This window comes from Burkholderia sp. WP42, from assembly GCF_000745665.1.
In the GTDB taxonomy this organism is placed as follows: Bacteria; Pseudomonadota; Gammaproteobacteria; order Burkholderiales; family Burkholderiaceae; genus Burkholderia; species Burkholderia vietnamiensis.
In genome coordinates, this window is record NZ_JQJT01000035.1 from 1 (window position 1) to 57,671 (window position 57,671).

General features: G+C 68.1%; 43 protein-coding genes, 3 tRNA genes and 3 pseudogenes (1 of these 49 running past the window's edge). 16 read left to right on the top strand and 33 right to left on the bottom strand.

Features of this window, described 5'->3' with window-relative positions:
* Positions 1 to 361: 361 nt before the first annotated feature.
* The 3 genes and pseudogenes from aceF to EX20_RS33345 all read right to left on the bottom strand — a co-directional run.
* Positions 362 to 2,002 (bottom strand): dihydrolipoyllysine-residue acetyltransferase, encoded by a 1,641-nt coding sequence (gene aceF, locus EX20_RS20605; RefSeq protein ID WP_034194559.1) that lies wholly within the window; start codon positions 2,000 to 2,002, stop codon positions 362 to 364.
* A 70-nt stretch (positions 2,003 to 2,072) separates the two neighbouring features.
* Entirely contained in the window at positions 2,073 to 4,769 is a 2,697-nt protein-coding gene (gene aceE / locus EX20_RS20610) for a pyruvate dehydrogenase (acetyl-transferring), homodimeric type (RefSeq protein WP_011885426.1), read from the bottom strand.
* 135 nt (positions 4,770 to 4,904) lie between these two features.
* A pseudogene (locus EX20_RS33345) lies at positions 4,905 to 5,122 on the bottom strand (hypothetical protein); the annotation flags it as partial.
* Between EX20_RS33345 and fixL the strand changes: the two are divergent.
* From fixL to EX20_RS20630, 4 genes are all read left to right on the top strand, one after another.
* On the top strand, positions 5,042 to 7,558 hold the full coding sequence (gene fixL / locus EX20_RS20615) for an oxygen sensor histidine kinase FixL (RefSeq protein ID WP_011885427.1): 2,517 nt from the start codon (positions 5,042 to 5,044) through the stop codon (positions 7,556 to 7,558). The pseudogene EX20_RS33345 and the gene fixL overlap by 81 nt on opposite strands.
* Positions 7,555 to 8,193 carry an oxygen response regulator transcription factor FixJ gene (gene fixJ / locus EX20_RS20620; RefSeq protein WP_006493245.1) on the top strand — a complete coding sequence of 213 codons (639 nt, stop codon included), beginning with the start codon at positions 7,555 to 7,557 and terminating at the stop codon, positions 8,191 to 8,193. The genes fixL and fixJ overlap by 4 nt, the downstream gene beginning before the upstream one ends.
* Positions 8,194 to 8,432: 239 nt before the next feature.
* Positions 8,433 to 9,287 carry a bifunctional methylenetetrahydrofolate dehydrogenase/methenyltetrahydrofolate cyclohydrolase FolD gene (folD, locus tag EX20_RS20625; protein ID WP_034194560.1) on the top strand — a complete coding sequence of 285 codons (855 nt, stop codon included), beginning with the start codon at positions 8,433 to 8,435 and terminating at the stop codon, positions 9,285 to 9,287.
* Between the two features lie 294 nt (positions 9,288 to 9,581).
* Positions 9,582 to 11,669, top strand: a complete 2,088-nt coding sequence (locus EX20_RS20630; RefSeq protein ID WP_034194561.1) for a M3 family metallopeptidase — start codon at positions 9,582 to 9,584, stop codon at positions 11,667 to 11,669.
* A 62-nt stretch (positions 11,670 to 11,731) separates the two neighbouring features.
* Here EX20_RS20630 and dinB read toward each other — a convergent pair whose 3' ends face one another.
* Complete coding sequence (dinB, locus tag EX20_RS20635; protein WP_072465542.1) at positions 11,732 to 13,138, bottom strand: DNA polymerase IV; 1,407 nt, start codon at positions 13,136 to 13,138, stop codon at positions 11,732 to 11,734.
* A 180-nt stretch (positions 13,139 to 13,318) separates the two neighbouring features.
* On the opposite strand from dinB, the gene EX20_RS20640 reads away from it, so the two are divergent.
* Positions 13,319 to 14,011, top strand: a complete 693-nt coding sequence (locus tag EX20_RS20640) for an aspartate/glutamate racemase family protein (RefSeq protein WP_034194562.1) — start codon at positions 13,319 to 13,321, stop codon at positions 14,009 to 14,011.
* 82 nt (positions 14,012 to 14,093) lie between these two features.
* Here the strand turns inward: EX20_RS20640 and EX20_RS20645 are convergent.
* Positions 14,094 to 14,170 (bottom strand) — tRNA-Met (locus EX20_RS20645).
* Between the two features lie 192 nt (positions 14,171 to 14,362).
* Here EX20_RS20645 and xth point away from each other — a divergent pair.
* The gene (xth, locus tag EX20_RS20650) at positions 14,363 to 15,139 is read left to right on the top strand and encodes an exodeoxyribonuclease III (RefSeq protein WP_059462111.1); all 777 of its coding nucleotides are present in this window, start codon (positions 14,363 to 14,365) and stop codon (positions 15,137 to 15,139) included.
* Positions 15,140 to 15,169: 30 nt separating this feature from the next.
* Here xth and EX20_RS20655 read toward each other — a convergent pair whose 3' ends face one another.
* The 4 genes from EX20_RS20655 to glnA all read right to left on the bottom strand — a co-directional run bounded on the left by EX20_RS20655 (position 15,170) and on the right by glnA (position 21,670).
* Positions 15,170 to 17,305 (bottom strand): prolyl oligopeptidase family serine peptidase, encoded by a 2,136-nt coding sequence (locus tag EX20_RS20655; protein WP_034194563.1) that lies wholly within the window; start codon positions 17,303 to 17,305, stop codon positions 15,170 to 15,172.
* Between the two features lie 78 nt (positions 17,306 to 17,383).
* A complete protein-coding gene (gene ntrC, locus EX20_RS20660; RefSeq protein WP_011885434.1) occupies positions 17,384 to 18,904 on the bottom strand; it encodes a nitrogen regulation protein NR(I) in 1,521 nt (506 codons plus the stop codon).
* Between the two features lie 46 nt (positions 18,905 to 18,950).
* On the bottom strand, positions 18,951 to 20,093 hold the full coding sequence (gene glnL / locus EX20_RS20665; protein ID WP_014723296.1) for a nitrogen regulation protein NR(II): 1,143 nt from the start codon (positions 20,091 to 20,093) through the stop codon (positions 18,951 to 18,953).
* A 161-nt stretch (positions 20,094 to 20,254) separates the two neighbouring features.
* On the bottom strand, positions 20,255 to 21,670 hold the full coding sequence (gene glnA / locus EX20_RS20670) for a type I glutamate--ammonia ligase (RefSeq protein ID WP_011885436.1): 1,416 nt from the start codon (positions 21,668 to 21,670) through the stop codon (positions 20,255 to 20,257).
* Positions 21,671 to 22,076: 406 nt separating this feature from the next.
* Here glnA and EX20_RS20675 point away from each other — a divergent pair, with 406 nt between their 5' ends.
* Positions 22,077 to 22,541: a rhodanese-like domain-containing protein gene (locus EX20_RS20675; protein ID WP_034194564.1), complete on the top strand. Its 465-nt coding sequence runs from the start codon at positions 22,077 to 22,079 to the stop codon at positions 22,539 to 22,541.
* Between the two features lie 160 nt (positions 22,542 to 22,701).
* On the opposite strand, the gene EX20_RS20680 is transcribed toward EX20_RS20675, so the two are convergent.
* From EX20_RS20680 to hrpA, 5 genes are all read right to left on the bottom strand, one after another.
* Complete coding sequence (locus EX20_RS20680; protein ID WP_011885438.1) at positions 22,702 to 23,517, bottom strand: competence/damage-inducible protein A; 816 nt, start codon at positions 23,515 to 23,517, stop codon at positions 22,702 to 22,704.
* A complete protein-coding gene (locus EX20_RS20685) occupies positions 23,514 to 24,341 on the bottom strand; it encodes an EI24 domain-containing protein (protein ID WP_034194565.1) in 828 nt (275 codons plus the stop codon). The genes EX20_RS20680 and EX20_RS20685 overlap by 4 nt, the downstream gene beginning before the upstream one ends.
* A 109-nt stretch (positions 24,342 to 24,450) precedes the next feature.
* Positions 24,451 to 25,425: a sterol desaturase family protein gene (locus tag EX20_RS20690; RefSeq protein ID WP_034194566.1), complete on the bottom strand. Its 975-nt coding sequence runs from the start codon at positions 25,423 to 25,425 to the stop codon at positions 24,451 to 24,453.
* A gap of 16 nt (positions 25,426 to 25,441) precedes the next feature.
* Positions 25,442 to 26,431 carry a YVTN family beta-propeller repeat protein gene (locus tag EX20_RS20695; protein WP_011885441.1) on the bottom strand — a complete coding sequence of 330 codons (990 nt, stop codon included), beginning with the start codon at positions 26,429 to 26,431 and terminating at the stop codon, positions 25,442 to 25,444.
* 146 nt (positions 26,432 to 26,577) lie between these two features.
* Positions 26,578 to 30,762, bottom strand: a complete 4,185-nt coding sequence (hrpA, locus tag EX20_RS20700) for an ATP-dependent RNA helicase HrpA (RefSeq protein ID WP_034194567.1) — start codon at positions 30,760 to 30,762, stop codon at positions 26,578 to 26,580.
* 23 nt (positions 30,763 to 30,785) lie between these two features.
* On the opposite strand from hrpA, the gene argA reads away from it, so the two are divergent.
* The 3 genes from argA (at position 30,786) to EX20_RS20715 (ending at position 32,764) form a co-directional block, all read left to right on the top strand.
* On the top strand, positions 30,786 to 32,165 hold the full coding sequence (argA, locus tag EX20_RS20705) for an amino-acid N-acetyltransferase (protein WP_014723300.1): 1,380 nt from the start codon (positions 30,786 to 30,788) through the stop codon (positions 32,163 to 32,165).
* 50 nt (positions 32,166 to 32,215) lie between these two features.
* Entirely contained in the window at positions 32,216 to 32,491 is a 276-nt protein-coding gene (locus EX20_RS20710; RefSeq protein WP_006478357.1) for an oxidative damage protection protein, read from the top strand.
* A gap of 198 nt (positions 32,492 to 32,689) precedes the next feature.
* Positions 32,690 to 32,764, top strand: a tRNA-Val gene (locus EX20_RS20715).
* 490 nt (positions 32,765 to 33,254) lie between these two features.
* Here EX20_RS20715 and EX20_RS20720 read toward each other — a convergent pair.
* The 11 genes from EX20_RS20720 to hutH form a co-directional block, all read right to left on the bottom strand.
* A tRNA-Met gene (locus EX20_RS20720) sits at positions 33,255 to 33,331 on the bottom strand.
* A 491-nt stretch (positions 33,332 to 33,822) separates the two neighbouring features.
* The gene (locus EX20_RS20725) at positions 33,823 to 35,160 is read right to left on the bottom strand and encodes a glutamine synthetase family protein (RefSeq protein ID WP_034194568.1); all 1,338 of its coding nucleotides are present in this window, start codon (positions 35,158 to 35,160) and stop codon (positions 33,823 to 33,825) included.
* 12 nt (positions 35,161 to 35,172) lie between these two features.
* The gene (locus tag EX20_RS20730; RefSeq protein WP_034194584.1) at positions 35,173 to 36,003 is read right to left on the bottom strand and encodes a gamma-glutamyl-gamma-aminobutyrate hydrolase family protein; all 831 of its coding nucleotides are present in this window, start codon (positions 36,001 to 36,003) and stop codon (positions 35,173 to 35,175) included.
* A gap of 144 nt (positions 36,004 to 36,147) precedes the next feature.
* On the bottom strand, positions 36,148 to 36,372 hold the full coding sequence (locus EX20_RS32940) for a hypothetical protein (RefSeq protein WP_072465546.1): 225 nt from the start codon (positions 36,370 to 36,372) through the stop codon (positions 36,148 to 36,150).
* A 272-nt stretch (positions 36,373 to 36,644) separates the two neighbouring features.
* Positions 36,645 to 37,445, bottom strand: a complete 801-nt coding sequence (gene hutG, locus EX20_RS20735) for an N-formylglutamate deformylase (protein WP_034194569.1) — start codon at positions 37,443 to 37,445, stop codon at positions 36,645 to 36,647.
* Between the two features lie 58 nt (positions 37,446 to 37,503).
* The gene (locus EX20_RS20740) at positions 37,504 to 38,880 is read right to left on the bottom strand and encodes a formimidoylglutamate deiminase (RefSeq protein ID WP_034194570.1); all 1,377 of its coding nucleotides are present in this window, start codon (positions 38,878 to 38,880) and stop codon (positions 37,504 to 37,506) included.
* Positions 38,881 to 38,903: 23 nt separating this feature from the next.
* Positions 38,904 to 40,127, bottom strand: a complete 1,224-nt coding sequence (hutI, locus tag EX20_RS20745; protein ID WP_014723312.1) for an imidazolonepropionase — start codon at positions 40,125 to 40,127, stop codon at positions 38,904 to 38,906.
* A 4-nt stretch (positions 40,128 to 40,131) separates the two neighbouring features.
* Entirely contained in the window at positions 40,132 to 40,755 is a 624-nt protein-coding gene (locus tag EX20_RS20750) for a HutD/Ves family protein (RefSeq protein WP_011885450.1), read from the bottom strand.
* A gap of 2 nt (positions 40,756 to 40,757) precedes the next feature.
* Positions 40,758 to 42,446, bottom strand: a complete 1,689-nt coding sequence (gene hutU / locus EX20_RS20755) for a urocanate hydratase (protein WP_011885451.1) — start codon at positions 42,444 to 42,446, stop codon at positions 40,758 to 40,760.
* A 40-nt stretch (positions 42,447 to 42,486) separates the two neighbouring features.
* Positions 42,487 to 43,182 (bottom strand): histidine utilization repressor, encoded by a 696-nt coding sequence (gene hutC / locus EX20_RS20760; protein WP_011885452.1) that lies wholly within the window; start codon positions 43,180 to 43,182, stop codon positions 42,487 to 42,489.
* 4 nt (positions 43,183 to 43,186) lie between these two features.
* Positions 43,187 to 44,710: a histidine ammonia-lyase gene (hutH, locus tag EX20_RS20765; protein WP_011885453.1), complete on the bottom strand. Its 1,524-nt coding sequence runs from the start codon at positions 44,708 to 44,710 to the stop codon at positions 43,187 to 43,189.
* 157 nt (positions 44,711 to 44,867) lie between these two features.
* Here hutH and EX20_RS20770 point away from each other — a divergent pair.
* Positions 44,868 to 45,463, top strand: a pseudogene (locus EX20_RS20770) (amino acid ABC transporter substrate-binding protein); the annotation flags it as partial.
* Here EX20_RS20770 and EX20_RS20775 read toward each other — a convergent pair.
* Both EX20_RS20775 and EX20_RS20780 read right to left on the bottom strand, forming a co-directional pair.
* Complete coding sequence (locus EX20_RS20775; protein WP_011885454.1) at positions 45,435 to 46,238, bottom strand: 4'-phosphopantetheinyl transferase family protein; 804 nt, start codon at positions 46,236 to 46,238, stop codon at positions 45,435 to 45,437. The pseudogene EX20_RS20770 and the gene EX20_RS20775 overlap by 29 nt on opposite strands.
* A gap of 160 nt (positions 46,239 to 46,398) precedes the next feature.
* Positions 46,399 to 47,448, bottom strand: a complete 1,050-nt coding sequence (locus EX20_RS20780) for an alpha/beta hydrolase family protein (protein ID WP_034194571.1) — start codon at positions 47,446 to 47,448, stop codon at positions 46,399 to 46,401.
* Between the two features lie 120 nt (positions 47,449 to 47,568).
* Between EX20_RS20780 and EX20_RS20785 the strand changes: the two genes are divergently transcribed.
* The 3 genes from EX20_RS20785 (at position 47,569) to EX20_RS33190 (ending at position 50,332) form a co-directional block, all read left to right on the top strand.
* Positions 47,569 to 48,510, top strand: a complete 942-nt coding sequence (locus tag EX20_RS20785) for a LysR substrate-binding domain-containing protein (protein WP_034194572.1) — start codon at positions 47,569 to 47,571, stop codon at positions 48,508 to 48,510.
* A gap of 476 nt (positions 48,511 to 48,986) precedes the next feature.
* Entirely contained in the window at positions 48,987 to 50,219 is a 1,233-nt protein-coding gene (locus EX20_RS20790) for an MFS transporter (protein ID WP_034194573.1), read from the top strand.
* Positions 50,210 to 50,332 carry a hypothetical protein gene (locus EX20_RS33190; protein ID WP_014723320.1) on the top strand — a complete coding sequence of 41 codons (123 nt, stop codon included), beginning with the start codon at positions 50,210 to 50,212 and terminating at the stop codon, positions 50,330 to 50,332. The genes EX20_RS20790 and EX20_RS33190 overlap by 10 nt, the downstream gene beginning before the upstream one ends.
* 27 nt (positions 50,333 to 50,359) lie before the next feature.
* Here EX20_RS33190 and EX20_RS33350 read toward each other — a convergent pair.
* A pseudogene (locus tag EX20_RS33350) lies at positions 50,360 to 50,669 on the bottom strand (FAD-binding domain-containing protein); the annotation flags it as partial.
* 60 nt (positions 50,670 to 50,729) lie between these two features.
* Complete coding sequence (locus tag EX20_RS20800; RefSeq protein WP_011885458.1) at positions 50,730 to 51,710, bottom strand: hypothetical protein; 981 nt, start codon at positions 51,708 to 51,710, stop codon at positions 50,730 to 50,732.
* A gap of 475 nt (positions 51,711 to 52,185) precedes the next feature.
* Between EX20_RS20800 and EX20_RS20805 the strand changes: the two genes are divergently transcribed.
* On the top strand, positions 52,186 to 53,235 hold the full coding sequence (locus EX20_RS20805; RefSeq protein WP_034194574.1) for a lactonase family protein: 1,050 nt from the start codon (positions 52,186 to 52,188) through the stop codon (positions 53,233 to 53,235).
* 37 nt (positions 53,236 to 53,272) lie between these two features.
* Here EX20_RS20805 and EX20_RS20810 read toward each other — a convergent pair whose 3' ends face one another.
* Positions 53,273 to 54,310 (bottom strand): AraC family transcriptional regulator, encoded by a 1,038-nt coding sequence (locus tag EX20_RS20810; RefSeq protein ID WP_011885460.1) that lies wholly within the window; start codon positions 54,308 to 54,310, stop codon positions 53,273 to 53,275.
* A 240-nt stretch (positions 54,311 to 54,550) separates the two neighbouring features.
* Between EX20_RS20810 and EX20_RS20815 the strand changes: the two genes are divergently transcribed.
* The gene (locus tag EX20_RS20815) at positions 54,551 to 55,663 is read left to right on the top strand and encodes a fatty acid desaturase (RefSeq protein WP_034194575.1); all 1,113 of its coding nucleotides are present in this window, start codon (positions 54,551 to 54,553) and stop codon (positions 55,661 to 55,663) included.
* 21 nt (positions 55,664 to 55,684) lie between these two features.
* Here EX20_RS20815 and EX20_RS20820 read toward each other — a convergent pair whose 3' ends face one another.
* The 3 genes from EX20_RS20820 to EX20_RS20830 all read right to left on the bottom strand — a co-directional run.
* Positions 55,685 to 56,305 (bottom strand): HAD family hydrolase, encoded by a 621-nt coding sequence (locus EX20_RS20820; protein WP_034194576.1) that lies wholly within the window; start codon positions 56,303 to 56,305, stop codon positions 55,685 to 55,687.
* Positions 56,306 to 56,490: 185 nt separating this feature from the next.
* Complete coding sequence (locus EX20_RS20825; protein WP_034194577.1) at positions 56,491 to 57,357, bottom strand: hypothetical protein; 867 nt, start codon at positions 57,355 to 57,357, stop codon at positions 56,491 to 56,493.
* A 45-nt stretch (positions 57,358 to 57,402) separates the two neighbouring features.
* Positions 57,403 to 57,671, bottom strand: partial view of a TerD family protein gene (locus EX20_RS20830; protein WP_034194585.1) — the final stretch only. It continues 388 nt past the right edge of the window; the window shows 269 of its 657 coding nt (coding positions 389-657); its start codon lies beyond the right edge, outside the window; the stop codon is at positions 57,403 to 57,405.

Genomic DNA, 57,671 nt, shown 5'->3' on the forward strand with positions numbered 1-57,671 from the left:
CCGGGCTTGATGTTGACTTCGATGACATCGACGCCGCTGAAATCGCCGATATCTGGAACTTTGACTTCGATGAGACTCATGTACGTCCCCTTCTTGTTGGCTACGGAGAGAGGGAATGGAAACTCGCGCGACGAACCGGCCACGGCCTGACAAGAGAACGCGAACCTGGGCAGAACCACCTTTGCTGTCCGCCCAAGGACGCGCCTTTCTTTTGGTTACTTTTCTTTGGAAGACAAAGAAAAGTGACCGCCGCCCCGCGCAGGGGCGACGCTAGCAGACCGTATGCAAAACAGGTTCAACGACAGTACGGGGCGCACCGACAAAAACGAAAAACGCACGCCCCCGCGAGCCCCTCTTCTCATCAAAGAACGATGCGACGGAAATCCCCAAGCAACGCGCCAAGATAAGCATTGAACCGCGCGGCTTCAGCGCCATCGATCACGCGATGATCGAACGCCAGGGAAAGCGGCAACGTCAACCGCGGCACGAACTGCTTGCCGTCCCACACCGGCTTCATCTGCCCGCGCGACAACCCGAGGATCGCCACTTCCGGCGCGTTGATGATCGGCGTGAAGTGCGTGCCGCCGATCCCGCCGAGCGACGAGATCGAGAAGCAGCCGCCCTGCATCTGGTCGGGCTTGAGCTTGCCGTCGCGCGCGGCCTTCGACAGCTCGGCCATTTCCTTCGCGATGTCGACGAGGCCCTTCTTGTCCGCATCGCGGATCACCGGCACGACGAGACCGTTGGGCGTGTCGGCCGCGAACCCGATGTGGTAGTACTGCTTGAACACCAGGTTGTCGCCGTCGAGGCTCGCGTTGAAGGTCGGGAATTTCTTCAGCGCGGCCACCACCGCCTTGATCACGAACGCGAGCATCGTGAACTTCACGCCCGCCTTCTCGTGCTCCTTGTTCAGCTGCACGCGCAGCGCTTCGAGCTCGGTGATGTCCGCTTCGTCGTTGTTCGTGACGTGCGGGATCATCACCCAGTTGCGATGCAGGTTCGCGCCCGAGATCTTCTTGATGCGCGACAGCGGCTTCGCCTCGAACGGGCCGAACTTCGCGAAGTCGACCTTCGGCCACGGCAGCAGATTCAGCTCGCCGCCGCCTGCCGGCGCGGCAGCCGCGCCCGGCGCCGCGCGCTGGCCTGACATCACGCCCTTCACGAAGCCCGTGATGTCGTCCTTGGTGATGCGCCCCTTCGGGCCGCTGCCCGGCACGCGCGCGACGTCGACGCCGAGCTCGCGCGCGAACTTGCGCACCGACGGCGACGCGTGGCTGGCGCGGTATTCGCCCGACGGGGCGGCCGCCGGCGCAGCAGCGGCCGGTGCCGATGCTGCCGGTGCGGGCGCAGGCGCCGCAGCCGGTGCCGGTACAGCGGCGGCCGGAGCCGGCGCGCTCGCCGGCGCAGCGGCCGGTGCAGCCGCACCTGCCGCTTCGAGCAGCACGATCAGCGTGCCTTCCGACACCGCATCGCCGACCTTGACCTTGATGTCCTTCACGACGCCGGCGGCCGGGCTCGGCACGTCCATCGTCGCCTTGTCCGACTCGAGCGTGACGAGCGACTGCTCTTTCTCGACGGTGTCGCCGATCTTCACGCCGATCTCGATCACCGGGACGTCCTTGTAGTCGCCGATGTCGGGCACCTTCACTTCGAGCGTACCGCCCGACGCAGCCGGCGCAGCAGCCGGTGCTGCGGCAGCGGGCGCAGCAGCCGGCGCCGGCGCGGCGGCCGCTGCCGCGGCGCCGTTCGCCTGCGCGGCCGCGCCGCCTTCGAGAAGGATGATCAGCGTGCCTTCCGACACGGCGTCGCCGACCTTGACCTTCACTTCCTTGACCGTGCCGGCTGCCGGGCTCGGCACGTCCATCGTCGCCTTGTCCGACTCGAGCGTGACGAGCGACTGCTCGGGCTCGACCGTGTCGCCCACCTTGACGAGCACCTCGATGACGGGCACGTCCTTGTAATCGCCGATATCCGGCACCTTCACTTCGATCGCTTGACTCATCTTTTTGTGTCTCCATGGCCGCGCGCGCCCCTCCCGGAAGCGGCGCGCGGCGTCACACGACGCGTGTGCGTTAAACGGTCATCGGGTTGGGCTTCGACGGATCGAGGTTGTACTTGGCGATCGCGTCCGCGACCACCTTGCGCTCGATCGTGCCTTCGTCGGCGAGCGCGTTCAGCGCTGCGACGGCGACCCAGTAACGGTCGACTTCGAAGAAGTGACGCAGCTTCGCGCGGGTGTCCGAACGACCGAAGCCGTCGGTGCCCAGCACGACGAAGCGGCGATCGATCTGGCCGCGGATCTGGTCGACCAGCGCGCGCACGTAGTCGGTCGACGCGATGACCGGACCTTGCGTGTCCTTCAGGCACTTCTGCACGTGCGACAGGCGACGCTCCTCGGTCGGATGGAGCAGGTTCCAGCGCTCGACGTCGTGACCTTCACGCGCGAGTTCGGTGAAGCTCGGCACGCTCCACAGATCGGCCGCGACGCCCCAGTCGTTCTTCAGCAGATCGGCGGCGGCGATCACTTCGTTGAAGATCGTGCCCGCGCCGAGCAGCTGCACGCGCGGCGCCTTCTTGTCGGCCTCGGCCTTGCGGAACGCGTACATGCCCTTGATGATGTCGGCCGCCACGTGCTCGCCCTGCGGAATCGCCGGGTGCTCGTAGTTCTCGTTCATCACCGTGACGTAGTAGTACACGTCTTCCTGTTCCTGCACCATGCGGCGCAGGCCGTCCTGGATGATCACCGCGAGTTCGTAGCCGAACGTCGGGTCGTAGCTCACGCAGTTCGGCACCGATGCGGCCCACAGCAGCGAGTGGCCGTCTTCGTGCTGCAGCCCTTCGCCGTTCAGCGTCGTGCGCCCGGCCGTGCCGCCGAGCAGGAAGCCGCGCGAGCGCATGTCGCCAGCCGCCCAGGCCAGATCGCCGATCCGCTGGAAGCCGAACATCGAATAGAAGATGTAGAACGGCACCATGATCTCGCCGTGCGTCGAATACGACGTCGCCGCCGCGATCCAGTCGCACATGCCGCCCGCTTCGTTGATGCCTTCCTGCAGGATCTGGCCGGTCTTCGATTCCTTGTAGAACATCAGCTGGTCGGAATCTTCCGGCACGTACTTCTGGCCGTCCTGGTTCCAGATGCCGATCTGGCGGAACAGCCCTTCCATGCCGAACGTACGCGACTCGTCCGGGACGATCGGCACGACGCGCTTGCCGAGCGCCTTGTCCTTCAGCAGGATGTTCAGGATCCGCACGAACGCCATCGTCGTCGAGATCTCGCGGCCCTCGCCCGTGCCTTTGAGCAGCGGCTCGAACGCGTCGAGCGCCGGCACCGGCAGCGACGTCGCCTTCTGGCGGCGGTGCGGCAGATAGCCGCCGAGCTCCATGCGCTTCTGGCGCATGTATTCGAGTTCCTTCGAGCCTTCCTCGAACTTGATGTACGGCACGTCGGCGATCTGCTCGTCGGTGATCGGCAGGCGGAACTGATCGCGGAACTTCTTCAGTTGCTCGACCGGCAGCTTCTTCTGCTGGTGCGTGATGTTCATCGCCTGGCCCGACTCGCCCATCCCGTAGCCCTTGATGGTCTTCGCGAGGATGACGGTCGGCGCGCCCTGCGAGTTGCTCGCCTCGTGGAACGCCGCGTAGATCTTGTGCGGATCGTGACCGCCGCGGTTCAGCGCCCAGATGTCGTCGTCCGACCAGTCGGCGACGAGCGCCTTCAGCTCGGGCGTGTTGAAGAAGTGCTCGCGCACGTAGGCGCCCGACTCCGACTTGTACGTCTGGTATTCGCCGTCGACCGCTTCCATCATGCGGCGCATCAGCGCGCCCGTCTTGTCGCGCGCGAACAGCGCATCCCAGCGGCTGCCCCAGATCACCTTGATCACGTTCCAGCCGGCGCCGCGGAACTCCGATTCGAGCTCCTGGATGATCTTGCCGTTGCCACGCACCGGGCCGTCGAGGCGCTGCAGGTTGCAGTTGATCACGAACACGAGGTTGTCGAGCTTTTCGCGGCTCGCCATGCCGATTGCGCCGAGCGATTCCGGCTCGTCCGTCTCGCCGTCGCCGAGGAACGCCCAGACCTTGCGGCCGGCCGTCTGCGCGATGCCGCGCGATTCCAGGTACTTCATGAAGCGCGCCTGGTAGATCGCCATGATCGGGCCGAGGCCCATCGACACCGTCGGGAACTGCCAGAAGTCGGGCATCAGCCACGGGTGCGGGTACGACGAGATGCCGTTGCCGTCGACTTCCTGACGGAAGTTGTCGAGCTGTTCTTCCGACAGGCGGCCGAGCAGGAACGCGCGCGAGTATACGCCGGGCGACGAGTGGCCCTGGACGAACACGAGATCGCCGCCGTGCTGGTCGGACGCCGCGTGCCAGAAGTGGTTGTAGCCGACGTCATAGAGGGTCGCGGCCGATGCAAACGACGCGATGTGGCCGCCGACGTTCGTGTCCTTGCCTGCGCGCAGCACCATCGCCAGCGCGTTCCAGCGCGTGTACGAACGGATGCGGTGCTCGATGTCCTGGTCGCCCGGAATCTTCGCCTGGGCTTCGACCGGAATCGTGTTGATGTACGGGGTGTTCGCGGAGAACGGCAGGTGTTCGCCGTGCATGCGCGCGAATTCGATCTGCTTTTCGATCAGGTAGTGCGCGCGGCCGGTGCCCACGGAGGAGATCACGCCGTCGAGCGACTCGAGCCATTCAACGGTTTCTTGCGGATCGTCGTCACGCTCGGCGGCGACGTATTTCATCACTTCGTTCGGTACAGCGGACATTCTCGTCTCCTGGGTCCTGGAATGTGAGGATCGCTCTCGTGCAGACGACGCGTCGCGGCCGGCTGCGGGCAAGCTCGACGGATTGTAATGAGCGCCTACGGCCGCGCGCAACAAAATTTTCGAATTGTGAGATCTTTTCTCGTAATGCGGAATATTGTTGCGGCGCACCCATGCGTCGGGCCTCGGCGGCACGCGCGGCGCGCACAAATTCGTTTCCGCTCAACATATCCGGTATGGGTTTTCCATGTATTGCGCTGCGCTACAATCCTGCCATGTTGACCGATCGGCTTTTCGCACGCTCGGCGCGACCGTCGGGCCCGCCGGCGGAGTCGCAGCCGTCCCGCTGGCACCACGGACCGTGGTGGTCGAACTCCTATCTGCTGACGCCGCTGCTGTCGATCCTCGTGTTCCTCGTGGTGATGAGCCTGATTTTATGGAGCCTCAATCGCCGCGAACAGCAGCAGCAGGAAGACACGCTGTTCCGTAACGTTGCGTGGGCGCAGCAGCAGATCCGCCTGTCGATGACGGGCGCGCAGGAGCAGTTGCAGGCGCTGTCGCGCGATCTCGCATCCGGCCGCCTCGACCAGAACGCCTTCCAGATGGCCGTCGCGGACGTGATGCAGACCCATCCGGAAATCCTCTATCTGAACTGGTACACGGCGCCCGGCGTGCAGCGCTGGCCGACCGTGCATCCGCCGCTGCTCGGCCAGCGGCTCGCGAAGCCCGGCGACGCGCAGATGGAAGACGCCGTGCGCGGCGCCTACGACGAGGCGCGCAGCACGCGCCGCCAGGCCTATTCGCCGCTGATCTACGACGACTTCGGCAACGGCTTCATCACGCTGCAGACGCCCGTGATGCGCGGCGATCGCGAATACCTCGGCTCGATCGCCGCGGTGTTCTCGGTCGAAGGGATCCTGAAGCACGACATCCCGCAGGAGCTGTCGTCGAAGTACAAGATCTCGATCACCGACTCGAACAATCGCGAGCTGTCGTCGACGTCGACGCGCCCGCGCCTGCCGCGCGACTCCCACTACGACCTGCCGCTCGACCCGCCCGGCCAGGGGCTGACCGTGCGCGTGTACGCGTTCCCGCAGCTGACGAACCTCACCAACAACACGCTCGTGTGGCTCGTGGCCGGCCTGTCGTGCTTCGTGCTGTGGAGCCTCTGGAGCCTGTGGAAGCACACGCGGCAGCGCTTCGAGGCGCAGCAGGCGCTGTACGCGGAAGCGTTCTTCCGCCGCGCGATGGAGAACTCGGTGCTGATCGGCATGCGCGTGCTCGACATGCACGGCCGCATCACCCACGTGAACCCGGCGTTCTGCCGGATGACCGGCTGGGATGAAAGCGACCTGGTCGGCAAGGTCGCGCCGTTCCCGTACTGGCCGCGCGACGCCTACCCGGAAATGCAGCGCCAGCTCGACATGACGCTGCGCGGCAAGGCGCCGAGCTCGGGCTTCGAGCTGCGCGTGCGGCGCAAGAATGGCACGCTGTTCCATGCGCGCCTGTACGTGTCGCCGCTGATCGACAGCTCGGGCCGGCAGACCGGCTGGATGTCGTCGATGACCGACATCACCGAGCCGAAGCGCGCACGCGAGGAGCTCGCGGCCGCGCACGAACGCTTCACGACGGTGCTCGAAAGCCTCGACGCCGCCGTGTCGGTGCTGGCCGCCGACGAGGCCGAGCTGCTGTTCGCGAACCGCTACTACCGCCACCTGTTCGGCATTCGCCCGGACGGCCATCTCGAGCTGTCGGGCGGCGGCTTCGATCGCGCGCAGGCATCGTCCGACTCGATCGACATGGTCGACGCCTTCGCCGGCCTGCCGGCCGCCGCGCTGACCAACAGCACGGCCGACGCGCAGGAGGTCTACGTCGAGAGCATCCAGAAGTGGTTCGAGGTGCGCCGCCAATACATCCAGTGGGTCGACGGCCACCTCGCGCAGATGCAGATCGCGACCGACATCACGACCCGCAAGAAGGCGCAGGAACTCGCGCACCAGCAGGAAGAGAAACTGCAGTTCACGAGCCGATTGATGACGATGGGCGAAATGGCGTCGTCGATTGCTCACGAATTGAATCAGCCGCTCGCCGCGATCAACAACTATTGCTCGGGCACGCTCGCGCTCGTGAAGAGCGGCCGCAGCACGCCCGAGACGCTGCAGCCGGCGCTCGAGAAGACCGCGCAGCAGGCATTGCGCGCGGGGATGATCGTCAAGCGGATTCGCGAATTCGTGAAGCGCAGCGAGCCGAAGCGCCAGCCGGCGCGCGTCGCGGACATCGTCGCCGATGCGGTCGGGCTCGCCGAAATCGAGGCCAGGAAGCGCAGGATCCGGATCGTCACGGAAATCCTCGCAAGAATGCCTATTATTTATGTCGACCCCGTGCTGATCGAGCAGGTGCTCGTGAACCTGATGAAGAACGCGGCCGAGGCGATGGCCGACGTGAAGCCGGCGTCGGCGGACGGCGTGATTCGCGTCGTCGCCGACATCGACGCGGGCTTCGTCGACATCCGCGTGATCGATCAGGGCCCGGGCGTCGACGAAGCGACCGCCGAGCGCCTGTTCGAACCGTTTTACAGCACCAAGTCCGACGGCATGGGCATGGGGCTGAACATCTGCCGTTCGATCATCGAATCGCATCGGGGGCGTCTGTGGGTGGTCAACAATGTCGAACCGGACGGCCGCATTTCCGGCGCGACATTCCACTGCAGCCTGCCCATTGGGGAACCCGCTGATCTCGCCCAAGGGGGGCGCGAGTCATCGGCATCACATACCGTCACGGGAGAACTATGAATAGCCCTGTTACCACCACTCAGGAAACCGTCTTCGTCGTCGACGACGACGAGGCCGTACGGGACTCGTTGCGCTGGCTGCTGGAGGCGAACGGCTATCGCGTGCAGTGCTTCTCGAGCGCCGAGCAGTTCCTCGATGCATACCAGCCGGCGCAGCAGGCCGGCCAGATCGCATGCCTGATCCTCGACGTGCGGATGTCGGGCATGAGCGGCCTCGAGTTGCAGGAACGCCTGATCGCCGACAACGCCGCGCTGCCGATCATTTTCGTCACCGGTCACGGCGACGTACCGATGGCCGTCTCGACGATGAAAAAGGGTGCGATGGACTTTATCGAGAAACCGTTCGACGAAGCCGAGCTGCGCAAGCTCGTCGAGCGGATGCTCGACAAGGCCCGAAGCGAAAGCAAGAGCGTGCAGGAACAGCGTGCCGCGAGCGAGCGCCTGTCGAAGCTGACGGCGCGTGAGCAGCAGGTGCTCGAGCGGATCATCGCCGGCCGCCTGAACAAGCAGATCGCCGACGATCTCGGCATCAGCATCAAGACGGTCGAAGCGCACCGCGCGAACATCATGGAGAAGCTCAACGTCAACACCGTGGCCGATCTGCTGCGCCTCGCGCTGTCGAAAAAGCAGGCCTGACGTTGCGCACGGCCGTCGGGCGCCCGCCCGGCCGCCTCGCCGTTCCCTCGCGCCGCGCGATGCGCCCCACTCGCGCGGCACGGCCGGGCGCCTCCTCCCGGGGCGCCGGCCCCGCCATCATGACGCTTTCCTTGTATTCACTGTCGGACGACGGCAGGCGAACGGTATAATTGCGTGCTTTGCTGCGGCGCTTCGCGCGCCGCACGACCGCATTCCAACTTCCCGGCAGGACCACCACCATGACAGCCCTCCTCATCGACGGCAACGCCCTCTCGAAGACCTTGCGCGCGCAGGCCGCCGAACGCGCCGCCGCCCTGACCGCACGCGGCCACCAGCCCGGTCTCGCGGTGATCCTCGTCGGCGCGAACCCGGCGAGCGAAGTCTACGTGCGCAACAAGATCAAGGCGTGCGAGGACAACGGCTTCTTCTCGCTGAAGGATGCCTACCCGGACACGCTGTCGGAGGCCGACCTGCTCGCGCGCATCGACGAGCTGAACCGCGACCCGAAGATCCACGGGATCCTCGTGCAGCTGCCGCTGCCCGCGCATATCGACAGCCACAAGGTGATCGAGGCGATTGCGCCGGAGAAGGACGTCGACGGCTTTCACGTCGCGAACGCCGGCGCGCTGATGACCGGCAAGCCGCTGTTCCGCCCGTGCACGCCGTATGGCGTGATGAAGATGTTCGAGGCGCACGACATCCCGCTGCAAGGCGCGAACGCGGTCGTGATCGGCCGCTCGAACATCGTCGGCAAACCGATGGCGATGCTGCTGCTCGAAGCCGGCGCAACGGTGACGATCTGCCACAGCAAGACGCGTGACCTCGCCGCGCACACGCGGCAGGCCGACATCGTCGTCGCCGCGGTCGGCAAGCGCAACATCCTGACGGCCGACATGGTCAAGCCGGGCGCGACGGTGATCGACGTCGGCATGAACCGCGACGACGCAGGCAAGCTGTGCGGCGACGTCGACTTCGCCGGCGTGAAGGACGTGGCCGGCCACATCACGCCGGTGCCGGGCGGCGTCGGCCCGATGACCATCACGATGCTGCTGATCAACACGATCGAAGCCGCGGAGCGCACAGCCGCAGCCTGAGCGCCGCGCGCTCGCGCCCGCCCCTTCTGCCGACGCGCATTCGCGCGCCGGCATCTCCCCGGCCGCGGCCATGCCCGCGGCCGTGTCAGCACCGCGCCGCCGCGCCCGCACCGCCGGCGCTCGTCGCGTGTCGTCACAATCCGACCCCGCGCCGCCGCCCGCACGCAATCGCATCGTTAGAAACTAACGATTGGAAACCGCGCCGTGCGCCCCAATAATGTCGGTATCGGGCGCCGCCGCAGCGCGCCCCACCCTTTTCACTCCGGTTCATCCGGCAACAGACAGGGAGTCTTAATGTCCGCCAGCGCCAATACCAATCCGCTCCTCGATTTCTCCGGCCTGCCCCGTTTCGGCGAGATCCGCCCGGAACACGTGACGCCCGCCCTCGACGTATTGCTGGCCGCCGCCAACCGCGCGGTCGACACCGCCAGCGCAAGCGAGACGCCGGCGACCTGGGCTGCGATCGTCGAGACGGTCGAGCAGGCGACGGAGCCGCTCGGGCGCGCGTGGGGCGTCGTCGGCCACCTGAACGCGGTCGCCGATACGCCCGAACTGCGCGCCGCGTACGGCGAAAATCTGCCGCGCGTGACCGAGTTCTGGTCGAGCGTCGGCCAGAACCTCGCGCTGTACGAAAAGTACAAGGCGATCGCGGCGGGCGCCGAATACGCGACGCTGTCCGCCGAACGCAAGAAGATCCTCGATAACGCGCTGCGCGATTTCCGCCTGTCGGGCGCCGAGCTGCCCGAAGACCAGAAGCCGCGCTTCGCGGAACTGCAGGAGCAGCAGGCAGCGCTGTCGAAGGCGTTCTCCGATCACGTGCTAGACGCGACCAACGCGTATGCGTATTTCGCGCAGGACGAAGCCGAACTGGCCGGGCTGCCGGGCGACGCGATCGAGGCGGCCCGCGAAGCCGCGCAGAAGGACGGCAAGGAAGGCTGGAAATTCACGCTGCACTTCCCGTCGTACTTCCCGGTGCTGCAATACGCCGAGAACCGCGCGATGCGCGAAACGATGTACCGCGCCTATGCGACGCGCGCGTCGGAACTCGGGCCGCAGTACGGCGGCGGCAAGGCCGAGTGGGACAACACGGCGATCGTCGCCGACGAGCTGAAGCTGCGCCGCGAAGAAGCGCAGATGCTCGGCTACCGCAACTTCGCCGAAGTGTCGCTCGCGCCGAAGATGGCCGAATCGCCGCAGCAGGTGATCACCTTCCTCGAGGATCTCGCAACGCGTGCGCGCCCGCACGCGGAGAAGGACTGGGACGAATTGCGCGCGTTCGCCGCGAAGGAGCTCGGGTTCACCGAGCTCGCGCCGTGGGACGTCGCGTTCGCGGCCGAGCGCCTGCGCCAGCAGCGCTACGCGTTCTCGGAGAACGAAGTCAAACAGTACTTCCCGGAACCGGCAGTGCTGAAGGGCCTTTTCACCGTCACCGAAACGCTGTTCGGCGTACGGATCAAGCCGGACGATGCGCCGGTCTGGCACAAGGACGTGCGCTTCTTCCGCGTGGAGAACCGCGACGGCTCGCTCGTCGCGCAGTTCTATCTCGACCTGTACGCACGCGAAGGCAAGCGCGGCGGCGCGTGGATGGATGACGCGCGTGCGCGCGCGAAGCGCGACGGCGCCGTGCAGACGCCGGTCGCGTACCTCACCTGCAACTTCTCGGCGCCCGTCGGCGGCAAGCCCGCGTGCTTCACGCACGACGAAGTGATCACGCTGTTCCACGAGTTCGGCCACGGGCTGCATCACATGCTCACGCGCGTCGACGAGCTGGGCGTGTCGGGCATCAACGGCGTCGAATGGGACGCGGTCGAGCTGCCGTCGCAGTTCATGGAGAACTTCTGCTGGGAATGGGACGTGCTGTCGTCGATGTCGTCGCACGTGGAAACCGGCGCCGCGCTGCCGCGCGAGCTGTTCGACAAGATGATCGCCGCGAAGAACTTCCAGAGCGGGCTCGGCACACTGCGGCAGATCGTGTTCTCGATGTTCGACATGCTGCTGCACGTCGACTTCGACCCGGCCGGCGCGACCGGCGTGAACGCCTTCGCGCGCGAGATCAACGAGCGCTACCACGTGATCCCGCAGGCGGCCTTCTCGCGCTGGCCGAACACGTTCAGCCACATCTTCGCGGGCGGCTATGCGGCCGGCTATTACAGCTACAAGTGGGCCGAGGTGCTGTCGGCCGACGCGTATGCGGCGTTCGAGGAAGCAGCGGCCGAAAGCGGCAGCGTGCTCGACGCGACGACCGGCACGCGCTATCGCCGCGAGATCCTCGAAGTGGGCGGCAGCCGTCCGGCGATGGATTCGTTCAAGGCGTTCCGCGGCCGCGAGCCGGAAATCGACGCGCTGCTGCGTCACAACGGTATGGCAGCGCCCGCGCAGTGATCGCGCGTTGCCGGGCGGTTCGCCCGGTGGCTTCGGCAGGCACCGCTTCGGCGGTGCTTTTTTCATTGTGCGGGCGGTGGACCGGATGGCTCGGCGGCCGGGTTTGAACCGCTGATCGGGGCGTCGGTTCGGGCGTTCGTTGAATGGTCCGCTGGGTCCTTGGTGGACTCCGCAGTTGAGCCCTCGGCCGGATCCTCGATTGACGCGCCGGCTGCGTTCTCGGTCGGCTCCTCAGTTGACTCCTCGGCTGGGTCCTCGTTCGACTCCTCGGTCAACTCCTCAGCTGCCGCATCGGCGCCCCCCTCAACCGACTCATCCACTGCATCGCCGAACAGCGAGAACTGCCCATGGCGCTCGGCCGTGTTCTCGTCGATGCGCACGCCGACGCCTAATAACCGCACGGCCTGCGCGCGCCGCTGCAGCCCCTTCGCGAGCAACGCGACGGCCGTCTGCGCATTCGTCGCGTCGGCCACGCATTCGACCGTGGTGCGCTGGAAATCGGCGAAGCGGATCTTCACGTACAGCTTGCGGATCGATCGCGCGGCGCCCGCGCGCGCGATACGCGCATCGAGCTGCTCGACGAGACGACGGATTTCCTGCGCGCATTGCTCGAGCGTCGTCAGGTCGGTCACATAGGTCGTCTCGACGCTGACCGACTTGCGCTCCTGATCGGCCTGCACCGGCCGCTCGTCGATGCCCCGCGCGAGCTGGTACAAACGCCGGCCGAACGCGCCGAACTCGCGATGCAGATCGATCAGCGACCAGTCGCGCAATTGCGCGCAGGTCTGGATGCCGAGCCGGTCGAGGCGCGTGGCCGTCACCTGCCCGACGCCGTGCAGCTTGCGCACCGGCAGCGCCGCGACGAACGCATCGACCTCGTGCGGGCGCACGACGAACAGCCCGTCGGGCTTGTTCCAGTCGGACGCGATCTTCGCGATGAACTTGTTCGGCGCGACGCCCGCCGACACCGTCACGCCGACCGTCTCGTACACGCGCTGACGGATCTCCCGCGCAATCAGCGTCGCGCTGCCGTGGCACAGCTCGGAGCCGCTGACGTCGAGATACGCCTCGTCGAGCGACAGCGGCTCGACGTCGCGCGTGTAGTCGCGATAGATCGCCATGATCTGCCGCGACGCCGCGCGGTACTTGTCCATCGCGGACGGCAGGATCAGCAGGTCTGGGCACTTGCGCATCGCGAGCGCCGACGACATCGCCGAATGCACGCCGTAGCGCCGCGCCTCGTAGTTGCAGGTCGCGATCACGCCGCGCTGATCGGGCCGGCCGCCGACGGCGAGCGGCCGATTGCGCAGCGACGGATCGTCGCGCATCTCCACCGATGCGTAAAAGCAGTCGCAATCGCAATGGATGATCTTGCGCACGCGCGGCGGCGCGTCGCCAGGCGGCGGCAGGTGCGAATCGGCAGGCTCGGGAGTGGTCGGCTTCACGGTGCCGATACTGTACAAAAACACAGTGACCGTTTCAACTGCCGCGTGCTGCCACGTACCGGCGAATACGGACAGTCCGACGCGGCGCCGACCCAGCTCGGCCAGCGGCGCCGTACCGGTCGGCTGCGCACGGATCGTACCGCCGCGCGCGCCGGTCGGCCCCTATACTCGTGCGCCACGACAGATGAAACGCAAAGGTGACGAATGAAGACGATCGGCCTGATCGGCGGGATGAGCTGGGAATCGTCGGCGGAGTACTACCGGATGATCAATCGCTATTCGAAGGCATTGCACGGCGGCCATCACAACGCCAAGAGCGTGCTGGTCACGGTGAACTTCGCGGAGATCGAGGCGCTGCAGCGCGCGCAAGACTGGCGCGCGCTCGGCGAACGGATGGCCGACGCCGCACGCCGGCTCGAAGCGGCCGGCGCCGACCTGATCGTGCTGGCGACCAACACGATGCATCGCGTGCACGACGCGATCGAAGCGGCGGTGACGCTGCCGTTCCTGCACATCGCGGACCCGACCGGCAACGCACTGCGCGCCGCGGGCGTCGAGCGCGTCGCGCTGCTCGGCACGCGCTACACGATGGAGCTGCCGTTCTATGCGCAGCGGCTGCGCGACCGGTTCGGCCTCGACGTGCTGGTGCCGGACGAACCGGCGCGCGCCGACGTGCACCGGATCATCTACGACGAGCTGTGTCACGGCCGGATCGACGCGCATTCGCGCGCGACCTATGTCGCGATCATCGACGAACTCGCGCGACGCGGCGCGCAGGCGGTCATACTGGGCTGTACGGAAATCACGCTGCTGATCGGCGACGCAGACTCGCCGCTGCCGGTGTTCGACACGACCACGCTGCATGCGAAGGCGGCGGTCGAGTGGGCGGTAGGCTGAAAACAAAAAACCCGGCACGGGGCCGGGTTCCTGTCGACGAAGCGCGCATCGGTCAGTTGCGCTGCACATCGTCTGGTGTGCTTGGTTGCGGGGGTAGGATTTGAACCTACGACCTTCGGGTTATGAGCCCGACGAGCTGCCAGACTGCTCCACCCCGCGTCAGAGAAATAAATTATAGGGTGAGGAAGCACTTACGTCAACACTTTTGTCACAATTTATTGGCTTGGCGCCAATATCGCGAGGCTCGCGACGTGCACGGGATGCGCTGCCGATCGCGTGTTGCACGCGTTCGCGCGCCGCGCTCGCGGTAAGATGGCGGCCTTCGAATCCATGCCGCCCGCCTTCCCGTTCATGAAAATCGCCACCTGGAACGTCAACTCGCTCAACGTCCGCAAACAGCATGTGCTCGACTGGCTCGCGCAAAGCGGCGCCGACGTGCTGTGCCTGCAGGAGCTGAAGCTGCCGGACGAAAAATATCCGCGCGCCGATCTCGAGGCCGTCGGTTACCGCAGCTGGTTCACGGGCCAGAAGACGTATAACGGCGTCGCGATCCTCGTGCGCGACACGCTGGCCGTCGACGAATCGGACGTCGTGCGCAACATTCCCGGCTTCGACGATCCGCAGCAGCGCGTGGTCGCCGTGACGGTCGAGGGCGTGCGCATCGTGTCCGCGTATTTCCCGAACGGCCAGGCCCCGGACTCCGACAAGTTTCTCTACAAGATGCAGTGGCTCGACGCGCTGCATGCGTGGCTCGGCGCCGAGCTGCAGCGCTATCCGAAGCTCGCGCTGCTCGGCGACTACAACATCGCGCCGGAAGATCGCGACGTGCACGACCCCGCGAAATGGGAAGGCCAGAACCTGGTGTCGCCGCAGGAGCGCGCGCACTTCGCGAAGCTGCTCGAGCTCGGCTTCGTCGACGCGTTCCGGCGCTTCGAGCAGCCCGAGAAGACCTTCACGTGGTGGGACTACCGGATGTTCGCGTTTCGCCGCAACGCCGGGCTGCGCATCGACCACATTCTCCTGTCGCCGGCGCTCGCGGCCACCTGCACGTCGTGCGAAGTCGACCGCGTGCCGCGCACGTGGGAGCAGCCGTCCGATCACACGCCGGTCGTCGCGGTCGTCGGCTGAGGCCGCTGGCCTGCCGCCCCGCCCATTCGCTCAGCCGCGCGCGGGCGCCGGCCCCAGATGCGCCCACAGGAAGCCGAATTCCGCCGCATCGGATTCGGCCCGCTCCAGATCGTCGGCGCTGCCGTGGCCGCCGTCGGTGTTCTCCCAGTACCACACGCGCTCGTGCCCGAGCGCGTGCATGCGCGCCGCCATCTTGCGGGCATGCGCCGGATGCACGCGGTCGTCGCGCGTCGACGTCGTCAGCAGCAGCGGCGGATAGACGACGCCGTCGCGCACGCGGTGATACGGCGAATAGGCGGCCAGCGCCGCGCCCTCGCGCGGATCGTCCGGGTCGCCGTACTCGTCGAGCCAGGCGGCGCCCGCATGCAGTTTCGGATAACGCCGCATGTCGAGCAGCGGCACGCGGCACAGCACCGCGCCGAACAGTTCGGGACGCTGCACCATGCACGCGCCCACCAACAGGCCGCCGTTGCTGCCGCCTTCGATGCCGAGCTGCGCCGCGGTCGTCACGCCGGTGCGGACCAGGTCCTCGGCTACCGCGATGAAATCGTCGAACGAACGCTGCCGATGTTCGCGCTGCGCATCGACGTGCCAGCGCGGCCCGAATTCGCCGCCGCCGCGGATGTGCGCGAACACCGCGACGCCGCCGCGCTCGAGCCACGCGATGCCGAGTGCGTCGCTGTAGCCCGGCAGGTTCGGAATCGCGAAGCCGCCATAGCCTGACAACAGACACGGCCGCGCGACGCGCGTGCCGCCATCGCCGCCATCATCACGGTTGGCTGCCTCGACGGCATCGCGCGGCCCGATCAACGTGTACGGCACGATCGTGCCGTCGCGCGAGCGCGCATTCGCGCGCCGCACGACGAGGCCTGCCGCATCGAAGCGCACCGGCGGCCGGTCGAGCAGCACGCGGCGCGCTTGCGCATCGGCCGCGCGATCGGCGAGATCGGCCAGCCAGCATTCGGGTGGATCGAGATAGGTGTCGACGTCCACGTACACGTCGTCGTTCAGCGTCGACTCGACCGGCTCGACGTCGATCTGCGCATCGCGCGGCCAGTCGAACGCATGCGCGTCCCACGTCCATTCGCCGCCTTCGCTGCCCTCGCCCTTGCGCGGCGTCCACAGCATCGTGCGGTTGTGCACGTCGTCGAGCCAGCTCGCGATCAGCATCGTGCGCGTGTGGGTCCACGTGCACGCCGACGTCGATGCTTGCGGCGCGAACAGCGTCGTGAATTCGCGCGAGCCGGCGAGAAACGCGTGCTCGCGAATCGCGAGCAGCGAGCCGCCCGCATGCCGTACGCCGCCGCAGTCCCAGTCGAGCCGCGGCTCCAGCACCAGCCAGCCTTCCCAGAAGCCGACCTCGACGTGCGTCGGCACGTCGTAGCGCGCCCATTCGCCCGCCTCGGTGAGCCGGTACGCATGCGCGTCGAAGAAGTCCACGCTGCGCCATGCGACATGGCGGCCGTCGATCGGATCGAACCATGCGCCCGCGCTGATGTCGTCCGGTTCGCCGCGAAACACGATGGGTGCATCGGCGAGCGGCGTGCCGCGCACCCAGCGGCGCGCATCGTACGGATAGCCGGCAGCGGTCGCATGCGCTTCGCCGCGATCCCAGCTCACGTAGACGGTGTCGCGATCGATCCAGCCGACCGTGTGATGCCCCGGCTCGTCGATCGTGAAGCCGCCGTCGACGAAGCGGCGCTGCACCAGATCGAATTCGCGCACGACGACCGCGTCCGCGCCGCCCGGCGACAGCGACACGAGTGCGCGGTCACCGTCCGGATAGAGGATCGCGTCCTGCTCGAACACCCACGATTCGCCCTCTTGCGCGCCGAGCGCGTCGACGTCGAGGAGCGTTTCCCAGTCGGGCCGGCCGGCGCGCCAGTCGTCCCAGCGCGCGCGGCGCCACAGCCCCTTCGGGTGCTGATCGTCCTGCCACAGGTCGTACGCCCATTCGCGCCAGCGGGTCGGAATCACCGGCCGCTCGCGCGGCAGGTAGGCCTGCGCGAGCCGCGCGGTCAGCGTGCGGTAGCCGTCGTCGTCACGCAGCGCAGCACGCGTGCGCGCGTTCTGCTCGTCGACCCACGTGCGGGCGCGCTTGCTGTCGAGCGCTTCGAGAAATCGGAAAGGATCGGCCCCGGCGGGCCAGCGGAAGGAATCGGACATGACGGGCGTGCGCGTGACGGCAAACCGCGATTATGTCCGATCGCGGCATGCGCGGCGCGCGCATGCCGCGACGACGGCTTACGGCTCCAGATGCAGTTCCTGGATCTTGCGCGTGATCGTGTTGCGGCCGATGCCGAGCCGCTCGGCCGCCTCGACCTTGCGGCCGCGCGTGAAGTCGAGCGCCTCGCGGATCACGGCAGCCTCGAAGCGGCGTGCGAGTTCGTCCATCACGTCGGCGGAATTTTCGCGCAGCAGTCGCGCGACTTCGGTGCGCAGCCCGCTCTCCCACATCGGATAGCCGGCCGGCGCGCCGTTCGATGCGGCCGCAACGGGTGCGCTCGCGAGCGTCGCCGCGCCGACCGACGGCTGAACGCGCGACACGTCGCCACCGCCGAGGGCAGCGGGCGCGTCCGCGCCGTCGACGGCTGCCGTCACCGGCGCGCCGCTCGGCACGAGATCGGGCGGCAAGTCCTTGATCTCGACCGTCTGCGCGGGCGCCATCACCGTCAGCCAGTTCGCGAGGTTCTCGAGTTGCCGCACGTTGCCCGGAAACGGCAGCGACGTCAGATACGCGAGCGCTTCGTCGGACACGCGCTTCGGCTCGACGCCGAGATCGCGCGCGCTCTTCTGCAGGAAGTGGCGCGTGAGCAGCGGAATGTCTTCGCTGCGTTCGCGCAGCGGCGGCAGGCGCAGGCGGATCACGTTGAGCCGGTGGTAAAGGTCCTCGCGGAACAGCCCCTGCCGCACGCGCGATTCGAGGTTCTGGTGCGTCGCGGCGATCACGCGCACGTTCGCGCGCAGCGGGTTGTGGCCGCCGACCCGATAGAACTGGCCGTCCGACAGCACGCGCAGCAGGCGCGTCTGCAGGTCGAACGGCATGTCGCCGATTTCGTCGAGGAACAGCGTGCCGTTCTCGGCCTGCTCGAAGCGGCCCTGGCGGGTCGTCTGCGCGCCGGTGAACGCGCCGCGCTCATGGCCGAACAGTTCGGATTCCAGCAGATCCTTCGGGATCGCGGCGGTGTTCAGCGCGATGAACGGGCCGTTCGCGCGCGGGCTGTGACGGTGCAGCGCCCGGGCGACGAGCTCCTTGCCGGTGCCCGACTCGCCGGTGATCAGCACCGTCGCGGCCGAATGCGACAGCCGGCCGATCGCGCGGAACATGTCCTGCATCGCCGGTGCCTGCCCGAGCATCTCGGGCGCCTCGGCCACGCGTTCGTCCTGCGGTGCGCCGCCGCGCAGGCTTTCCTCCACCGCGCGGCGGATCAGTTCGACCGCCTTGTCGACGTCGAACGGCTTCGCGAGATATTCGAACGCGCCGCCCTGGAACGCGGCCACGGCGCTGTCGAGATCGGAGAACGCCGTCATGATGATGACGGGCAAGCCGGGCAGACGCTCGTGCATCGCCTGCAGCAACTCGAGGCCCGAGCCGCCCGGCATCCGGATGTCGGATACGAGCACCTGCGGCGACTCGTGATCGAGCGCGGCCAGCGCATCGCGCACGTTCGCGAAGCTGCGCGTCGCGAAGCTGTCGCGGGCGAGCGCCTTTTCGAGCACCCAGCGAATCGATTGATCGTCGTCTACTATCCAGATCGGCTTCATAGGTCGGTCAGATATTGGTGAATCCGGTGAATCGCCATGCCGCCGCTCAGTGATCGAGCGGCAACAGGATCTGAAATTCGGTACGTCCGGGCCGGCTCTCGACCTCGATCATCCCGTCGTGCTGCTGCACGAAGGTTTGCGCGAGCGTGAGGCCGAGCCCGCTGCCGTCGTCGCGCCCGGACACGAGCGGGTAGAAGATGCGGTCGCGAATCTCCTCCGGAATGCCGGGGCCGTTGTCGACCACGTGCAAGTCCAGTGCCAGCCGGTACAGGCGCTTCGCGATCGTCACCTTGCGCGCGATGCGCGTGCGCAATTCGATTCTCGCGTCGCCCTGCGCGATGCGTTCGCGCAGCGCCTGCGCCGCATTGCGCACGATGTTCAGCAGCGCCTGGATCAACTGCTCCTTGTCGCCGCGCAGGTCCGGCACGCTCACGTCGTAGTCGCGCTCGATCGTGAGGCCGCGCGGAAACTCCGCGAGCATCACCGCGCGCACGCGTTCGCATACTTCATGAATGTTCACGTCGCCGACGATGTGCGGATGCCGATGCGGCTCCAGCAACCGGTCGACGAGCGTCTGCAGGCGGTCGGACTCCTTGATGATCACCTGCGTGTATTCGCGCAACTCGCCGCGCTCGCGCTCGCCCAGCTCGAATTCGAGCAGCTGCGCGGCGCCGCGAATGCCGCCGAGCGGATTCTTGATCTCGTGCGCGAGATTGCGGATCAGCTGCTTGTTGACCGCGGTCAGGTCGTGGATGCGCTCCTCGCGATCGGTGCGCGACTGGCGTTCGTTCTCGAACAGCTCGACGAGCACGAAATCGGGCGCGGTCTCGAGGAAGCCGACGATCGCATGCACGTGCAACGCCTCGTGGCCGGGCCGATCGAGCACGGTGTCGAGATGCGTCGCGTGAAAGCGCTCCTCGCCGATCGCGGTGATCGTCGACGCGAGCTCGTTCGCGTTCGGGAAGATCTCGCCCCACGGCCGCTGCGCGAGCTGCCGGCGCGAGATGTCGAGCATCGCCTCCGCGGACGGGTTCGCGAACGCGACCCGCAGCGTCTTGCGGTCGAGCACGAGCACGACCGTCGGCAGCGCTTCGAGCCCGGCAAGCAGCCCGGAGCGCGCGAGCCGCTCGTCTTCCGTCAGTCGCTCGGGCTGCCCCGTCTTCGCCTTGATCAGATTCTTCAGAGCCATCGTGCGTATCGTCGCGCCCCACCGGGGCCGTGAATGAGGAATTTCGGAACAAAAAAGGGACGGCTGGACGCCGTCCCCTTTCAGACTCCGCCGCTCCCGCCGCACACTGCGCGACGGGAACGAAGCGGCGTGACGGCGCTGACTGGAAGCGCCATCGCCACTTACAGCGAGTAGTACATCTCGAACTCGATCGGATGCGTCGTCATGCGGAACTTCGCCAGCTCCTGCTCCTTCAGCGCGAGGTACGCATCGATCATGCCGTCGGTGAACACGCCACCGCGCGTCAGGAACTCGCGATCCTTGTCGAGTGCTTCCAGCGCCTGGTCGAGGCCTGCGCAGACGGTCGGGATCTTTGCATCCTCTTCCGGCGGCAGGTCGTACAGGTTCTTGTCGGCTGCTTCGCCCGGATGGATCTTGTTCTGCACGCCGTCGAGGCCCGCCATCATCAGCGCGGTGAAGCACAGGTACGGGTTGGCCATCGGGTCCGGGAAGCGCGTTTCGATGCGGCGACCCTTCGGGTTCGACACGTGCGGAATGCGGATCGATGCCGAACGGTTGCGCGCCGAGTAGGCGAGCTTCACCGGTGCTTCGAAGTGCGGCACGAGACGCTTGTACGAGTTCGTCGTCGGGTTCGTGATCGCGTTCAGTGCACGGGCGTGCTTGATGATGCCGCCGATGTAGAACAGCGCGAATTCCGACAGGCCGGCGTAGCCGTTGCCCGCGAACAGGTTCTGGCCGTCCTTCCAGATCGACTGGTGAACGTGCATGCCCGAACCGTTGTCGCCGACGACCGGCTTCGGCATGAACGTCGCCGTCTTGCCGTACGAGTGCGCGACGTTATGGATGATGTACTTCGACCATTGCGTCCAGTCGGCGCGTTGCACGAGCGTCGAGAACTTCGTGCCGATTTCGTTCTGGCCCTGGCCCGCGACTTCGTGGTGGTGCACTTCGACCGGAATGCCGAGCTGTTCAAGCAGCAGGCACATTTCCGAACGCATGTCCTGGAACGTGTCGACCGGCGCGACCGGGAAGTAGCCGCCCTTCGTGCCCGGACGGTGGCCGGTGTTGCCGCCTTCGAATTCCTTGCCTGCCGACCACGGTGCTTCTTCGGAGTTGATCTTCACGAAGCAGCCCGACATGTCCGTGTTCCACTGGACCGAGTCGAAAATGAAGAATTCCGGCTCCGGACCGAAGTACGCGGTGTCGCCGAGGCCCGTGCTCTTCAGGTACGCTTCGCCGCGCTTCGCGAGCGAGCGCGGATCGCGCTCGTAGCCCTTGCCGTCGGCCGGCTCGACCACGTCGCAGGTCATCACGAGGGTCGACTCTTCGTAGAACGGGTCGATGAACGCCGCGGTCGGATCCGGCATGAGCAGCATGTCCGACGCCTCGATGCCCTTCCAGCCGGCGATCGACGAACCGTCGAAGGCATGGCCGCTTTCGAACTTGTCTTCGTCAAACGCCGAAACCGGCACCGACACGTGCTGCTCCTTGCCGCGCGTATCCGTGAAGCGGAAATCGACGAACTTGACGTCCTCGTCCTTCACGAGCTGCATGACGTCGGCGACGGTTTTACTCATAACCTCTTCTCCTGATTGAACAATTCCGGCGGACTGGGAACCGCCTCGTTTATCGAGCTGCCCGGAGTCTGGCTTTGGCGCAGCGCGCCCCGGGTCGACCGAATTCTATATAGCAGCTTCCGTGCCAATCATCGCAAATCCGACGCGAATCGTGCCGGCCCGCGCCGCAGCGGGGCCGCGCTGCGCGATTCCGGGGCCACGGGACGCACCGGCATTCGCGCTTTGGCACCTCTATGGTGCAACGAGCGTGTGACAGCATTTTGCGAGCGCCGATTCGGTGCATGCACGCCATTCTGCACTTTTTTGGTGAACCCGTGCGCGGTGCATGCGGCCGGCCAGCGTACCGACGTCCGCGCGGCACCGGCGCGCTAGAATGTTCGTTTGACCGATACGGAGACCTCCTGCCATGAGTACGCTCGACCAGCTTTACGCGAAGGCCGATCAACGCCGCGCCGAGAGCGCGCTCGACTATGCGGGCGCCCTGCTGCCCGTCGAGGCGTTCGAACTGCTGCAGCTCGACCCGTCCGCCCGCCTCGTCGACGTGCGCACGCGCGCCGAGCTCGACTGGATTGGCCGCCCGCTCGTCGGCGACGGCCAGTATCTGCACATCGAGTGGACGCGCTATCCCGGCGGCGTGCCGAACACGGAATTCGTCGAGCAGCTGAAGGCGGCCGTGTCGCCCGATACGCCGGTGCTGTTCCTGTGCCGCAGCGCTGCACGCTCGAAGCTCGCGGCAGTCGCGTCCAGGCAGGCCGGCTTCACGAAGGCTTTCGATCTGCTCGAAGGGTTCGAGGGCGGCAAGGATGCCGAAGGCCATCGCAAGACGGTCGACGGCTGGTGCTTCCGGAAACTGCCGTGGATCGGCGCCTGAACGCGCATCCGTTCCCGCACGCCCGACTGCGACATCGTCAAGCCGGGCGATGACACCCCGATGACGGGCCGCGTTGCGCGGCCCGCTTCTTTTGCACGGCCCGTTCAGCGGGCCAGGTAGTTGTGCGCGCCGAGAGAATCGTGCGCGATCTACGCGACGCTCACGCCCGCGGCGCATCGGGCTCGACGACGTCGCCGCCGAGCAGATGCACGCCTTCGCGCAGCTTCACGAACGCGGCCGCGACCGCTTCAGGCTCGCCCTTCACGCCGAGGTCGATGTGCCGGCGCGCATAGATGCCGCCGCGCTCGGCGTCGCCGACGCTCGGCAGGCTGAACACGCGCACGCCGGGGAAGTCGCGTTCGATCCGCTCCATCAGCGGCGTCAGCGTCGACTCGGGCAGCTCGAACACGTACAGCGAGCGCTCCGCGTGCGGCGTCGCATGGTGCAGATGCGCGTACTTCGTGTCCAGCACCCATTCGATCATCGGCCACGCCATCACCGGGAAGCCCGGCACGAAATGCAGATCGCCGACGGAGAAGCCGGGAATCCGGTTGTAGCCGTTCGGGATGATCGTCGCGCCGACCGGGAACACGCCCATGTTGAAACGGTGCTGGTTCTCCGGCGAATCGAAGTCGACCGGCGCGCTTGCGTCGGGCTGCGTCTCGCGGATGCGCTCGGCGATCAGCGCGCGCGCTTCCTGGTGCAACTCGAGCGGCACGCCGAGCGCGGCGGCCGCACACTGGCGCGTGTGGTCGTCCGGTGTCGCGCCGATGCCGCCCGTCGAGAACACGATGTCGCCGGATGCGATCGCGCGGGCGAGCGTCGCGGTGATCCGCGCGGGATCGTCGCCGACGTATTCGGCCCAGTCGAGCGCGAGCCCGCGCGCGCCGAGCAGCTCGATGACCTTCGCCAGATGCTTGTCCTGCCGGCGGCCGGAAAGGATTTCGTCGCCGATGATGATGATGCCGATGCTCATGCCTGCCCCATGTCGATTGCGGTGGCGCGCGAACTCGCGCGCAGGTCGTCCAGCGCGCGCAGGCAATAGTGCCCGAACCACAGCGCCGAGAAAACGAGAATGAAAGCGTAAACCCAGATCATGGCCGCCGCGACGAACGGAAACAGCACCATCATCCAGACCGACGACACCCACACGAAAGTCGGCACGGTGCCGAGCAGGCCGGTCGCGACGCCGATGCCGATCAGCGGCCAGCGGTGGCGCCGCACGAGCTCGCGGCGCTCGTCGCGGCTCGCGTGCAGCGCGAGCGCGTCGTAGGTCATCACGCGATAGGTGAGCCAGCCCCAGATCACCGGCGGCAGCAGCGCGAAGAACGGCGGAATCAGCCACAGCGGGATCGTCACGACGAGCAGCACGACGCCGACCAGCGCCGCGCCGAGCGAATTGGCCACGCTGCCGAAGAAGGTGCCGCCGCGCTTCGCGTCGAGCGCGGCGAACTGCCGGCTCGCCAGATGCTTGATCACGACCGGCATCGAGATCGTCGCGATCAGCAGCAGCACGGTCAGCACGATCAACGGGATCGCGAGCGACACGACGATGAACGGCGCGACGACCGCATGCAGCTGCGACATCCCCAACGCATCGAACGCGCGGTACAGCGCGGCGGTCAGCACGAAGCCGTCGAGCGCGCCGCGCGCGGCGTCGATCAGCGTCTGCCACGAGAACCACAGCACGACGCCCCAGAACAGCGCCGACACGACGAACGGCATCAGCGTGAGCCACAGCATGCGCGGATGCAGCGCGCTCGCGAACGCGCGGAGGAAGGAGCGCAGCAGATCGTTCATGCGGACCCTGTATCGACGATGAAAAACGGGGAAAGGATAAACCACGCGGCCCGCATGCGCCAAAGCACATGCGGGCCGCGCAGGCTACCGCTCGACGGGAAACGACGCGTCAGGCCGAGGCCGCACCGCGCTTCGCCGGCACGAGCCGGCGGAAGATCCGCACGAACGCGAGGCCGTGCTGCGCCCAGAAGCCGTCGCCGTAGGACACGCCCTCCATCTGCTCGCGGATGCCGGTCGGCTCGACCGTGCGGTTCCACGACGCGGTGCCGAACATCATGTCCCACCACGGGAACAGCACGCCGAAGTTGCAGCCGTACTTGGTGCCTTCGTGACCGTAGCCGACCGCATGATGACGCCGGTGGAACGTCGGGCTCACGATCAGGCGCTCGCCGAGCCAGCCGAGGCGCAGCCGCACGTTCGCATGCTGGATGCTCTGGATGAAGTTCGTGAACGCGGTCAGCACGACGAACTGCGACGGCGTCACGCCGATCACGAGCGCGATCGTCGCGAAGAAGCACGACTGGATCACGTTGTCGAGCAGGTGGTTGCGGTCATCGCACCACAGCGACATCTGCCGCTGGCTGTGATGCACGGCGTGCAGCTCCCACCAGATCCCGAACTTGTGCTCCCAGCGGTGATACCAGTAGCCGGCGAAATCGAGCACCACGAGGTAGATCGCGAACGCGACGATCGGCTGCGACGTCACGCCCGGCCACAAATAGTCGAGATTGACGTTCGACACGCCGTGCAGCCGCAACCAGCCCTGCAAACGGTCGAACAGCGGCTGCAGCGCGAAGAAGAAGAACAGCGAATAGATGCCGAGCTTCGCGATCGCCGTGTAGATCACGTCGACCCGCACCGCGCGGCGGTTGGTCCAGCGTTCGACCGGCAGCAGCGCCTCGAGCGGGCGCAGCACCACGAACATCAGGACCATCTGCAGCGCGCCGACGATCACCCAGTACAGCGCGTCGTAGGTGCCCTCGTCGTAGCCCATCAGGTTGAACTTGAACAGCAGCGGCTGCACGACGTCGATGTACAGCCAGGTCTGGATGTCCGACACGAACGCATCGATCAGGTGCAGCATCGTTCGTCTCCGCTCGTCACGCGCCGTTCGCCGCCTTCCAGGGCGCGCGGTCGTAGAAGTAGATACCGTGCGGCGATCGGCCGACGGAAATCGTCTGCACCAGCTTGCGCGACGCGAGATCGATGATCCCGACCTTCTTCGCGAAGCGGAACGTCACCCACAGCGTCTTCCGGTCGGCGGACAGCTCCATGTCGTCCGGCCCCGGCAGCAGGCCAGTGATGTCGCCGACGTTGGTGAGCGTGTTTTCGTCGATGATGCTGATCGTGTTGGCGACGCGGTTGGTGATCGCGACGTGCGTGCCGTCGGCGAGCGAACGGAAGTTGTGCGCGCCGTTGCCGGTGACGATCTGCTTGACGATCTTCTGGTTGCGCCAGTCGACCACCGCGACGTAATCCGAGCCGGTCATCCCGACCAGCAGGTATTTGTCGTCCGGCGTGAGCCACAGGCCGGCCGGCACCTTGCCGACCTTCATCCGCCACTTGAGCGTCTGCGTCGCCAGATCGACCGCCGCGATCTCGCCGGACACCTGCAGCGACACGAGCACCGTTTTGCTGTCCTTCGTGAACGCGAGGTGGCTCGGCATCACCGCGAGCGGCAGGCGCTTCGCGAGATGCACGTCGTGGCCGTCGTACGTATAGATGTCCAGGCGATCGAGGCGCAGCCCGGTCGACACGAACCACTTGCGATCGGGCGAGAAGCCGAGCTGGTAAGGATCTTCGATGCCTTCGACGGTGCGCTGCAGCTTGCCCGTTTTCGGATCGACGAACATCAGGCTGTTCGAGACCGAATTCGCGACGATCAGCGACGAATTGTCGGGCGTCGCCATCAGGTGATGCGGCTCCTTGCCGGTCGGCATGGTCGCCACGACTTGACGGGTCTGCTGATCGATCAGGGAAAGCGTCGCCTCGGCCGAGTTGAGGATGATCACGTTATTCGCGTGTGCGGCGGGCGCCAGCACGGCGGCGGCCAGCGCGAGCGTGCGGCCGAAGGAGAGGAAAGTGCGCATGAAGACTCACGTCGTGGAACTACTGTCATTGTAAAACGCCCGACCGGCCCGCCCGGTTGACCGCGGACAGCATTGCGCCATTTCGACGCACGCCGCGACGACCGGCCGTAGCCGCTCGCCGTGACGTGCATCCGGCCGCGGCGGCGCTAGCGCTGCATCGACTCCCACACCTTGTGCAGACGCTTGACAGAGACAGGCATCGGCGTGCGCAGTTCCTGCGCGAACAGCGAAATGCGCAGTTCCTCGAGCAGCCAGCGGAATTCCGCGAGCCGCGGATCGACGACGCCGCCGCGCTGCGACACCGCGCGCTGGTACTGCTGGACGAGCGGCTGCAGCTCGGCGAACTGCTTCGCGTCGCGCGCCGGGTCCGCCTTCAGCTTGTCGATCCGCAGCGCGATGCCCTTCAGATAGCGCGGAAAGTGCGCAAGCTGCACGTAAGGCGTGTCGATCACGAAGCGCTTGCCGACCAGCGCCGCGAGCTGCTGCTGCAGATCGGCGTGCGCTTGCGCGAACGGCTTCGCCTGCGCGAGCTTCTTCGCGAGCCCCGCGTATTCGGCGAGGATCTGCGCGACGAGCCGCGCGATCTCCTGCGCGAGCAGGTTCAGGCGGCTGCGGCCCTCGTCGCGGCGCGCGTGGAAGCTCGCGTCGTCGTCGGGCAGCGGCTCCTGCAGGCACGCGCGGTCGAGCGCCGTGTCGATCAGCTGATCGCGCAGTTCGTCCTGCGTACCGAGCGACATGTACTGCATCGCCATCTCGCGCAGCCCCGGCAGGTTCTTCTCGAGGAACTTGATCGGCTCCTTCAGCTGCAGCGCGAACAGCCGCCGCAAGCCCGCACGATGGATGCGCGCGGCTTCCTCGGGCGAGTCGAACACCTCGACGTCGCAATGCGTGCCGCGATCGACGAGCGCCGGATAGCCGTACAGCGTCTGGCCGCGCCGGCGGATCTCCAGCAGCTCGGGAAGCTTGCCGAAATTCCACGTCGTCAGGTTCTCGTACAGCGCGGTCGCGCCGGCTTCCGCGGGCGCCGCCGTGTGCGGCGCCGCGCCCCTGGCCGGCTTGCCGCCCTTCGCCAGCGCGCCTGGTGCACCCGCTCCGCCCGGCGCCGATGCGCCGGCCGGGGCGTCGCCGGCCGCATCGCCGCTCGCCGCGATCGACGACGCGGCCGCGATCTTCTGGAACTGCTGCTGCGCCTGCGCGCCGAGCTCCTGGCGCAGCTGCGCGAGATTGCGGCCCATCGCGAGCTGGCGCCCGTGCTCGTCGATCACCTTGAAGTTCATGAACAGGTGCGCGGGCAACGTCTCGAGCTTGAAGTCGGCCGTCTTCATCGCGACCTGCGTTTCGCCGCGCACGTCGGCGATCAGCGCGTCGACGAGGCCGCCCGCGCCGAAGCGCTCGCGACCCATGCGCTCGACGAAGCCGGCCGCGTACTCGGGCAGCGGCACGCAGTGCCGGCGCAGCTTCTGCGGCAGCGACTTCAGCAGCAGCTGCACCTTCTCCTTCAGCATCCCCGGCACCAGCCATTCGCAACGGCGCGCGTCGACCTGGTTCAGCGCGTACAGGGGCACCGCGAGCGTCACGCCGTCGCGCGGCGTGCCGGGCTCGAAATGGTAGGTGAGCGCCATCTCGACGCCGGCCATCGTCATGCGCTTCGGGAACAGCTCGGTCGTCACGCCGGCCGCCTCGTGACGCATCAGGTCGTCGCGCGACAGATACAGCAGGCGCTGCTTGTCCTCCGGCTGACCGCCCTTCTTCACCTCGTCGCGATACCAGCGCTCGAACGCCGCACCCGTATGGATGCCTTGCGGAATCGCCTGGTCGTAGTACGCGTAGATCAGCTCGTCGTCGACCAGCACGTCCTGGCGGCGCGACTTGTGCTCGAGCTGCTCGATGTCGGCGAGCAACTTGCGGTTGTGCGCGAAGAACGGCAGCCGCGTGTCGAATTCGCCTTCGACCAGCGCGCCGCGGATGAACAGCTCGCGGGCGCGCGCCGGGTCCTGCCGGCCGAACGCGACGCGCCGCCGATGGTAGATCGGCAGCCCGTGCAGCGTCGCGCGCTCGAACGCGCTGACCTGCGCGGGACGCTTCTCCCAATGCGGCTCCGACAGCGACTTCTTCAACAGATGCGCGCCGACCTTCTCGACCCACTCCGGCTCGATCTTCGCGAGGCAGCGCGCGTACAGCCGGCTCGTCTCGACGAGCTCGGCCGCCATCACCCAGCGGCCGGCCTTCTTCGCGAGCGCGGAGCCCGGCCACAGATAGAACTTGATCCCGCGCGCGCCGAGGTAATGCGGATCGTCGTCGGCCTTCAGGCCGAGGTTGCCGAGCAGGCCGGTCAACAGGGCCAGATGGATCTGCTCGTAGGTTGCCTCGGCTTCGTTCAGACGCCAGCCGTGCTCGCGCACGACCGTCAGCAGTTGCGAATGAACGTCGCGCCATTCGCGCAGCCGCAGGTGCGACAGGAAGTTCTGGCGGCACGCATCGACCAGCTGACGGTTCGATTTCTTGTGCGCGACGGCCTCTTCGAACCAAGCCCAGATCTTCAGCCATTGCAGGAATTCGGAGCGCTCGTCGGCGAACCGGCGGTGCGCCTGATCGGCCTGCTCCTGCGCGTCGCTCGGACGGTCGCGCGGATCCTGCACCGACAGCGCACTCGCGATGATCAGCACTTCGCGCAACGCCTGCTGGTCGCGCGCGGCGAGGATCATCCGGCCGACGCGCGGGTCGAGCGGCAAGCGCGCGAGCTCACGGCCGAGAGGCGTCAGCGCGTTGTCGTCGTCGACCGCGCCGAGCTCGTTGAGCAGCTGATAGCCGTCGGCGATCGCACGGCCGGGCGGCGGCTCGAGGAACGGAAACGATTCGATCGCAGTGAGGTGCAGCGACTTCATCCGCAGGATCACCGCCGCGAGCGACGAGCGCAGGATTTCCGGATCGGTGAAGCGCGCGCGCGCCTGGAAGTCGCTTTCTTCGTACAGACGGATGCAGATGCCGTCGGCCACGCGGCCGCAGCGGCCCGCGCGCTGGTTCGCGGCGGCCTGCGAGATCGACTCGACCTGCAGCTGCTCGACCTTGTTGCGGTACGAATAGCGCTTCACGCGCGCCAGGCCGGTGTCGACGACGTAGCGGATGCCCGGCACGGTCAGCGACGTTTCGGCCACGTTGGTGGCGAGCACGATGCGGCGCGCGTTCGACGCCTTGAACACCTTGTCCTGGTCGGCCGCCGACAGCCGCGCGAACAGCGGCAGGATCTCGGTGTGCGGCGGATGGTGCTTGCGCAGCGCCTCGGCCGCGTCGCGGATCTCGCGCTCGCCGGGCAGGAACACCAGCACGTCGCCGGGGCCTTCGCGGCACAGTTCGTCGACCGCGTCGACGATCGCGTCCATCAGGTCGCGTTCGGCCTCGCGCGCGGTCTTCACGCGGTCGCGCCCGCCGGTGCCTTCGGCATTCTTCACGGCCGGGCGGTCCTCGGCCACCGGCCGATAGCGGACCTCGACCGGATACAGCCGCCCGCTCACCTCGATCACGGGCGCCGGGCGCGCGTCGCTGCCGAAATGGCGCGCGAAGCGGTCGGCGTCGATCGTCGCGGACGTGACGATCAGCTTCAGGTCCGGCCGGCGCGGCAGGATCTCCTTCAGGTAGCCGAGCAGGAAGTCGATGTTCAGGCTGCGCTCGTGCGCCTCGTCGATGATCAGCGTGTCGTACGCCTTCAGCAGCGGATCGTTCTGCGTCTCGGCGAGCAGGATGCCGTCGGTCATCAGCTTGACCGACGCGCCCGGCGCGAGGTTGTCGGTGAAGCGCACCTTGTAGCCGACCACTTCGCCGAACGGCGTGCCGAGCTCCTCGGCGATGCGCCGGCCCGTCGACGACGCGGCGAGCCGCCGCGGCTGCGTGTGGCCGATCAGGCCCGTGCCGCCGGCGCCGAGGCCGCGGCCGAGATCGAGGCAGATTTTCGGCAGCTGGGTGGTCTTGCCCGAACCTGTTTCGCCGCAAACGATGACGACCTGATGCGCGGCGATCGCGCGCGCGATCTCGTCGCGCCGGCCCGACACGGGCAGGCTTTCCGGATAGCTGATCTTCGGGACGGGGTTCGGTGCGATCGGCGCGCGCGGCGCACGTTCGCGACGCGGCGTACGCTCGCCGTCGGCCGCGCGCGTAGCCGGCGCGGCCGGCTGGCCCGCATCGCGGCGCCGTTCGTCGTCGCGCGGCGGCTTGCCGCCCTGCCGCGATTGCTGCTGCCGGCCCGGCTGCTGACGCGCATCGGCTGCACCGTCCGGGTGCTGCGCCGGGTCCGCGTTGGCCCGCGTCGGCGCGGGACTTTTAGGTACATTCGACATGGGGGCGCATTATAATCCCGCCCATGAATTCCCAAACCGACCTCCCTCCCGCCCAGACCGGCGCCACGACGCCGCCGGCTCCCGACGATTCGGCCGTCAGCCACGCGCAGTTCGTCGACTGGATGCGCTCCGTCGCGCCCTATATCCACAAGTTCCGCAACAGCACGTTCGTCGTGGGGTTCGGTGGCGAGGTGGTGCAGCAAGGGCTGCTGAACGCGCTCGTGTCGGACATCGCGCTGTTGCAGGCGATGGGCATCCAGATCGTGCTGGTGCACGGCTCGCGGCCGCAGGTCGAGGAGCAGCTGAGCCTGCATGGCGTCGAGTCGGAGTTCTCGCACGGGCTGCGCATCACCGATGCGCGCGCACTCGAATCGGCGAAGGAGGCGGCCGGCGAGGTGCGGCTGGACATCGAGGCTGCGATCAGCCAGGGGCTGCCGAACTCGCCGATGGCGCATGCGCACATCAGCGTCGTGTCCGGCAACTTCGTGACCGCACGGCCGGTGGGGATTCTCGACGGCGTGGACTTCGCGCACACCGGCATCGTGCGCAAGATCGACGCCGAGTCGATCCGTCATTCGCTCGCGAGCCGCAAGCTCGTGCTGCTGTCGCCGCTCGGTTTCTCGCCGACCGGCGAGGCGTTCAACCTGTCGATGGAAGACGTCGCGTCGGCCGCCGCGATCGCGCTGCGCGCCGACAAGATCATCTTCCTGACCGAAGCGCCCGGCATCGTCGACGACGAAGGCGAGCTGGTCCGCGAAATGTCGCTCGATGCGGCCGCCGAGCTGCTCGATTCGGGCAACATTCAGGGCGACGATGCGTTCTTCCTGAAGCATTCGATTCGCGCATGTCGCGGCGGCGTGACGCGTGCGCATCTGATTCCGCAATCGCTCGACGGCAGCATGCTGCTCGAACTGTTCCTGCACGACGGCGTCGGCACGATGATCTCGTACGAGAATCTGGAGAGCCTGCGCGAGGCGACGCCGGACGACGTCGGCGGCATCCTGTCGCTGATCGAGCCGCTCGAGTCCGACGGCACGCTGGTGCGGCGCGGGCGTCACCAGATCGAACGCGACATCGACCATTTCTCGGTGATCGAGCACGATGGCGTGCTGTTCGGCTGTGCGGCGCTGTATCCGTACCAGCAGGAAAAGATCGGCGAGATGGCGTGCCTGACGGTGGCGCCGGAAGCGCAGGGTTCGGGCGACGGCGAGCGCCTGCTCAAGCGCATCGAGCAGCGTGCGCGCGCACGCGGGCTCACGCATATCTTCGTGCTGACGACGCGCACGGAGCACTGGTTCCTCAAGCGCGGCTTCGTCAAGGTCAGCGTCGACGACCTGCCGGAAGACCGCCGCAAGCTCTACAACTGGCAGCGCAAGTCGCTCGTGCTGATGAAGCAGCTCTGAGCGCAGGTACGACTGCCCTTCCCCCAGACCGATTACAGGAGAAGTACACGATGGCTCGAATGATCCAATGCGCGAAGCTCGGCAAGGAAGCCGAAGGTCTCGATTTCCCGCCGCTGCCGGGCGAACTCGGCAAGCGCATTTACGAAAGCGTCTCGAAGGAAGCATGGCAAGGCTGGCTCAAGCAGCAGACGATGCTGATCAACGAGAACCGCCTGAACATGGCCGACCCGCGCGCGCGTCAGTACCTGATGAAGCAGACCGAGAAGTATTTCTTCGGCGACGGCGCGGACCAGGCGTCCGGCTACGTGCCGCCGACCGAAGGCTGATGCAATGCGCGTTGCGACGGGGGCGTCGCGGCGCGATGTCGAACGGACGGCACCGTGCATCGCGCGGTGCCGTTTGCTTTTGGGGATATGCGAGCGGAGCGGTGCTTGCGTGCGCGGTCCGTTCGCAGCGGCCCACAAAAATATTTGAAGAAAGTACTTTACGAAGCGAAAAAGCTCTGACATAATTTCAGCTTCTTTGGGCGGTTAGCTCAGCGGTAGAGCACTGCCTTCACACGGCAGGGGTCACTGGTTCGATCCCAGTACCGCCCACCAAAGATTCGAAGGGCCGGCAATCGCCGGCCCTTCTTGCTTTCCGGGTCAGCACTCGGCGAAGCGTTCGTCAAGTGTCCTCTCGCCCAACCGGATTGTTGGCACGTTCTTGTCACACTTCTGCTTCGAGGTGTCTGATGCCAACCCCGGCGTCTACCGGCCTGGTGGATGTCGAAGCAAACACGTCCTGCCGGTAGTCGTCTTGGCGATCCAAACTCCGATGCGCCGTAGCGAGATCCTCTCGCCACGCTGGCCGAACGCACCTTGCGCCCCAACTTTCTTGGCCTTTGGCCGCAGTGATTCATTCCATACAGGACGCCGCGAGGCAATATGCAACCCGCCAGCCTCGAGATTCGAGTCGTCGGCGAGTAGGTACACCATTGCGTGCCAATTGCGCTGAGGGTCATGCGCCGCTCGGTCATGTACCCATGCCGGCGGCGCTCTCGCGCGCAAGCAAAAAGCCCGCTTGCTTTCGCATAGCGGGCTTCGATGTTGGTTGCGGGGATAGGATTTGAACCTATGACCTTCGGGTTATGAGCCCGACGAGCTGCCAGACTGCTCCACCCCGCGGCACGGATTCTAATCGCAATGCGGCGTCGCGTCAAAGCCGACCGGCCAGTTTCTACGCGATCCGTACGACCACTGCCTCGCCGTGGAGCACGTTGATCCGCGCGTTGCGCTCATCCGCGGCCATGATCAGTACCCCGCTTCCTTCTGGTGTTGGATGGCCAAGATCGTGACGGTGTTCTCCGCCGAGGCGGTATCGAGCCACGTAAGCGCCGCCCCGCCTCTATACGTTCCCGATATCCAGGACGGCCGCCAATAGACTCGCCGTGTTCGCCACAACGCGCGTATCGCCCCCGCGACGCGTTCAGGAATGCCGCCCCGCTCATCGACACATGGCCCGACGCCACGCCTTAGCCATCGCGAGCAAGTCCGGTCCGGACGCGGAATGTAGCTGAGTGAACCATTCGTCGCCGCGCCCGAACCAGCCCATCGCCGCGCCGGCGCTGGCCGCGCTCCGTTCGATCCTATCGACTCCCCTTTCCCCTCGCGCCCCCTCACACATGCAGCAACAAATGACGGCGCTCCCACGAACTGATCACGCGGAAGAACGCCTCGTACTCCGTCTCCTTCAACGCCAGATACGCCTTCACGAACTTGTCGCCGAGAATGCCGGCGAGCGGTGTGCACGCGGCCATCAGCGAGATGCCCTCCTCGAGATTGCGCGGCAGTTGATACGGCAGGTCGTAGCCATCCGAAGCGATCGGCTCGGTCGGCGCGAGCTGCTGCGTGAGACCGAGATAACCGGCCGCGAGCGTCGCCGCGAACGCGAGGTACGGATTGCAGTCGACGCCCGGAATGCGGTTCTCGATGCGCCGCGCCGCAGGCGCCGACTGCGGAATGCGAAAGCCGACCGTGCGGTTGTCGTAGCCCCACTGCACGTTGATCGGCGCGGCCATGAAGCGCGACAGCCGGCGATACGAGTTGATGTACGGCGCGAAAATCGGCATCAGCGCCGGCGTGTACTTCTGCAGCCCGGCGAGATAGCTCTGGAACATCGGCGACACGTCGCCGCCTTCGTCGGCGAACAGGTTGCGGCCGGTGCGCGCATCGGCGAGGCTCTGGTGAATGTGCATCGCCGAGCCCGGCTCGTCTTCCATCGGCTTGGCCATGAACGTCGCGTACATGTTGTGGCGCAGCGCAGCCTCGCGCACCGTGCGCTTGAACAGGAACACTTGATCCGCAAGCGACAGCGCGTCGCCGTGCATGAAGTTGATCTCCATCTGCGCGGCGCCCACTTCGTGAATCAGCGTCTCGATGTCGAGCCCCTGCATCTCGCAGTATTCGTATATGTCCTCGAACAGCGGATCGAACTCGTTGACCGCCTCGATCGAATACGACTGACGCCCCGTCTCCGCGCGCCCCGTGCGGCCGACCGGCGGCCGCAACGGCAAGTCGGGATCGGCGTTCATGTCGACCAGATAGAACTCCAGCTCCGGCGCGACCACCGGCTTCCAGCCCCTCGCCTCGTAGAGATCCAGCACGCGCCGCAGCACATAGCGCGGCGAGATCTCGACCGGCGAGCCGTCGAAGTGCACGCAGTCGTGGATCACCTGCGCGGTCGGATCGACGGCCCACGGAATCAGGCAGATCGTCGACGGATCGGGCACGCACACCATGTCGGGATCGGTCACGCCGGTCAGCGAGCCGTCCTCCGGATAATCGCCCGTGACCGTCTGCACCATCACGGCCTGCGGCAGCCGCATCGACTCGCCGGATTCGAACTTGTTGCGCGGAATGATCTTGCCGCGCGCGATGCCGGCCATGTCCGGAATGATCGCCTCGACCTCGGTGATGCGGTGCTGACGCAGGAATTCGCTCAGTTCGGATTGCATGATCGTTCTCGTTTAGTCGGTGTCGGTATCAGTATCGGTGTCGATATCGCTCGCCTCCCGAGACGGCATCGCGCCGCCGGCCGCATGAAGGCGATGCGTCATGCGCGCGCGGCACGCCGCGCCGAATGCCGCGAAGATGTCGCGCGAAAGCGGCCGTTCCGCGAACCGCCATTCGGGATGCCACTGCACGCCCAGCGCGAACGCGCGCGCGCCGCGCACGCTCACGGCCTCGATCAGCCCGTCCGGCGCGCTCGCCTCGACCGCGAGCCCCGCACCGAGGCGCGCGATGCCCTGATCGTGCAGCGAATTGACCATTGCGTCATGCGCACCGCGCGCGATGCGTTGCAGCAGGCCGCCCGGCGCGAATCGCACGCGGTGTGCGGGGCCGTATTGCCGCTCGAGCGGATCGCCGTCGCGCTCGCGATGATCGTGGAACCCGACGCTCGCATGCAGCCGCTGATGCAGCGTGCCGCCATACGCGACGTTCAGCTCCTGCATGCCACGGCAGATCGCGAGCACTGGCACGCCGGCGTCGATCGCCGCGCGCACGAGCGGCAGCACGGTCGCGTCGCGCGCGGCGTCGTGCAGCGTGTCAGCGGCGCTTGCCGGGCCGCCGTAGTGATGCGGCTCGACGTTCGAATGACTGCCGGTCAGCAGCAGCCCGTCGAGCGACGCGACGATCGCGTCGACCGGCTGCCGCGCGCCCAGCGCCGGCAACACGAACGCGAGCGCACCGGCGCCGTCGACCACCGCGACCAGATATTTCTCGCCGGCCGTGTGGTTCGGGTGTGCGCCGCGCAGCACGCGGTCGGCGCTGACCGCTACGATCGGCCGCGCGCGCATGAGCGCCTCCGCGTCGAGCGCACAATGCATGCGCATGCGCATGCACCGGCCGATGGACATCTGGTGCTGCGTCGCGCGCAGCCGCGCACGTGCGCGCGACGCGGCAACGCTCGCTGCGGCACGAAGAGAAAACGAAAAAGGACGCTAGGGCAACAATGAAGCGCTGCCGTCGCACTGCACTGCGCTGAACACATGCGCGGTGACGACGTTGAAGCGGCGCACGCCGCGGTCGGAGGCGGCGAAAAGACGAGGCGCGTGCAGGAGATCGGCGCGCGTGCCGCGCTCAGCAGGCCGGATCGCCCCGGCCTGAGGCGGCGCGCCCGCCGACGGACTTCGGGTCCGGCGTATCGATGGGCTGGCGGCTTTCACGATCGTACTCGACTGACTTGATTGAGGCAGCACACGGGTCGCGATCGAGCGAATGCGGCAATGCGGCGTGACGCTGAACGCACCGGCTCGCGTGACGACTGCCTGACATTCAGCTTATATCACCCAAAAATTGCGTCAAATTTTCGGCGGTCGCTCCACGCATCGTACGAATGAAAAAACGGCATCGACCGGCGCAGTCGATGCCGTTTTGTGCGGCGCGTCAACACACCGGGCACGCCGCAGCACCATGCAACGACGCACGCCGCGACACGCTATCCGCGATGCGCCAGCGCAGTCTCCACCAGCGTGCGCAGCAACGGCACGACCTGCGCGGCACGTGCGTCGTCGTACGCATACGGGCGCGTCTCGTCCATGTAGGTGATCTGCGACAGCTCGAGCTGCACGGCTTCGACGCCGCTCGCCGGTACGCCGTAGTGACGCGTGATATAGCCGCCCTTGAAACGCCCATTCGCAACCGCCGTGTAGCCGCCGTGCGCGTGCACGCAGGCGGCGAGCGCATCGGCGAGCCCGGGCGCCGCGCTCGCGCCGTTCGACGTGCCGAAGTTGAAGTCCGGCAAGCGGCCTTCGAAGAAGCGCGGCACGTGCGAGCGGATCGAATGCGCCTCCCAGACGAGCACGCGGCCGTGCTCGCCCTTCAGCCGCGCGATCTCGCGTTGCAGCGCGTCGTGATACGGACGCCAGTAGCGGTCGCGACGGCGCATGATCTCGTCGCTGCCCGGCAGCGTGTCGGCCCGATACAGCGGCGCCTTGTCGAAGGTGTCGACCGGCACGAGCCCGGTCGTGTCCTGCCCCGGGTAAAGGTTCTCGTCGTCGGGCGGACGGTTCAGGTCGACGACGTAACGCGCATGCGACGGCACCAGGATCGACGCGCCGAGTTGCGCGGCGAATCCGTACAGCCGCTCGAGGTGCCAGTCGCAATCGTCGACGAAGCGCGCGTCCGGCGTCATCGTCGCGGCGATGTCGTCGGGGATGTAGGTGCCCGCATGCGGAATCGAGATCAGCAGCGGCAGCGTGCCCTGCTTCAGCGTGAATACAGCCGGTTGTTCAGTCATGTCGCCTCACCGTAAAAGTGTGCCGGCGCACGCGCGCGGCGTGCGCCGGGGTCGCGCGTCAGCGCAGCAGTTGCGCGAGCGCGGCGCGGTAATCCGCATAGGCCTCGGCCTCGTCGCGATGGCGGCGGCCGCTCACGACGCGCTCGCCGCCGGCATACACGTCGAGCACCGGCGTGTCGCCATGCTCGGCGAACACCGCGCCCGACAGCCATGCGCCGCTGTCGTGTTCGGCGATCGCCGGATGCGCGGGATCGAGCACGAGCCAGTCGGCGCGGCAGCCTTCGCGCAGCGCACCGATGCGCCGCCCGCTCGCCTGCGCGCCGCCCGCGAGCGCCGCGTCGAACAGCCGGTCGGCCACGCGCGGCTGCGCGTCGCTGGCGAGCACGTTGCGCGCGCGATGCACGAGCCGCTGCCCGTATTCGAGCAGGCGCAGCTCCGCGCGCCAGTCGACCGATGCGTGACTGTCGGAGCCGACGCCGAACACGCCGCCCTGCGCGAGATAGTCGACGGCCGGGAACACGCCGTCGCCGAGATTCGCCTCGGTAGTGAGGCACAGCCCCGCCACCGCGCGCCGCTTCGCGAGCGCCGCCGTCTCGGCTGCATCGACGTGCGTGGCGTGCACGACGCACCAGCGCGCATCGACGTCGAAGCGATCGAGCAGCCATTGCACCGGGCGCGCGCCGTACGCGCGCACGCAGTCGTCGACTTCGGCCGTCTGCTCGGCGATGTGGATATGCACGGGCGCATCGTCGGGCACGCCGTCGAGCAGCGCACGCAGGCCGTTCTCGGACACCGCGCGCAGCGAATGCGGCGCGACGCCGTAGCGCAGCCCGCCATGCTCGGGCGCGACGCGACGCATCGTGTCGAGCAGTTCGAGCAGGCCGTCCGGCGTGTTGATGAAGCGGCGCTGGTCGTCGCGCGGCGGCTTGTTGCCGAAGCCGGCGAACTGGTAGGACACCGGCAGCATCGTGATGCCGATGCCGGCCGCGCGCGCCGCGTCGATCACGCGCGTGCCGAGTTCCGCGATCTGCGGATAGCGCGAACCGTCCTGCGCGTGGTGCACGTAATGGAATTCGCACACCGACGTATAGCCGCACTTGAGCATCTCGACGTACAGCCAGCGCGCGATCGCCGCGAGCGCGTCGGGCGTGATCTTCAGCGCGAAGCGGTACATCAGGTCGCGCCAGCTCCAGAAGCTGTCGGCGGGATTCGCGCGGTATTCGGTGAGCCCCGCCATCGCGCGCTGGAACGCGTGCGAATGCAGGTTCGGCATGCCGGGCAGCACGGGCCCGGCCGCGCGCGCCGCGCACGCCGGCGCGTCGCTATCGGCGCGCACGCCGGTCAGCGTGCCGGTGGCGTCCCAGCGCAGCAGCACGTTGCGGCGCCAGCCGTCGGGCAGGTATGCATGGTCCGCGAACAACGTCGTTTCGGTCATCGTCAATGTGGTCCGTTGCAAGGCTAGCCGTTGATCCGGCGAAACACCGTCGCGCCGCCGCGCACGACCTGCTCGCACAGCGGACGGCCGATCCAGTACGCGAGCTCCGACAGCGAGCCGATCGACCACACCGCGAAATCGGCCGGGCGTCCGGCCTCGAGCACGCCATGCCGATCCGCGCGGCCGAGCGCCGCCGCCGCATGGCGCGTCACGCCCTGCAGCACCTCCGGCACGGTCATCCGGAACAGCGTGCAGCCGAGGTTCATGGTCAGCAGCAACGATTCGAGCGGCGACGTGCCGGGGTTGTGATCGGTCGCGAGCGCGATCGGCACGCCGTGCTTGCGCAGCAGCTCGAGCGGCGGCAACTGCGTTTCGCGGATGAAGTAATACGCGCCGGGCAGCAGCACGGCGACCGTGCCGGCCGCTTTCATCGCGGCGACGCCGGCCTCGTCGAGGAATTCGAGGTGATCGGCCGACAGCGCGCGATAGCGCGCGGCCAGCGCGGTGCCGCCGGCGTTCGACAACTGCTCCGCATGCAGCTTCACCGGCAGCCCGCGTCGCGTCGCGGCGTCGAACACGCGCTCGGTCTGCGCGAGCGAAAAACCGATGCGCTCGCAGAACACGTCGACCGCGTCGACCAGCCCTTCGTCGGCGAGCGCCGGCAGCATCCGCTCGCACACGTCGTCGATGTATGCGTCGGCGCGCCCCGCATATTCGGGCGGCAGCGCATGCGCGCCGAGGAAGGTCGTGTAGACGGCGACGGGGAAACGCTCACCGAGCTGGCGCGCGACGCGCAGCATCTTGCGCTCGCTCGCGAGATCGAGGCCGTAGCCCGACTTGATCTCGATCGCGGTCACGCCTTCGGCGAGCAGCGGCTGCAGACGCGCGGCGGCCTGCACGAACAGCGCAGTCTCGTCGGCCGCGCGCGTCGCGCGCACGGTCGACACGATCCCGCCGCCCTGCCGCGCGATCTCCTCGTAGCTGACGCCGGCGAGGCGCTGCGCGAATTCGTCCGCGCGCGTGCCGCCGTACACGAGGTGGGTATGGCAGTCGACGAGGCCCGGCGTCACCCACGCGCCGTGCAGGTCTTCGCGCTGCCAGTGCGCATAGTCTTGCGGCAGCGCGGAGAACGTGCCGAGCCACCGGATCGTGCCGGTTTCGTCGACGACGATCGCCGCATCGTCGATCGTTTCGTCAGGATGGCCGTGCGTACACAGCCTCAGGTGATGCCAGACAGTCGGTTTCATGCGTTCAGTCTCGTGCATCGACGGTGAGCGACACGGCGAGCAACGCGCCGCCCGCGCTCACCACGACGTCAAACGCACGCGGCGGCGCGTCGAGCCGCAGCGTGTCCAGTTCCTGCAGTGCGTAGCGCGCGCCGCCGATCGCGACCTCGAGCGCGCCGGCCGCGCAGAACAGCAGCACGGTGTCGGCGGGCTCGACGCGATGCGTGCCCGCGCGCCACACGGCGAGCGTCGCGCGCGCGGCCGAGCGGCGCGTCATCAGATTGAAGTCGCGCGTCGCGCCGGCGTGCAGCGTCGCGTCGATGGCCGCTTCGCCGGCGAAGTCCGCGCGCGCGAGCGGCGTGTCGAGCACATGGCGCGCACCGCCCGCTTCGGCCAGCGTCATGCCCGCGCCCGACAGCAGCACGAGCGTGCGGTCGACGCCGTCGAACCGCGAGAACGGCCCGCCCGCGCCGACGTCCGCGACGCTCACGCGCCACGCGAACGCATCGAGCGCGGCGCCCGGCGGATAGGCCGCGATCTCGCGCGTCACGCCGCCGCCGTTCTTCCACGGCGACGCGACGAGCGCCGCGCCGCGGATCGTCGCGACGGCGGGCCGCGCGTCGGCCGGCGCCTGGTCGAGCGCCGTCATGCTCAGCGGCCGAGCATCGGCAGCTTCAGGCCCACTTCGCGGGCCGTCTGCTGCGCGAGTTCGTAGCCGGCGTCCGCATGGCGCATCACGCCGGTTGCCGGATCGTTCAGCAGCACGCGGCCGAGGCGCTCGTGCGCGTCGGCGCTGCCGTCCGCGACGATCACGACGCCCGCATGCTGCGAGAAGCCCATCCCGACGCCGCCGCCGTGGTGCAGCGACACCCAGGTCGCGCCGCCCGCGGTGTTCAGCAGCGCGTTCAGCAGCGGCCAGTCGCTCACGGCATCCGAGCCGTCCTTCATCGATTCGGTCTCGCGGTTCGGGCTCGCGACCGAGCCGGTGTCGAGGTGGTCGCGGCCGATCACGATCGGCGCCTTCAGCTCGCCGTTCCTGACCATCTCGTTGAACGCCTGGCCGAGGCGATAGCGGTCCTTCACGCCGACCCAGCAGATCCGCGCCGGCAAGCCCTGGAACGCGATGCGCTCGCGCGCCATGTCGAGCCAGTTGTGCAGGTGCGCATCGTCGGGGATCAGCTCCTTCACCTTCTGATCGGTCTTGTAGATGTCCTCCGGATCGCCCGACAGCGCGACCCAGCGGAACGGCCCCTTGCCTTCGCAGAACAGCGGGCGGATATAGGCCGGCACGAAGCCCGGGAAGTCGAACGCGTTCTCGACGCCCATGTCCAGCGCCATCTGGCGGATGTTGTTGCCGTAGTCGAGCGTGGCCGCGCCGCGCTCCTGCAGCGTCAGCATCGCGCGCACCTGGACGGCCATCGACTGCTTCGCCGCCTTCACGATGCTCTGCGGATCGACCTTCTGCGTCTCGCGCCATTGCGCGACGCTCCAGCCCTGCGGCAGGTAGCCGTTGATCGGATCGTGCGCGCTCGTCTGGTCGGTCACGCAATCCGGCGTGATGCCGCGCGCGACGCATTCGGTGAACACGTCGGCCGCGTTGCCGAGCAGGCCGACCGACACCGGCTTGCCGGTGCGCTTCGCTTCGTCGAGCATGCCGAGCGCTTCGTCGAGCGTCGTCGCCTTCTTGTCGACGTAACGCGTCTTCAGACGGAAGTCGATGCGCGTCTCGTCGCATTCGACCGCGATCATCGAGAAGCCGGCCATCGTCGCCGCGAGCGGCTGCGCGCCGCCCATCCCGCCGAGGCCGCCTGTCAGGATCCAGCGGCCCGACGGGTCGCCGTTGAAGTGCTGGTTCGCGACCGAGAAGAAGGTTTCGTAGGTACCCTGAACGATCCCCTGGCTGCCGATGTAGATCCAGCTGCCGGCCGTCATCTGGCCGTACATCATCAGGCCCTTGCGGTCGAGCTCGTTGAAGTGGTCCCAGGTGGCCCAGTGCGGCACGAGGTTCGAATTGGCGAGCAGCACGCGCGGCGCATCCTTGTGCGTGCGGAACACGCCGACCGGCTTGCCCGACTGCACGAGCAGCGTTTCGTCTTCGTTCAGATCCTTCAGCGACGCGAGGATCTGGTCGTAGCATTCCCAGTTGCGCGCAGCGCGCCCGATGCCGCCGTAGACGACGAGCGCATGCGGATGCTCGGCGACTTCGGGATCGAGGTTGTTCTGGATCATCCGGTAGGCCGCTTCGGCCAGCCAGGTCTTGCAGACCTTCTCGCTGCCGCGCGGCGCGCGGATCGTGCGGGTCGGATCGAGACGGGGATCGATGTGTTTCGGATGGTTCATGACGACTGCTCCCGAAGGAAAATGAATATCAATGGGGGAATCAGAAATGCCCGGTGAAGCGATAACGGCTGCCGGGGTGCCACAGATTCGCGACCGATGCGACCACGCCCTGCGACCACGTGCGCCGATGTAAAACCAGACACGGCTCGACGTCGTCCATCCGCAGCTGCTCGCGCAACTCGGCGCCGGGCGCCGCCGCCTCGATCCGGTACTCGACGCGCAGCAGCGGCGCCGCGCGCATCAGGTACTGGTTCGGCGTCGTGTTCGTGAAATCCTGCTTGGCGTAATCCGGCGCGACCGCCGGATTCACCCACCGCTCTTCGAGCTGCACCGGCTCGTCGTTCTCGAAGTGCAGCACCTGCGAATGAAACAGCCTGGCGCGCACGGCCACCTGCATCTCGTCGGCGAGCGCCTCGTCGGCGCGCACTGTGTCGAGGCCGAGCACGCTCGCGCGATACGCATGCCCGCGCGCGCCGACCTCCTCCGAGATGCTGCGGATCGCCACCAGCGTCGACTCGTACTTCGGCCGCGCGACATAGGTGCCCGCGCCCTTCATGCGCGTGAGCACCTGCTCGGCCGCCAGCTCGCGCAGCGCCCGGTTGACGGTCATGCGCGCCACCTTGAACTCGCGGGCCAGTTCGTTCTCGGAGGGCACCTGATCGCCCTCCGCCCACTCGCCGGCGTGAATGCGACCCAGGATGAAATCCTTGATCTCCTGGTAGACCGGCGCGCTCATCGACTCACTGTTCCGAGGCGAACGAGAACGGTGCGATCTTCGCGAACGCGCGCTCGCCGACGAGCTGCGCGATCACCGCGATGTCCGGCGCGAAGTAGTGATCGAGCTCGTAGTGCGCGACCTTGCTGCGGATCGTCTCCATCACCGGCGCGAGCTTCGGGCTCGTGTGATGCGGCGCGCGCAGGTCGACGCCCTGGGCGGCGGCCAGCAGCTCGATCGCGAGGATGTGCTTGGTGTTGTCGGCGATGTCGGCGAGCTTGCGCGCGGCGAACGTCGCCATCGACACGTGGTCCTCCTGGTTCGCGGAAGTCGGCAGCGAATCGACCGACGCCGGGTGCGCGAGCGTCTTGTTCTCCGACGCGAGCGCGGCAGCCGTCACGTGGGCGATCATGAAGCCCGAGTTCACGCCGCCGTCCCGCACGAGGAACGGCGGCAGGCCCGACAGCGTCGCGTCGATCAGCAGCGCGATGCGGCGCTCGGCGAGCGCGCCGATTTCCGCGGCGGCGAGCGCGAGGTTGTCGGCCGCGAACGCGACCGGCTCCGCGTGGAAGTTGCCGCCCGACAGCACTTCGCCGGTATCCGGGAAGATCAGCGGGTTGTCCGACACCGCGTTCGCCTCGACCAGCAGCACGTCGGCCGCGTGGCGCATCTGGTCCAGGCACGCGCCCATCACCTGCGGCTGGCAGCGCAGGCTGTACGGGTCCTGCACCTTGTCGCAATCGCGATGCGACTGGTTGATCGGCGAGCCTTCGAGCAGCTCGCGGTACGACGCGGCCGCGTCGATCTGGCCGCGATGGCCGCGCAGCTCGTGGATGCGCGCGTCGAACGGCTTCACCGAGCCGGCGGCCGCGTCGACCGACAGCGCGCCCGCGACCAGCGCGGTGCGGTACAGGTCTTCGATCGCGAACATGTTGTCGAGCGCGAGCGCGGTGGACGCCTGCGTGCCGTTCAGCAGCGCCAGGCCTTCCTTCGCCTGCAGCGTCAGCGGCGCGAGGCCCGCGACGCGCAGCCCGTCGAGCGCGCTCGCGCGTTCGCCGCGGATGAACACTTCGCCGACGCCGAGCAGCACGGCCGACATGTGCGCGAGCGGCGCGAGATCGCCCGATGCGCCGACCGACCCCTTCACCGGGATCAGCGGCAGCACGTCGGCGTTGAACAGCGTGATCAGCGCGTCCATCACCTCGCGACGGATGCCCGAATGACCGCGGCCGAGGCTCGACAGCTTCAGCGCCATCAGCAGCCGCACCGACGAGCGCGCCATCGGCTCGCCCACGCCGACCGCATGCGACAGCACCAGGTTCTTCTGCAGCAGCTCGAGCTGGTCGTGCGGGATGTGCGTGCTGGCCAGCCGGCCGAAGCCCGTGTTGATGCCGTACGCGGGCTCGCCCTTCGCCGCGATGTCGGCGACGGCCTTCGCACCCGCGTCGATCTTCGCGAAGCTCGCGGGATCGAGCTGCAACTGCACGGACTCGCGTGCGATCCGGCGCAGTTGCGGGAGGGTCAGGTGGCCGGGGGTCAACGTAATCATGGGTGCAATCCTGTCTAGACAAGTTCGGGATGGATTGAAGTGTAGCGATCGCGACTTGTCTAGACAACCCGAATTTCATAATTCCGGCTCGGGAGTTTCCCTGAGGCGCGACACGGCCGGCCTGAGCGCGGCGGCGCCTCGGTGAAATGACGCCGGCGGCGTCGTCCGCCTCGAATGCGGCGTCACGCCCCACCTCGCCGCCCGTCATGCGCAGGTCGCGTTCTCGGTCACCTTCTTCGTCGCGACGAGCGGCCTGCTCACGCGCACGCGCGCCGGTATCCACGACTTCGCCGAGCTCGCCGGCAAGACGGTCGTGATGAATCAGGGCGCGACGGCCGAGCGGCTGCTGCGCAAGATGAACGAGGAAAGGAGGATGAACGCGCAGATCATCAGCGCGAAGGATTACGGCGAAGTGAGCCTCGCGCTCGAATCGGGCCGCGCGGTCGCGTAGATGATGGACGACGTGCTGCTCGCCGGCGTGCGCCAGCTCGCGGCGAAGCCGGCCGACCGGGCGATCGTCGGCACGCAGCAGTCAGCGCAAGCGTACGGTTTCATGCTGCGCAAGGACGATCCGCCGTTCAACGCGCTCGTCGACGGCGTACTCGTGCCGCTGATGAAGCGCGGCGAGATCGGCGAGATCGTGGGCCGTACGACAAGTGATTCACGAAGCCGATGCCGCCGAACGGACTCGCTTGCGACTTCCCGATGAGCGACGCGATCCGCGCTACGCGGCGCCGCTCGACGGAGCGTCCTCGGCTCGGCGCGCCCACGCGACGCACGCCACATAGCCGGGCGCCGCGTCGAACCAGCCGGCGTCGAACGCCGCCACGCCGGCAGCAGGCGCAGCAGGCTCGACGATGGTGGTGGCTGGCGTCACCGGGTCGTGGGGCGGCACGACCGCGAACGCGCGCAGTCCGCCGACGATGCCGGTGCCCAATGCCTTCAGCAACGCCTCCTTCGCGCACCATACGCGCATGAAGGCGTCGGCGCGCGCGGCGAGCGGCAGGCCGTCGAGGTAGGCGGCTTCGGCCGGCGCGCAGACTTCGGCCGTCAACGCGCGCCAGTCGGCCGGGCGTTTGCAGCTTTCGATATCGACCCCCACCCGGCGCGCCACGGCCCACGCGATCAGCGCGTGCGCGCCCGCGTGCGACACGTTGAAGTCGAGCGCGGCGCGATGCACGGGGTCCAGCGACGGCCGGCCCGACGCGTCGACGACGAGCGCGACCTCGCGCGGCGCGATGCCGAGCGCCGCGCCGAGCACGTCGCGCAGCGCGGCACGCGTCGACGCGCTGCGTATCGTGTCCTCGTGGCGCAGATAGCGCGCGGCGCGCGCACGCTCGACGTCGCTCAATGCCGCGTAAGCGGGCGACGCGAGCGGCACGCGCCAGTCGAAATCGACGCGCGCGACGCGCACGCCGGCATGCGCTGCGGCCGGCGGCAGATCGAGCATCTGCACGCGCCACGCGCGGCACGGATCGGCATCGGGGGCGGAGTCGGAGGCGGAGGCGGAAGCGGGCGAACAGGACATCGGCACGTAGGGGGTGGTCGAATCAAACATCCGATGTTAATCGAATGCGCGCTCGAACATCGTCACGGTGCGCGCCCGGTCGCGGGCGTATTGGGTTCATATCGCATGCATATCGCGGGCTCGCGGCGATGGCGTCGCGCGGCTGCAACCGTGTGGCACGTCACCCCTGCGCCGCGGCGCCCGGCATGCCGCTTGCCGCGACCGTCGCGCGACGGCGTGCGTGGACGCGGCCCGGCGCATCGGCCGGCAACGCGCCGTGCTGCAGCCAGTGCAGCGCGAGCGGCCACAGCGTGTCGGCGAAGCGGCTGTGGAAGAACGCGAAGTGCCCGATCTCGGCGACGCCGATGTCGTGCGGTGCAAGCCGCAGATGCGTGACGTCGCTGCCCGTGTAGTAGCCGGCCAGTCGTTCGATCGCGTCGATCGTGCCGAATGCGTCGTCGTCGAGTCCGATCGCCAGCATCGGCGCCGACAGCCGTGCGAAGCGGCCGGGCAGCGCGGCGCGGCTCGCGGCGGACTCGGCGAGCGGGCCGCGCGTGTATGCGTCTTCGAAGCGGGCCTGCGAGCGCACCCACGACAGCGCGACGCCGCGCGGCGTGTCTTCCATCCAGCCGAGCCGCTTCGCGGGCACGTAGCCGAACACCGCGGCGAGCGCCGGCATCGCGACGTGCCACTTCCACCACATGCGGCGCCGCTGCTGATGCCGATAGTCGCGCCAGTACGCGTACTGCGCGCCGACCGTCACCACGCGACGCACCGCTGCGTTCGACGCCGCGAGCCCGAGCACGCAGCCGCCGATGCTGTGTGCGACGACGTCGACCGGCTGGCCGGGAAACGCATCGCGCGCGTACTGCAACGCGGCCTCGCAGTCGAGCCGCCCCCAGTCGAGCCAGTTCGCGCGCAGCGTCGCGAGCCGCGCGGGGCGCGACCCGCCGATCCCGCGGTAGTCGTAGACGAGCACGTCGCGGCCATGCGCGAACAGCCACGCGGCGAAGCGGAAGTAATAGTCGCAGCGCACCGACGTCGCGCAATTGACGACCGTCACCGGCCGGCCGGCGCTCGCGCCGCCGCGATGCCGCCACACGTGCGCGCGCAGCGTGTAGCCGTCGGCGGCGGTCAGCGTCACGGCCTGCGGCGGCAGCGCATCGGCCGTACGCTCGTCGGCCGGCGCGGCGTCGTGCACGGCCTCGCGGGCCTGGTTCGAATTCGTCATCCCGTCTCCTGTGCCGCCGCGGATGCGGCGGCGCTCCATCTGCTCGACCGGCTTCCATTGAACTTGACGCTTGCGGCGTTCTCAACCAATCTTGCTGCTCCGTTCGCATGAGCCATACGCATGTCAACGCCGCTCGTCCGCCTCCCGTCGCTCGACCTCGTGCGCGGCTTCGTCGCCGTCGGCCGCCGCATGAGCATCACGCTCGCCGCGCAGGATCTCTGTGTCACGCAGTCGGCGGTCAGCCGCCAGGTGCATGCGCTCGAAGCGCATCTCGGCGTCGCACTGCTGCAGCGCGGCTATCGCAAGATCGCGTTCACGCCCGAGGGCGAGCGACTGTTCCGCGTCGCGGACGCCGCGCTGCTCAGCCTGCAGGACACCGTCGCCGCGCTCGCCGCCGCGCGCGAGCGCCAGCCCGTGACGATCACCGCGAGCATCGGCGTGACGGCGCTGTGGCTGCTGCCGCGGCTGGGCCGCCTGCAGGCGCGCCTGCCCGACATCGACTTGCGCGTGGCCGCGAACGACAAGGTACTCGATTTGCGTGCGGAAGGCATCGACCTCGGCATCCGCTACTGCCCGCGCGAGCGCGCGCCGGCCGGCGCGCTGCATCTGTTCGACGAGATCGTCGTGCCAGTCGCGCACCCGGCGCTCGCCGCGCGTCCCGTCGCCGATGCTGCGGCGATCGCCGACCACGTGCTGCTCGAATTCGACGGGCCGCCGCAGACGCAGCTGCAGTGGCGCGCGCACCTGCACGCGGCGGGCCTCGACGACGCGCGGCCGAAGGGCGTGCTGCGCTTCAACCAGTACGATCAGGTGATCCACGCGGCGATCGCGGGCCAGGGCATCGCGCTCGGACGGCTCGCGCTCGTCGCGCCGATGCTCGCCGACGGCCGCCTCGCGGTGGTCGGCCCGCACTCGCACGTGCGCTCGAATGCGTATGGCTACTGGTTGTTCCGGCACGATGCGGCGCCGCGCCACGAAGTGGCCGACGTACGCGACTGGATTCTCGCGGAAGCCGCCGACTGCGCGGAGGCGATGCGCGCGTACGACGTCGCGCAGAGGTGATCGCGGCGGCGGCCAGCGAGCCGGGGCACGCCGCCCCATCGTTGGCGCGCGCCGCGTTGAGTTGCTGCGCGCGGAACGCTTGCGGCCTGTCCCGTCTGCATCGCCGCGCTCAGCTCAGTCGCATCGGCTCGCATTCCCGTCACGTTGATCCGCTTCGCGCCGAGTGCTGTCGGCCTGTCCCGCTTGCATCTCCGCGCGCGGCGCACTTGCAGCCGAACCGGCTCACCCTCCTCTCACGTCGATCCGATTACACGCCGACCGCTTGCGCCCCGTCCGCGTCTGCATCGCCGAGGCCGACCGCCTTCGCCGCGGCCGGGTTTGCATCGCCGCGCCCGGCGTGCCCGTAGCCGCCCGGACTCACATTCCCGTCACGCATGCGAATCCGACCGAATGATCGCTTGAGCGACGACGCGGCGCGATCGTCTAATCGGTTCGAACGCGGCCGTCGCGCCGCACGGCTTCATCCGGAGACACGCATGACCCCGATCGAACAAGACACTCGCCGCCGCTGGCTGCCGGTGCTCGCGGGCGGCCTGATCATGGGCGCCGCGCTCGGCATCCGCCACGTGCAGGGGCTGTTCTTCACGCCGGTGACGCTCGAGCACGGCTGGTCGCGCGAAGCGTTCGGCCTGGCGCTCGCGCTGCAGAACCTGGTCTGGGGCGTCGCGCAACCGTTCACCGGAATGATTGCCGACCGCTTCGGGTCGGTGCGCGTGATCGTCGTCGGGATGCTGCTGTATGCGGCCGGGCTCGTCACGATGGCGCTGGCCGCATCGACCGGCAGCTTCACCGTGGGCGCCGGGCTCGTGATCGGCATCGCGCTGTCGGGCTCGGCGTTCGCGTCGATCTACGGCGCGCTCAGCCGGCTGTTTGCGCCCGAGCAGCGCGGCTGGGCGCTCGGCGTCGCCGGCGCGATCGGCGGGCTCGGACAGTTCTGCATGGTGCCGGTCGCGCAGGTGCTGATCGGCGGGATCGGCTGGCAGCATGCATTCGTCGCGCTCGCGCTCGTCGCGGCATTGCTCGCACCGCTCGCCGTGCTGGTGCGCGACCGGCCCGCAGCGGCCGCCGCACGAGCGCACGGCGCCGACCAGTCGATCGGCGCGGCGCTGCGCGAGGCATTCGCGCACCGCGGCTTCTGGCTGCTGAACATCGGATTCTTCGCCTGCGGCTTCCAGCTCGCGTTCATCGCGACCCACCTGCCCGCCTACCTGCTCGATCACGGCCTGCCGGCGCGGCACGCGAGCGTCGCGCTCGCGCTGATCGCGCTGACCAACGTGGCCGGCACGTACGCGTGCGGTCATCTCGGCGGGCTGCTGCGGCGCAAGTATCTGCTGGCGGTGCTGTATCTCGTGCGCGCATTGGTGATGACCGTGTTCGTCGCGGCGCCGTTGTCGCCCGCGAGCGTCTACGTGTTCGCGGCCGTGATGGGGTTCACGTGGCTCGGCACCGTGCCGCTGACGAATGGCGTGATCTCGCAGGTGTTCGGCGTGCGCTACATCGGGACGTTGTTCGGCTTCGTGTTCTTCGGCCACCAGCTCGGCAGCTTCTTCGGCGTATGGCTCGGCGCACGCGTGTACGACGCGACGCACTCGTACCTGCCGCTGTGGATCGGCTCGATCGCGCTCGGCGTGCTGGCCGCGCTGCTGCACCTGCCGATCGACGATGCGCGCATCGTGCGCGCCGCGCCGCGCGGGGCCGCATGGGCATGATGCGCGCGGCCTTGGCCGCAGGCGTGCTCGCGTTCGTCGCGTGGTGCGGCGCGGCCTACTTCGACGCGGGCGTCGCGCTCGCGCTGCTCGAGCGCGCGGCGTCGTGCAACTGATGCGGCAAGCCGGCGTGTGTGCAGCGGCTAACGACGCTTCGGCAACGTGGCGAGGCATCGAGCGCTGGCGACGCGCGTCGTCGTGATCGACGAGCGGCGCCGGATAGTCGACGCCGAGCCGCACACCGGCCGCCGCACGCGCGAGCGGCGACGCGTGCCACGGCGCATGGAGCGTCGCCGCGTCGAGGCCCGCGCGTTCCGGCGCCCAACGGCGCACGCAGGCACCTTCCGAATCGAACTTCCGCCCCTGCGTGACCGGGTTGAAGATGCGGAAGTACGGCGCGGCGTCCGCGCCGCAGCCGTCCATCCACTGCCAGTGCGCCGGATTGTTCGCCGGCCGCGGCGGGCGTGTCACATGAGCGTCACATGCGCGTCACATGCGCGTCGCGCGCGTCGGTCAGTCGAGGCGAAACGCCGCTTCGAAGCGCTCGACGAACGCGTCGAACTCGGCTTCCGGCAGATGGTTGATGCCCGCCGCGCGCTTGCGTCCGCCGCCGGTCGGGAAAGCGCGACAGAAGTCGTCGGCCCCGAGCGGCCGGCCATCGGGCACGCGCACGCTGACCACCAGCCCGCCCTGCGCACACGGCGACAGCACCGCAAGCGCCGCATGCGGTGCATGGCGCATCCGCTCGTTGGCGAGCATCCCGGTGGCGCGGCGCGCCCAGGGCTGAGCGGGCATCCGGATCACGGTCGCGCCCGGCACGTCGCGCAGCGGCACGAGCGCGCGGGCGCGCGCCATGTCGTCGCGATAGCCGTCGCGCAGCGCCGCGAACACCGCCGTGTCGCGCACGAATTCGAGCGGATCGACACACGGCAGCATCGCATCGGCCAGCGCGGCCGGATCGAAATGCAGATCGTCGACGCAGTCGCCGTACGCGTTGTAGTTCAGGTACAGCCCCAGCTCGGCGAGCGTGCGGCGGTCGGCTTCGTCGATCCCGCAGTCGCGCGCGAGCGCGCAGCCGAGCGCCGGCAGTTCGTCGCCGAACGCGGCGACGATCGCCCAGCGCACGTACCGCCCGGCGAGGTAGCGGTTCACGAGCGCGCTCGTGCATACGTCGGCCGACGTGTCGATATGGGCGTCGAAATGCGGCGCGCCGGGCAGTTCGCCCGCGAAGTGATGATCGAAATAGCGCACCGCCGCGCCGTCGCGCAGCAACCGTGCGCAGGCGTCGCGGTTCTGGTCGTGCGACACGTCGAGCACGGTCACGCAGTCGCCCGCCCGCGCGTCGATGCGCTCGAGCAGCCTGATGTCGCGCTTCACGCCGGTCACGAGCGTGCCGCACTCGCCCTCCGCGAGCCGCAGTTGTTGCAGCGCGCACAAGCCATCCGCGTCGCCGTTGAACGCGAAGAAGTGCCGCCCCTGTCGTTGTTCCTGCATGATCCGTTGTCCCTTCGTCGGCGCGTGAAATCGCTGGCGTTCGCATGGCGCGTCGCTCCTTGCCCATCATCTTCCGGCACGCGAACCGCGCCGCGCAATAGCGCCGCCGATGGCGCGCGGTTGCGGCGCGTATTTTGCCGCAACCGCTTGTGGGTACGCCGAAAAGCTGCGCGGGGGTGTCCTTCGCCGCGGCCTTTCGGGTAAACCCGTGACGCCACCTCGAAGTCAACGTCGTACCATGTCATACGACGACATACCACAAATCCCCGTCGATACTCGATACACCACGCCGACGCCGCCCAAGGCCATCGCCCCGCGCGTCGCCCGACCGGAGACTCCTTGACCTCGCCTGCCCTGCCCGCCCGCGCCGTCTGCGCGCCGGCCGTCCCGAAAGTGAAGTCGCACGTGCGCCCGCTCATGCCGACCGCGCGGCCCGCCGACCCCAGCCTCATCACACCCACCACGATGCTCCGCCATGCCGAACACTGATCGCCTGACCGTCGTCGTATCGAATGCCGCCGACGGCGAGCTCGCCACCTTCTCGCTCGCGTCCGACGGTGCGTTGGCGCCGCTCGCCCGCTACCCGGCCGGCGACGCCGTGATGCCGATCGCCGTGCAGCCCGATCGCGCGCGTCTGTACGTCGCGGCCCGCGGCGAGCAACCGGCCATCGTCGCGTTCCGCATCGCGCCGGCGAGCGGCGCATTCGCGCGCGTCGGCGCGACCGCGATCGACGCGAGCCATGCCTATCTGTCGCTCGACCGCAGCGGCCGCTGGCTGTTCGGCGCGTCGTACGGCGGCAGCTCGTTGAGCGTCTACGACGCCGCGCGCGTGCGCGACGGCGACGGCACGCCGCTGCAGGTCGTGACCGACCTCGCGAAAGCGCATGCGGTCGTCGTGTCGCCGGACAATCGTTTCGCCTACGTCAGCTCGCTCGGTTCGGACCGGATCTTCACGTTCGCGCTGGTCGAGGATGCCGACGGCCTGCGTGTGCTCGAACACGGCGAAACCCGCGTGCCGGGCGGCTTCGGGCCGCGTCACCTGCACTTCGCGCGCGACGGCCATGCACTCGTCGCGGTCAGCGAATTCCAGGCGACGCTCGCGACCTTCACGCGCGACGCGGCGAGCGGCCGCCTCGGCGACGCGCAGGTCAGCGCCCATCACCCGGCCGTCGCGGGGCTCGCGCACGGCCATGCGCGTCCGCCGGCGCCCGCCGTGCCGTCCGTATGGGCGGCGGATCTGCACCTGACGCCCGACGAACGGTTCGCCTATGTCAGCGAGCGGACGTCGAGCCAGTTGCTGTGCTATCGCCGTACGCCCGACGGCACGTACGCGCCCGCGCATGCGACGCCCACCGAAACGCAGCCGCGCGGCTTCGCAATCGATCCGTCGGGACGCTGGCTCGTCGCGTGCGGCGAGCTGTCGGAATACGTGTCGGTGTACGCGATCGCGCCGGACGACGGCACGCTCACGCCGCATGCACGCGTGGCGGGCGGACGCGGTGCGAACTGGATCGCGATGATTTGAACGATCGGACCGCCGACGGGCCGCGCCGCCGGCGCGATCAGCGCCGCGCGCTTGGGGCCACGCCGGTCCAACGCTTGAACGCGCGCGTGAAATTCGCGCGGTCGGTGTAGCCGACCCGCGCCGCGATCTCGTCGACCGGCAATTGCGTGCCCTCGAGCAGCCGCAGCGCGTCGCGCAGCCGGATTTCGTCGAGCAGCGCCGAATAGGTTGCGCCGAATTCCGCGAGCTTGCGCTTCAACGTGCGCGTCGACACATGCAGCTCGCGCGCGACGTCGTCCACCGACGGATAGCCGTGCGCGCCGCAGATCAGCAGGTTGCGCACGCGCTCGACGATGCTTTCCGCATAGCCGAGCCGCGCGAGCTCCGCGTCGCATTGCTGCACGATCATCTGCGCGGTCTGCGCGTTCGCCGTGCCGATCGGCTCGTCGAGCAGCGCGGCGTCGCAGCGGATGCGATTCGCGCTCGCATCGAAATGGCAGCGCGGCAACCGCGCGCGGTAGCGCTCGAACCACGGCGGCTCCGACCATTCGAAATGCAGCTCCGCGCGCGACTGCCACGTGCGCGCCGGCGCCGGGTCGAGCAGCGAGTTGAACAGCATCGCCGTCTCGACGAGGAAATTCTCGACCGCGAACTGACGCAGCCGGCCGAGCGGAAACGCGTCGTACACGTCGATGTCGACCGTCCCGTCGAGCTGCACGAGCCGCACCGAAAAGAACGGCACACGTGTCGGCAGATAGCGGATCCCGAGCGCGATGGCCTCGCCGAGCGTTGCGCAGCTCATCAGCCCGAAGCCGATCAAGCCGGCTTTGGTCAGACTGCTGCGCAGGCCGATCTCGATCGCGATCGACGGGTCGTTCGTCGCGTCGAGCAGGTTGAACACGATCGCCGCCTGCTGCAACGGCGTGATGCGCGCGTCGGGTTGCGCGAGCCGCTCACGCTCGACGCCCGAGCCGGCGAGGATGCGATCGCCGTCGATGCCGCGCTCCTCCGCCAGCATCAGCATGAACAGCGCATACGCGGAGGACACCGTCGCCTTGTGCAGCTGGCGCGCGGCATCCGGGACTGACTGGGCCATGCGGCGGACTCCCGGGCGGTTTCGGCGGATTGTAGCGTCGGCGGCCCGTGATGACACCGCGGCGCGCCTCTAGGGCGTGCTGCCTGCTGCCTGCTGCCTGCGGCAATGGCCGGCGCCCCGCACGCGATGGCCCGAAATGACACCGCAATTGGCACCGGCGGCCCTCGCGCGCGCGGCTCGTGCGGCCTATCCTGCCGGGATCGGCATTGCGCCTCACTTTTTCCGCATGGATTCCGGTCGATGAGCCAACCCGCACCACCCGTTTTTCGCGACGACGCGGACAAGGTCGCGTACGTGCGCCGCGAGGTCAACGCGGCGAGCGACGCGCTGCGCGCGCGCTTTCCGTTGCTCGACCAGCAGAGCCTCGTGGGCACGACCGTGATGGCCGTATCGGTCGCCGCGATGCTGGCGATCGCGTGGCTGTACGCGCGCGGCGCGATCGCGTGGTACGTCGCGGTGCCGGCCGTCGCGTTCGTCACGTCGCTGATTCACGAGCTCGAACACGACCTGATCCATCTGATGTACTTCAAGAAGACGCCGTGGGCCCATCACCTGATGATGGCGCTCTGCTGGCTCGCCCGGCCGGGCACGATCAACCCGTGGACGCGCCGCCGCATGCACCTGCATCATCACAAGGTGTCGGGCGGCGAATCGGATCTCGAGGAATTCGGCATCACCAACGGCGAGCCGTGGGGTATCAAGCGGCTGCTGATGCTCGCGGACGGAATGCTCGCCGTCGTGCTGCGGCCGCAGGCGATGCGCCGCAAGGTCCGCCGGTACGTGGCCGCGCAACCGGTGCGCGACGCGGCGGAGCGCGCGCAATTGCGCGTCGAGCAGGTGTCGTCGTACATGCCGCTCGGACACCTGTACTACGCGCTGTGGCATGCGTTCATCGTCTACCACGCCGGGTCGTTCGTGCTGCATGCGTTCGGCTACGCGGCGAGCGTGCCGGTCGTCATCGCGCGCGCGATGCACGTCGTCGATTTCGTCGCGGTCGTGTGGCTGGCGCCGAACTTCGTGCGCAGCTTCTGCATCAACTTCGTCAGCTCGAACATGCATTATTTCGGCGACATCGATCCGCGTAACGTGATCCAGCAGACCCAGGTGCTCAACCCGTGGTGGATGCTGCCGTTTCAGCTGTTCTGCTGCAATTTCGGCAGCACGCACGCGATCCATCACTTCGTGGTGCGCGATCCGTTCTATATCCGGCAGCTGACCTCGCGCACCGCACACGCGGCGCTGCGTGACGTCGGCGTGCGCTTCAACGACGTCGGGACGTTCAAGCGTGCGAACCGATGGGGTGCGCGTCGCGGTCCGGCCGGCGGCGCGCCGCACTTGCAGCAAGACGCGTGAGCACGGCATGCGCCGATCGCGTCATTCGGCGATGGGCGGCAGCGGGCCTTGTCCGCGGATCCATGCGTGGTTCGCGAGTTCGGCCATTTCCTTGTCGCCGCGGCTGTCGCCGTACGCGAACAGCGTGGCGGGCGGCCGGTTCCCCCACCAGCCGCGCAGACGCACGACCTTCTGCGGGCCCCAGCAGTTCTCGCCCGCGAGCCGGCCCGTGAACCTGCCGCGCTCGAAGGCAAGGCGCGTGGCGAGCACCGTATCGATGCCGGCCGTCTTCGCCCACTTCTCGAGATACAGCGACGGCGATGCGCTCACCAGCACAACCTCGTGACCGCGCGCGTGATGCTCGCGCACGCGCTCGAGCATGTCGGCGCGCACGAGCTGCGGCAGATAGTCGTCGACGAAACTGCACGCGAGGGCGTCGAGCGCGGCTTCGCCGGCCGGTCCGAGCGCGAACCATGCGAACTTCGCCTTCGCGTCGCCGCGCGACAGCAGCCCCGCTTTCATCGCGACGATCCACGGCAGCGCGCGCAGGCCGGCCCACGCGAATCGCCGCGTGCCGACCGCGTAGCGAACGAAATGACGGAAGCTGTCGGAGGTCGTGATGGTGCCGTCGAAATCGAATGCGGCGACGATGCGGTCGGTCATGGCAACGGGATAACGATGAAATGCCGGGGAAGATAGCAGACTCTAGGCAAGACACGTGAAACCGGATCGCGTGGGGTGGAGCATGCGGGCATGGTGGGGGCGCTGCTGGCGTCGATGGCGTTGCTTGTGTCACCCGGCGTTGTGATCGGTGCTGCCGTTGTATCCGCCGCTCTCACCGCCCCCGCTCAGCGCTGCGGCCGCGCCGCCAGCGCCGCCGGCAACACGACGTTCATCAGATGATCCGCGCGCGACAACAGATCGGTCACGCGTTCGTCGAGCGCGCGCAGCTGCGCCGGTTGCATCCCGATCTGCCGAACCGCCTGCGCGACGATGTTGCGGCGATCGTGCAGCGTGCGTTCGACGCCCGCGTCATCCGGCGCGCGCACGACGTCCGCGACTGCGCTCAACGCGGCGAGCACGATCACGAGATGCTCCTCCGCGTGACGAACCTTCGCCGCGAGTTCTTCGGTGCGGCGCGGAAAGAAGCCGAGCGAATGCTTGAGCGCGCCGAGCGCCGCGCGGTAGTCGACCTCCGCGGACGCCGCGCCGAACCAGCGCTCGAACCTGCCCGCCTTGCGCGTCGCCTGCGCGAGCATGCCGGCCATCATGTCGGCCGCGCCGAGCGCGTTGAACTCGCGGGTCGTCGCGGCGACGGCCTCGACGAGGTTGCCGGCCGTCTCCAGCGCAGAGTCGCCGATCGTCGCGACCGTCGCGAGCTTGAGCGGCACCAGTTGCCGGATGTGCCGCTCGATGCGCGGCGCGCAATCGGGATAAAGATTCGGGAAGCGCGCCTGCGCCGCGCGAAAGCACGCGTCGAGCTGCGGGTGATTCGATCCGCCGAACAGCGCGCGGCCGGGCGCATCGACGTGCGCCGCGCGCGGCGCACGCTGGGGCACCGGCCCGAACTCGAGCGCTTGCGGCACGGGCCGCGCGGGCGCGCGTTCGCCCGACGCGCCCGCGGCGGGCGGCGGGTCGAACAGCGGTCGCCCGACCGTGCGCACGGGCGTCGTGTCGAATTCGAGCGGCTTCGGCCCGTCGGACGGCTTCTTCATCGCGTGTGTCCTGCCCCGCGGCGGTTCGCTTGGCGCGGCCGCCGGTCAGACGGCGCCGCCGTATGCGCGCACGAAGTCGCCGAGCCCGCGGTTGTAGCCCGCGCCGACCGCCTTGAACATGAACTGGCCATCGCGCCGATAGAAGCTGCCGACCTGGACCGACGTCTCCATCGAGAAGTCTTCCTCGAGCGCGTACTTCGCGATCACCGCGCCGGACACTTCGTCGGCGATCTGGATGTAGCTGTTACGCACCTGGCCGAAATTCTGGCGGCGCGCTTCAGCCTGATCGATCGTCACGATCACCGAGATCTCGT

Coding starts and splice junctions, on each gene's coding strand:
- EX20_RS20785 (WP_034194572.1), top strand. CDS start 47,569: ATGTCAACGCCGCTCGTCCGCCTCCCGTCGCTCGACCTCGTGCGCGGC.
- hutC (WP_011885452.1), bottom strand. CDS start 43,182: ATGAGCGCGCCGGTCTACCAGGAGATCAAGGATTTCATCCTGGGTCGC.
- EX20_RS20805 (WP_034194574.1), top strand. CDS start 52,186: ATGCCGAACACTGATCGCCTGACCGTCGTCGTATCGAATGCCGCCGAC.
- EX20_RS20640 (WP_034194562.1), top strand. CDS start 13,319: ATGAAGACGATCGGCCTGATCGGCGGGATGAGCTGGGAATCGTCGGCG.
- EX20_RS33190 (WP_014723320.1), top strand. CDS start 50,210: ATGGGCATGATGCGCGCGGCCTTGGCCGCAGGCGTGCTCGCGTTCGTC.
- ntrC (WP_011885434.1), bottom strand. CDS start 18,904: ATGAAGCCGATCTGGATAGTAGACGACGATCAATCGATTCGCTGGGTG.
- EX20_RS20740 (WP_034194570.1), bottom strand. CDS start 38,880: ATGACCGAAACGACGTTGTTCGCGGACCATGCATACCTGCCCGACGGC.
- hutI (WP_014723312.1), bottom strand. CDS start 40,127: ATGAAACCGACTGTCTGGCATCACCTGAGGCTGTGTACGCACGGCCAT.
- EX20_RS20655 (WP_034194563.1), bottom strand. CDS start 17,305: ATGTCCGATTCCTTCCGCTGGCCCGCCGGGGCCGATCCTTTCCGATTT.
- EX20_RS20825 (WP_034194577.1), bottom strand. CDS start 57,357: ATGAAGAAGCCGTCCGACGGGCCGAAGCCGCTCGAATTCGACACGACG.
- fixL (WP_011885427.1), top strand. CDS start 5,042: ATGTTGACCGATCGGCTTTTCGCACGCTCGGCGCGACCGTCGGGCCCG.
- hutU (WP_011885451.1), bottom strand. CDS start 42,446: ATGAACCATCCGAAACACATCGATCCCCGTCTCGATCCGACCCGCACG.
- EX20_RS20780 (WP_034194571.1), bottom strand. CDS start 47,448: ATGACGAATTCGAACCAGGCCCGCGAGGCCGTGCACGACGCCGCGCCG.
- hutH (WP_011885453.1), bottom strand. CDS start 44,710: ATGATTACGTTGACCCCCGGCCACCTGACCCTCCCGCAACTGCGCCGG.
- EX20_RS20730 (WP_034194584.1), bottom strand. CDS start 36,003: ATGCGCGCGCGGCCGATCGTAGCGGTCAGCGCCGACCGCGTGCTGCGC.
- EX20_RS20820 (WP_034194576.1), bottom strand. CDS start 56,305: ATGACCGACCGCATCGTCGCCGCATTCGATTTCGACGGCACCATCACG.
- EX20_RS20810 (WP_011885460.1), bottom strand. CDS start 54,310: ATGGCCCAGTCAGTCCCGGATGCCGCGCGCCAGCTGCACAAGGCGACG.
- argA (WP_014723300.1), top strand. CDS start 30,786: ATGAATTCCCAAACCGACCTCCCTCCCGCCCAGACCGGCGCCACGACG.
- folD (WP_034194560.1), top strand. CDS start 8,433: ATGACAGCCCTCCTCATCGACGGCAACGCCCTCTCGAAGACCTTGCGC.
- fixJ (WP_006493245.1), top strand. CDS start 7,555: ATGAATAGCCCTGTTACCACCACTCAGGAAACCGTCTTCGTCGTCGAC.
- EX20_RS20675 (WP_034194564.1), top strand. CDS start 22,077: ATGAGTACGCTCGACCAGCTTTACGCGAAGGCCGATCAACGCCGCGCC.
- EX20_RS20815 (WP_034194575.1), top strand. CDS start 54,551: ATGAGCCAACCCGCACCACCCGTTTTTCGCGACGACGCGGACAAGGTC.
- EX20_RS20690 (WP_034194566.1), bottom strand. CDS start 25,425: ATGCTGCACCTGATCGATGCGTTCGTGTCGGACATCCAGACCTGGCTG.
- EX20_RS20775 (WP_011885454.1), bottom strand. CDS start 46,238: ATGTCCTGTTCGCCCGCTTCCGCCTCCGCCTCCGACTCCGCCCCCGAT.
- EX20_RS20685 (WP_034194565.1), bottom strand. CDS start 24,341: ATGAACGATCTGCTGCGCTCCTTCCTCCGCGCGTTCGCGAGCGCGCTG.
- EX20_RS20800 (WP_011885458.1), bottom strand. CDS start 51,710: ATGCAGGAACAACGACAGGGGCGGCACTTCTTCGCGTTCAACGGCGAC.
- aceE (WP_011885426.1), bottom strand. CDS start 4,769: ATGTCCGCTGTACCGAACGAAGTGATGAAATACGTCGCCGCCGAGCGT.
- EX20_RS20710 (WP_006478357.1), top strand. CDS start 32,216: ATGGCTCGAATGATCCAATGCGCGAAGCTCGGCAAGGAAGCCGAAGGT.
- glnL (WP_014723296.1), bottom strand. CDS start 20,093: ATGGCTCTGAAGAATCTGATCAAGGCGAAGACGGGGCAGCCCGAGCGA.
- hrpA (WP_034194567.1), bottom strand. CDS start 30,762: ATGTCGAATGTACCTAAAAGTCCCGCGCCGACGCGGGCCAACGCGGAC.
- EX20_RS20750 (WP_011885450.1), bottom strand. CDS start 40,755: ATGACGGCGCTCGACCAGGCGCCGGCCGACGCGCGGCCCGCCGTCGCG.
- EX20_RS20680 (WP_011885438.1), bottom strand. CDS start 23,517: ATGAGCATCGGCATCATCATCATCGGCGACGAAATCCTTTCCGGCCGC.
- EX20_RS20630 (WP_034194561.1), top strand. CDS start 9,582: ATGTCCGCCAGCGCCAATACCAATCCGCTCCTCGATTTCTCCGGCCTG.
- hutG (WP_034194569.1), bottom strand. CDS start 37,445: ATGACTGAACAACCGGCTGTATTCACGCTGAAGCAGGGCACGCTGCCG.
- EX20_RS20725 (WP_034194568.1), bottom strand. CDS start 35,160: ATGCAATCCGAACTGAGCGAATTCCTGCGTCAGCACCGCATCACCGAG.
- aceF (WP_034194559.1), bottom strand. CDS start 2,002: ATGAGTCAAGCGATCGAAGTGAAGGTGCCGGATATCGGCGATTACAAG.
- glnA (WP_011885436.1), bottom strand. CDS start 21,670: ATGAGTAAAACCGTCGCCGACGTCATGCAGCTCGTGAAGGACGAGGAC.
- xth (WP_059462111.1), top strand. CDS start 14,363: ATGAAAATCGCCACCTGGAACGTCAACTCGCTCAACGTCCGCAAACAG.
- EX20_RS20790 (WP_034194573.1), top strand. CDS start 48,987: ATGACCCCGATCGAACAAGACACTCGCCGCCGCTGGCTGCCGGTGCTC.
- EX20_RS20695 (WP_011885441.1), bottom strand. CDS start 26,431: ATGCGCACTTTCCTCTCCTTCGGCCGCACGCTCGCGCTGGCCGCCGCC.